Raw genomic sequence first — 57,671 nt, 5'->3', positions numbered from 1 at the left:
CCCATAATACTTGATACTTAACACTTTTTTATTATTGCAGGGTGTGTATAACTTAAGTTGATTTAAACTCGTTTAAAAATTATAATTTTAGTAATTAAACGTGGTTTTAGTTTTTATCTGGTTGCCAGTTTTTAATTGTTTAGAAACTAGAAACTAGAATTTATAAAACTAGAAACTAGTCAAAAAGTGTCGATATTTTTAAGTGTTTTGGGTCTAAAGTGGCCCACGGGTGGAAGCGGACGCAAGAATCGCTCTCACGGACTTGCCCTGAGCCAATCGAAGGGTTTTACCTTGGTCGAACTCTTGGTTGTTATTGCCATAATTTCAATTTTGGCAACATTACTATTGTTGCAATTGGGCGTAGCTAGAGCCAAAGCGAGAGATGCCAAGCGTATTGCTGACGTAAACCAGGTTCGTTCAGCCCTGGAACTTTATTATGATGATAACGGTTCTTATTTGGCTACCAACGTTATGACAGGTTTAAAACCGACATACTTGGTGAATATTCCACATGATCCGATAGCGGCTGGTTGCACCGACACCTATGCTGGTACGGTCTCAAGTATTTTTAACTGTTACGGTTATGCGTGGAATCCGGCTGCTACTCCCAGAAGCATGCAGATTTGGGCGGAATTAGAACAGAAAAACACTAATGCCCTTAATAACGATACCGATATCAACTCAACCGGATGGTCCGGTGCTGCTATGACTGGAGGAACAGAGGCTTGCACCGACACCGCAGCGAGTGACTGTATCTACGATTCCGGCCAGCCATAATTTCTGGGTGGGGTTCAGCATGCAGTATTAAGTATTATGGTAAGACCAGAAATTAAAAATTACCCCTAATACTTAATACTAACCCCTTAATACGTTTTGTTGTGGTTTGTTTATATTTTTATCCCATTAGAGGTAGCTCAGCGTGTTTATAAATCAAAATTAATGTTTAGCAGAAATAAATGGTGAATGCAGGTTTTACTTATGTGTTACTGCCGCTACCTCTAATGGGATTTTTTCTCGGTTTGATGGTGGGTAGTTTTGTTAATGTTGTTATTTACAGAATTCCTCGCGGGCAAGGAATTTTTTGGGGACGGTCTGCTTGTCCAAACTGCCGTAAAAAACTATCGTGGTATGATCTAATTCCGGTCTTTAGTTTTTTTGTTTTGAAAGCGCGTTGTCGGCAATGCCGACAACGTATTTCCTGGCTATACCCGGCGGTAGAATTGTATTCCGGAGTGATTTTTGTGCTAGCCCTTCGTTTTTTAGGCCAGGTTGGGGTTGTTGATTGGCTGTTCGCGATTTTTATTCTGGAAGCATTGTTTGCACTCGCCCTCATTGACCTTAAAAATTTTATTTTGCCGGATTCCGTTATGTTGGTGATGCTGACCGGCATCCTTGCTTATGGAATTTTAGAATATTTTTCAGTTGGCCGCGTTTTTAATGTTTTTTCTTTTAATAATTTTTTAGGCGCGATTGTTTTATTCTCAATTCTCTTTTTTGTTTGGTTTTTGTCAAAGGGGGTTTGGCTTGGACTGGGTGATGCTAAATTTGCAGGTCTGATCGGATTAATTTTTGGTTTTTGGGGCGGATTAATTATTTTTTACGGTGCTGTGGCGGTTGGGTCAGTTGTTGGTTTGATTTTGTTAATAGGACGTCGTGCTAACCTGAAGACCAAACTACCATTCGGGGCATTTATTGGTTTTTCGGCAACTGTTTATTTTTTCTTTGGTCGGGTAATATTGGAAAAAATTAAACCCATTTTCTTTTCAGTGTCGTTTATTTTAAGATGAAAAGCGAGTTATCAAAAAAACATTTGACGTGGATAGCGGTTGTTTTGGTTTTGGGCGCGGCACTTTTTTATTTTAAAGTAGACTTGTCACGTAACGCCATGAACGCGCAGTTGAGCATAAACTTCCCCGATGGTCAAAGCAGAAAGTTTGAGGGGCCTGTTGTAACCGACATGACCGTTCTTGAAGCTCTTTATTCATCTTTTTTAGGAGACAATTTTGAGTTAAAATATTCAATGCGAGAAGACAACTCAGTAGTTTTGGCCAAAATAGGCGATGCGGTTAAATTCGGAAATCACGACTGGCATTTTTACTTGAATGGTAAGCCGGTCAAGACGTCGGATATAAACAAGATAAGAATTAAAGCGGGCGATTTTATTGAAGTGGATTATGAATAATAGAGGTTTTACTATAATTGAACTTCTCGTTATTTCTGCCATTATTGCCACTTTTTCAGTGGTTTTAATTTTTAATTTTGGTGTTTCTCCGGAGAGTGAAACGGCGCGCGACCAAACGGCTTCTGTAATTTTGTCAGACATCAGAAGGGCGCAATCCATGGCTTTATCGGGTAGCCGTTTTCAGGGTAACTTAACGTGTGGCTATGGTGTTCATTATTTGGACCAAAACTCTTATTCTATTTACGCCAAGGTGGTGCCGGTTTCCGGGCTGTGTTCTTCGGTTATCACGCGTAATTATCAGGCGGGCGACATGGTTGTAGAGACAAAAAAGCTAATTAATTCTAATATGGAAATTAGGTCCGCTTTCCTTGATGTTTTTTTTGAACCTCCTGACCCAAAGGTTTACCTAAACAACAGTTATTCTTTGTCTGCCTCGCCAACGGTTATCACGGTTCAACTTAAAAATCAGCAAAATTGTGATCAAAGTACATGCACCGATATAAGTATTTACGGTTCGGGACAAATAGACTCTGAATAAATGGCACAAACTAAAATTCATAGAAAAATAATTTTTGGTCATGGCCAATCCGGGTTTACACTCGTCGAAATATTAATCGCTGTTTTTATTTTTGGGCTGGCTTTTACCGCGATAACTTTTATTTTAACAACAAATAGCAGAAGCGCCACTTCAATCAAAAATAATTTTATTGCCAGCGGCCTAGCACAAGAGGGAATAGAGGTTGTGAGGAATATACGAGATCGCGACTGGTTTTTGGGAAATTCATTTGGTACGTCAATTCCAGACGGTACTTATAGAGTTCAGTGGGATTCGCAGGCATTGCTTACTTTAGATAGTAATCCCAATTTAAAAAGCGACCCCGCTACTGGCTTATTCAGTTACGATTCTGGTGGCGATACCCTGTTTAAGCGCACCATTGACGTTGTTACGGAAGTTACCGGCGTTGAAAAGAGTATAGTTGTAGATGTTACTTGGACTGAAAGAGGATCGGCACCCAAATCTGTCAGCGCCGAAGATCATTTGTTTAATTGGAAATAACGCTTCGCCTTAGCCTAAAAATGCAAATGAACCCAAAGCATAATACAGGGTTTACCTTGATTGAAACCACACTGGTGATTTTGTTATTTTCGGTAATCATGGTTTTAATGGGCGGAGTTTTTGTCGGTTCTTTGGATTTACAAAGGCTGGCATTCAACACCCAACATACAGAAGAAAACGCCAGTTTTGTGCTGGAAGCAATTGCTAAAGAAATTCGCGTAAGCCAAATTGCCGGTCCGGATACAGACTGTCCTGCCACTCCGGCTACCATTTTGAATGTTACTCACCCGGTTAACGGCAGTATCACGTATTCTCTTTCTGGTAATGCGATTCATCGCAATGTGAATGGCACTGATAGTGTAATGAATTCCAGTACGGTTGAATTTACCAATTTTAGGTTTTGTGTTTCCGGTACAGCGATTGATGATCTAAAACAGCCACGGGTAACCATAATCGCCGGCCTTAAGAGCGTAAAAACCAAACAGCAATCAACAATTGATATTCAAACCACGCTGTCGCAGAGATTTCTTTCGAATTAGTTAATGAGTAATAGGTAATAATTAATTCCCTAAAACCCGCAGCCTTAAATTATGGTTTTTAATCTAAAACCTAAAACCCAAAATATAAAATCTAATCAAGAAGGGGTAGCCGTTATTTTGGTTGTGCTTTTGATGAGCATATTTTTATCCATGACCTTAACACTCTCTGCAATTTTCATTCCTAAAATAAGAACCGCAAGCGACATAAAAAGATCATCCGGGGCGTTATATGCCGCGGAAAGCGGGGTGGAGTGGTGCTTGTATGTTAACCGTATTGGTTCGGCGGAAATGCCAGTTTTAAGTAATGGCGCAACCTTTATTAATGGCAATACCAATGCGCTATTTATACCCGCCGATTGCTCAACGCTCCCGATTAAATCAATAGGCACCTATGAAGGTGTGACCAGGTCTCTTGAGGTAAATATTTGATTAAGCAGTGTAAGAAAAAGCCATAAAATAAGGCTTTTTGATGAATCATTACGGCTAGATACGAGTCGTATTTACTTTTTAGTGAAAATATGTTAATATATATACATAGAATCTGATCTTTTACAAGGAGCAAAACATGAAAAAAAGGACAGTTTTTTTGGTTGTTTTCTTATCAGTTTTCGGCGTACTCTCTGCTGTGGCCCAAATGGAAACCCCGAGCGACATCAGAGACCGCCTGGGGATCTACCACTGGGGCGGCGTGCATCTTGCAGTAGCCAATGAGCCACTTCTTGATGGCGCAGAGCGTGTCAAAGAGAGCGGCTCGCGGGTTATCAACATTGTTCTTTCGCCCTACTCGGACTACAAGCTTGGCGAAAGATTTGAAACATCAAGCCTGACCCTAAGGGCTCGCCGTTCGGATTACACGGCAGTGCTGTGCGATCCTGGCTTTTCAACAGTCGTGATAACGGCGTTTGATTGGGCGACATACCCAACCATGTTCAGAAATCTGCCACAGGATCCAGTGTTGAGGAGTCAACTTCTAGAAATAGTGTCGGCGGAATTTGCGGATCTGGTTTTATACGTTGCGACCGTTTGCAACGGCCAGACCAAAAACATAATAATCAAGGACTGGGAGGTTGAGAACAGCCTCCAAATCAATATCAGCTCTTTGGATCCCGACATCAACAAGACCGTGCAGTGGCAGAGCTATCTGGATTACATTGAAGCAAGACAGCGTGGTGTCTTGCGGGGCAGGGAAAGAGCCGGAGAAGCAGGGAGTTCCGTGAAGTTTTTCAATGCCGTTGAGACGGCAAATGTTGTTGGACTTCTGAACAACCAGCTGGAAAAATCCGTGTTGTGGCAAATGGCTCAGCGTGGTTTGGTAGTCGATCTGGTAAGTTTTTCAAGCTGGCAATCTATGTGGCGATCCGGCACGGGAACTACTCCACTTGATGTTTACTTGCGAGTTAAGAATGATGCAGGTAAGATTCTGGATTTCATCAAAGCCAATGGGATAGCCGAGAAGTTGTTCATTGGTGAATTTGGAATCCATTACACCTATGAGGCGGACCTGTTGAGATACGCATACGATGCCATTTCAGAAAATTCCGATATCGTCTTGGCGGTGAAATGGAACCTGTACAACACCGATGAGGGTTGGCTGGGTTTTTTCGGTGATTATGACGGCTCCGGCAATATGACCCAGCAAGGAGCATTTATGAAAGAGATTCTGGGTGACAGATTGCCCCGCATAAACGTCGGGGGCGTGATAGACAATGCGACCCATGAACGCCAAACACAATCCGGCAGTATTATTGAAATCTACGGGAATAATCTTCCCGAAGAAATCGGTAGTACGCGCGTCCAACTGACCGTTAATGGAGCGAGTTATGCCGAAGCAGAAATTTTGTACACTTCGGCAGGGCAGATCAATGCCCGGTTACCTGTTTTGCCTGAACTTGAGGGTAAGACAGCGTATATCAGAGTAAACAACAGCAACTTTCAGCCGATTTTTATCGGCGCCCCCGGCATGTAGCGGGGGTTTGTTTTTATTTTAAATTACATCTGTGTTGATAAGATTTGGTTGCTGTCCTGATTTTACAAAGTTATAATTAAACAATAGATTATTTGATTTTTTGATTTTCAATGCTCAAAAATAGAAAAAGTTTCATAATAATTTTATTAGCTGTTATTGCCAGCACCTTGGTCTGGTTTTTTTTGTTTTATAATAAGCCAGACAAACAATATGCGGTTCCCATTAAGTTAGACAAGATTCCTTCCTTTTTTGAGGATTTTCCTTTAGAAAAAGAGAATCTGCTTAGTAATTTTTACGTATACCGTCCGGGGCCCGTTGATAAGCAGTATACGATCGTTTATGAAACGGCCAAAAGTATGGATGAAGCCTTGAAGATATACAAAAATTATTTTAACGAACATGGCATCAGTTTTACCGAGGAATCTTCGCGTTCCAATAACGCCCCGATAGTATCAAAAATTTTGCAGGTCAATTCTTTGCCGAATAAAAACGCGCAGATTACGGTAATCGTCCAAAAAAGAGAAATAATTGACCAAATTCTGGTAACTTTAATTTATACGGCCAATGAATAATTTTAAAAATCACGGTTTAATTTTATTTCTAGCTGTTTCTGCGCTGATATTTTTTATTACACCTCATTTTGCCAGTGCCACGTCGCTTGTTGGCGGAAATTGCACCGTGCCACCCGGTGAAAATGATTGCATAACCTCGGTTACGGGCGATACAAATGGATTATCGGACGGTTGGGTGGGGCAATTGTATTATTGGTATTCTAAAACCGGTGTTGGGATATTGGACTCTTACGAATATCCACCAAACAGTTCTATATATAGCGAGTTTTTAACTGAAGTTAATCAATATTATGATGTTACTTTGGTAACTCATGACGCTAACTGGGACAACCGAGTGGATTATGGCCCTGTAACGATTCAGGCTTTTCCGGCGCCGACCCCAACCCCCACACCCACCCCCACTCCCACGCCCACCCCGACTCCTACGCCAACACCACCGCCAACTGCTACTCTTACCGTCAACGATTCAACTGATATTCTAGTTAATGTCAATACCTACGTTGAATATGAATGGGATTCTACCGATGCGGATTCGGGCAGTACCCAGCTTCAGATAAAAAACGCCTCTGGTGATAATATTTCGCAAGATGCTTGCGGTACTATCAGCGGTTCGTTTCCGGATATTTCCGGAACTTCGGGAAGTATTCCACCCAGTCAGATTGCCGATTGCCAAGCAAGTTATACTTACGAATTTACTTATACAGTTCAGGGGGGCGGTGGTTTTGCTTCAACAGTGGCAACGGTCAGGGTTGCCTCAACCCTTCCTACGCTATTGCACATAAATTGCTGTACCGACACTTTTTTTAGCGAGACGGACCATCCGTGGGCTATTTATACTACCGGTGGAGACCAGACCCAGTATGGCATTACAGGCGGTCCTCCCAACCATTACGTTTTGTGGAGTTCTACACTAAACGGCGTCCCTGTTATTGAAAATTGTTATTTGGGAAATGCGCCGGTGGGTTCTGACGGCACTCTTTGGGTGGCCGCCAGCGGATGGACGCCTGGGGACATGGGCAATTGGACTCAAACCGTAAACTTTACCGATGTTGAACCGCCACTGAATGCTTGCAACGTGGCTCCGACAAGTTCATCTTCCGCTTCCGCGACGTTTTCAGTTGAAGCTCATGTCGGAGTAACTTTTGATTCACTGATGGATAATGGGGCTGGGGAGTTTTCTTTTAGTGGTGTTTCCTTTACTTATAATTATGCTGTTCCATATTCCGACTGGCACAGGGAAATAATCCCAAGCGGTTTTTGGCGTCCTCTCATGAGGAATAATTGGTCTGCTTATTTTACTTCGCCACAGCCACCTTTGGGCGTTGGTTACGATTGGGCGGCAGTGTTTGGTTTTACTGACCCGGAAGGAAATAATATACAGAATGACGCATGGAGTGCTTTTCAATGTGTCGGCAGTAGCCCGGGTAAAGATAGCTGCGTAGGCACGGATTCCGACTCATTTATAGCTCATTTTAGGAATACCAGAATAAAAGTGATGTCAAATCAAAGTTCTTTGGATGGAACTTATACTATCACGCCTGTTTCTGGTAATTTGCCCCCAGCTAGTTCTAATACCTTAAACTCTTTTTATTATGGCATGTTGGGAGCCGGTGCGACATATACCCTGACCTATACTCCAGCAGCGGGTGAAACGGTTTCTTCGATTTCTGCCCAAAGCTGCATCGGCGGCTACCCAGTTGAGGGGAACGATCCTAATAATTTTTCACAAGGTTCTTGTTCTTCTACTTCGAATGACGGACCTGTAAGCCAAGTCATGGAAAGCGGAGGCCGGATTATTTTTACCATTTACACCTCCTCTGTCCCACCGCCCAATTCTTCTCCGTCTGTTACCTCGGTTACCGTTGCCGAGCCGGATTACTGTGTTTCAGGTCCGGCTGCCATTATTAACTGGATTTATTCTGATCCTGATGGCGATACGCAATCTGCCTATCAAGTTCAAGTTGATGATCAGGGCTCATTCCAGAACCCTGAAATTGATTCCGGCAAAGTTAGTTCCAGTGGAACTTCATATTTTGCCAGTCCGTTGCAGTTTGGCGTTACTTATAAATCAAGAGTCCGAGTTTGGGATTCTCAAGATGCAGTTTCCGGCTGGACGCAATCCCAATCTTGGAAAACTCCAAAACATGCTTATCCCAGCGTGAATTTTTCATGGTTACCGGCCAAACCGGTGATTGATCAACAGATTCAGTTCTCCGATCTGACCCAGTTTTTTGACGGTAGCAGTCAAGGACAGCGTGGCTGGAGCTGGGTTTTTGGAGATGGGGGATCGTCTACCATTCAGAATCCAACCCATGCTTATATAAGTCAAGGAATATACAATGTTACCGAGACGGCTACCGATAAAGACGGCTTTTCTTGTTCTCTCACAAAGCCTGTTGGTGTTGAACGTCCTATTCCAATTTGGAAAGAGGTGAGCCCCAAATAGAATCTAGAATCTAGAAAATAGAAGCAAAACGCCGTAAAAATTAAAAGCCCCAGGACAATATCCGGGCTTTTGTTTTACTCTAAAATGTGATAATTTTAAGTTGATTTTAGAGAAGAAATGCATAAAACAGAGGCTAAAAAAAGGATTGAGAAACTCAAGACGCTGATTAACAAGTACCGCTACCACCGGCTTGTTTTGGATAAGCCGATTATCGAAGAATCAGCCGAGGATTCTCTCAAAAAAGAACTTTTTGATCTTGAACAGCAATTCCCGGATTTAGTTACCGCGGATTCGCCAACTCAACGTGTTGCCGGAAAACCCCTTGGCAAATTTGAAAAATTTATCCATCCGGCCAGGATGTTCTCGTTTAATGACGCTTTTAACCGTCAGGATATGGAGGACTGGCTGGACAGGCTCAAGAGATTAGATCCGCACGCGGTGGAGGGCGGATTTTATTGTGAGTTAAAAATAGACGGTTTGGCGATCGAGTTAATTTATGAAGATGGCATGTTAAAAATAGGCTCAACTCGTGGTGATGGCACCGTGGGAGAAAACGTAACACAAAACCTTAAAACAGTTGAAGCCATCCCTCTTTCACTAAAACCTAAAACCTATAACCTAAAACCTGCCCTAATTGTTCGCGGCGAGGTATTTATAGGCAAAAAAGAATTTGAAGAAGTAAACAAGGAGCAAAAAAGGTCGGGTGTTGCTGTTTACGCTAATCCGCGCAATCTCGCGGCAGGTTCTGTGCGTCAGCTTAACCCAGCCGTTACCGCTTCGCGGCGGCTTGATTCATACGCCTACTCGTTGGTAAGTAACTTGGGCCAAAAAGTGCACGAAGATGAGCATAAGATCTTGCATAAACTTGGTTTCAAGACCAATCCTCACAATAAGTTTTGCCGCAACCTTGAGGAGGTACAGGAGTTTAGAGATTATTGGGAAAAGCACCGCGAGAGTCTGAATTACGAAATTGACGGCATCGTGGTGATAGTAAATGACAACAAAAAGTTCGGAAAACTGGGATCTGTCGGTAAGGCGCCGCGTGCCGCCATTGCTTATAAATTTTCGCCAAAAGAGTCAACAACCAAAGTTAGAGATATTATCGTTAGCGTAGGGCGTACCGGTGTTCTGACTCCAGTGGCCGTGCTTGAACCCGTGGAAATCGGTGGTACCACCGTGAGCCGTGCGACACTTCACAACGAAGATGAAATCAGGCGGTTGGACGTGCGCATTGGGGATACTGTGATAGTCGGCCGGGCCGGCGATGTTATACCAGACATCAAAAAAGTTCTCAAAGAGCTCCGTGATGGCCGAGAGAAGATTTTCCATTTTCCGGCAAAATGCCCGGTTTGTGGTGGGCCCGTTAAGCGTGTTACTGGTGAAGCTGCGCACAAGTGCATAAATAAAAATTGTCCGGCCATTAAGCGTGAGGCGATCTATCATTTTGTTTCAAAGAATGCCATGAACATAGATGGTGTTGGTCCGAAAATTATAGATCAACTAATGGATTCTGGACTTATTAAGGATATCGCCGACCTCTACACGCTTACCAAAGCCGATCTTTTAAATCTTGAACGTTTTGCTGAAAAATCAGCCCAAAATACGGTTGACGCAATCCAAGCGCGCAAGAAGGTTTCGCTGGACAGGTTTATTTTTGCTTTGGGAATTCCGCACGTTGGCTCGGAAACAGCAGTTGACCTTGCGCGTAAATTTGGCGTCTTGGAAAAATTGGAAAAAGCAAATGCGGACGAATTAAACAGCATCAAAGATATTGGCAATGTGGTTGCCAGAAGCATATATGATTGGTTTCGTAGCAATTATAATCAAAATCTTTTGGCAAAATTTAAGAAAACCGGCTTGCATATCCTCAAACAAGAATCGACTCAAAAATCGTCAAAATTAAAGGGTCTAACCTTTGTATTTACCGGTACGCTTGATACATTATCACGCGAACAGGCGGAGGAGATGACGCGTGAAAACAACGGTGATGTTTCGTCATTGGTTTCCAAGGAAACGAACTATGTTATTGCCGGTGCGGAGCCGGGCAGTAAATATGATCGTGCCAAAAAACTTGGCGTCAAGATATTATCTGAAAAAGAATTCTTAAATATGTTACAGTAATACCATGGCTGAAATTTCCAAAAAAGAAATAGAGCATGTGGCTAGTTTAGCAAGGATCAAATTGGCCGAGAAAGAAAAGCAAAAAATAGCCGAAGAGCTTGGGGCGATTTTGAGTTATATTGATAAGTTAAAAGAAGTTAACACAGATGATGCACGGTTGGTTACCCAAAACGCTGGGCTTGAGAATGTTTTACGGAAAGATGAACCCAGCACCACTTTGTGGCTACCCAAAGTGGTGCTGGGTGAATCAATGAAAAAGTCGTTGGAAGATCAAGTGGCTAAAGCTGTAAAACTTGTTGAAATGGCCCCGGACAGCAAGGGCAATTTTGTTAAAGTTCATTCCGTTATAAGTAATCGCGGGAAGTAGGATAATGTGGCACGAATTAAACTTATAACGGGGTAAAATCAATACCTAGTGAATATTAGTGATTACACAATTAAATCTATCAATGAGGGTTTGAAAAGGGGTGAGTTTTCGGTTGAGGAAATTACTGCAGAGTATCAAAAACTTGCCAAGAAAGAAAACCCAAAATTCAACGCGTATCTTTCAATTTTTGACCCTCTCCCAGATTCTAAATTTCGGACTCTTGTGTCTCCTTTAACTGGAATACCATGCGCGGTTAAGGATAATATCTTAATTGAAGGAGAAAAATGCACAGCGGCGTCAAGAATTTTAGAAAATTACATTGCGCCCTATGATGCAACAGTCATAACGAAGTTAAAAAATGCCGGAGCGGTTTTTCTTGGTAAGACGAATCTTGATGAATTTGCCATGGGTGCGACAGGGGAGAAATCCGCTTTTGGACCCACACTGAATCCTCACGACAATATGCGTGTTGCCGGCGGCTCATCAAGCGGATCCGGGGCGGCGGTTGCCGCAGGCCTTGCGGTTTATGCCCTCGGCTCTGATACAGGCGGTTCTATCCGTGCTCCAGCCGCTTGGTGCGGCGTTGTGGGCCTTAAGCCGACCTACGGACTGGTTTCACGTCACGGCTTAATTGCTATGGCTTCAAGCCTTGATCAAATCGGGCCGATCACCAAAACAGTTGAAGATGTGGCAATTGTACTTAACACCATTGCCGGACATGACCAAGCTGATTCAACCAGCATTTCGGTCGTGAGCTCAATGCCGAACAGCTCGTATCGTGAGTTGCCGGACTACACCGCCAATCTGAAAAAGCCGATAGCTGGTTTAAAAGTGGCTGTGCCTAAAGAATTTTTTACTGAAGGTCTGGACAGCCAAGTGAATAATTTGGTGCAGGCCGCAATTGCCAAACTTGAATTACTCGGTGCTCATGTTGATCAGGTAAGTTTGCCGATGATTGATTATGCGATCGCGACTTATTATATAATTGTGTCGTCTGAAGTTTCGGCAAATCTGGCAAGATATGATGGGATGAGGTATGGTCTATCGTCAAAAAAAGCAGAAAACTTGTTGGACACGTATTTAGAAACGAGAGCAAATGGACTGGGTGATGAAGTTAAGAGGAGGATTATGCTGGGAACTTATGCCCTTTCAGCGGGTTATTACGACGCCTATTACCTTAAAGCCCAAAAAGTTAGGGCCTTGATTAAAAAAGATTTCGACAGGATTTTTGAAAAATATGACGTTGTCGTTGGCCCCACGATGCCTACGGTTGCGCCCAAACTCAACGAACTTGATAATCCTTTGTCGGCCTATCTTGCTGATATCTACACCTCGCCGATAAACCTTGCCGGTTTGCCTGCAGTTTCCTTGCCGTGCGGTTTTGCAGAGGTGGTCAACAAAAAACTGCCAGTTGGTTTCCAGATAGTCGCCAAGCATTTTGACGAAGCAAGGCTTTTGCAAGTAGCATTCCAACTAGAAGAATCGTTGAAATAAAATATGACACAATTACCAGCCACAATTTCCGGCACAGACGTTTCTCCTCAATTGGCGCAGATTTTTGATACGGCCTTGAATTTTTTAAGCAATTTTGATTATCACGGACTTATTGTTGACATTAAAACGGTGGCGATAATTTTGACAGTTATTTTTGGAACAATTTTTGTGATAGTGATCCGCAAACTGTGGACTTTGGGCACATTGAAAGAAGAATTGGTTGGGATAAAAGGTGAATTTAATCTGCCGGTTGAAGCGGTAACGGCTTATGATAACCGTTGGCAGGAAATAAGACGGCACGTTGATTCTTTTGTTGAGGCCGAGTGGAAACTGGCCGTAATTGAGGCCGATAAATTTGTTGATGATGTCCTGAAAACCGCCGGTTTCGTCGGAGAATCAATGGGAGAACGCTTGATGCTCATCAAGCCAGATCAGATAATCAATCTCCAATATCTCTGGGATGCCCACAAACTTCGCAATCTGTTGGTTCACGACGCCAACTTCCGCCTGACCCACCAGCAGGCATTATTCGCAATTAATGCCTTTGAGTCGGTCTTAAAAGAATTAGCCGCGCTGACATAGTTTAAAAAATAAAAAACCCCACGTTTCTGCAGTGGGGTCGCGACTTATGCCGGCCGGGGCTTATGTGCTAGGGGGTCGCGATTGGCTGCCCGGAATACCTGCCTCCTAGACCTTGCTTATTGTAATTTAAGTATAGCAAATCGCTAGGGCATTGTCAAGTGTTTGGGTCAAAATTATCAAAAAACTTATATTTTAAGCCATTTTAATTCAAGTTTGGGGAGCCATTTTTCAAAAATTACAAACCCCAAGCCCATCAGCAGATGGGCGTGCGTTTAGCAACTAGATAATCAATACCGAGAGGATGTTATTTCGGCGTAGGCGAGGCTTTTTGTGAAAAATCCCGTAATCGGGTGGATTGAACAAAAAGAACTCGCGTAGCTGGTTATCGAGCTCTTCGGTATAGGTTGGTTTGTAATTTTGATACAACGAACACCATGCATCGTTCACAGATATTTTTTTATATTCTCCTTTCTTTTGTTCTCGGCATTTTTGCCGGTTCGTTTTTTAATATTTCAAAAATCACAGCTTTGGTTGCGGCCGTAATCTGCGCGGCGCTTATCGCCATTTTCTACCGTCGTGACTCCGGTTTGCTTAACGTCAAATTGGCTTTTGCCGCTTTCGTGACCCTTTTCTTTTTTGCTGGAGTTTTGCGTTATAATGCCGTTAACTCCAAGACTCACAATCTCCAAAAGTTTGCTGAAGCACAAGAACGGGTTGTAGATCCGCAGAACAAACATCCCATAAAAGTTACCATTTTGGGCTATATATCTAATGAACCTGAAGTCATCGGCAATAAGCAGAGGTTTTCTTTTTATGCGAAACAACTAAACGTGCCGCCATACATGGTTGTGGTCGAAGAGAGAGTTTTGATTACAACAGAACTCTATCCCAGGTATCAGTATGGTGATCAACTGTGGGTTTACGGCAATATTAAAAAACCTGAAAATTTTGATGACTTTGATTACATTTCTTATCTGGCTAAAGACAGAATATACACCACGCTTTTTTATCCGGAGATTAAAATTGCAGACAACTTAGGAGTTCAACTCCTAAGTAAGTATGAATATGCAAAAATCTTAATTTTTAAAAAAATCTTTGTCCTTAAAAAAACGTTTGAAGACTCAATTACCAGATCAATCGCCGAACCCAACGCGGTGTTTATCAACGGGATACTTCTTGGCAGTCGCTCACAGATTCCGCAAGACGTTAAAGACGATTTTTCTCGTACCGGCACCAGCCACATTCTCGCGGTGTCTGGTTACAATATTACGATAGTGGTCATGGTTATTTCCTCTTTTTTTATTTTGTTTTTAAGGAGGCAGACGGCTTTTTGGTTCTCATTAATTGGTGTGGCCATGTTTACTGTTTTGACAGGAGCGCAGGCTTCTGTGGTGCGGGCGTCTATTATGGGTTCTTTAGTTTTGCTGGCACAGAGAGAGGGGAGATTGAGTGATCCGCGCAATGCGATAACCCTTGCCGGCGCGGTAATGATTTTGATTAATCCAGCCATTTTGCGTTATGACATAGGTTTTCAATTGTCTTTCGCGGCGACGCTCGGACTCATCTACGTGTTTCCGGTCCTTGAAAAATATTTTACAAAACTGCCCAGGTTATTTAACTTGCGTGAAACATTTGCCATGACGGTATCGGCTCAACTCTTAGTTCTGCCGCTCTTGATTTACTATTTTAAAAATTTTTCTTTAACTTCGTTGCCTGCTAATATTATCATTTTGCCGACCATACCGTTTGCCATGCTTCTGGGCTTTATTAGTGGCCTTATCGGCATAATCATGCCGTTTTTAGGACAATTTTTCGGTTATTTTGCTTGGTTATTAACTACCATAGAGCTCAAGATTATTAAATTGTTGGCGGCGCCAAGTTGGGCTACGCTTGCGATTAGTTTTAGCTGGCCGATGTTGTTAGTGTCCTACTGTATTTTGGTATGGTTTTTGAGAAGTTTAACAAAAAAACAAAAAGTCCTTTCCAAGTGATGAACTTTTATGTTATGAGGAACTAATGCCAGCTTCACTGTCTTTGCGTAAGTTATCCAAACTTGAGTGGTCAGTTTTCATTTTCATAACTGCCGCTGTTGTTTTAAGTTTTGTCGCCGTTAATGCCGGGGCTCAAAGCGATGGCCTGTTGCATGTTTATTTTCTTGACGTAGGACAAGGTGATGCCGAACTAATAGATTTTAATGGCAACCAAGTGCTTATTGATGGGGGACCGGACGGCAGAATTCTGCAAGAGCTTGGCAGGATTATGCCGTTTTATGACCAATCAATTGATTTGGTTATACTGACACATCCTCATGCTGATCATGTTGCAGGATTAATTGAGATTTTAAAAAAATACGAAGTCGGACAGATAATTGAAAATTATACCTCGTATAATACGGCAGACTATGCCGAATGGAATAAAGAAAAATCTTCATTTATAACTACTCAAGCAGAAGCCGGACAAATTATTGACTTAGGCGGCGGGGCGAAACTTACAATTTTGTCTCCGCCCGATCCTGATGCTGATGACGCATCGCTTAGAAATTCGCATGATGCAATGGTGGTATTGCGCCTGGACTACGGCGACGACGGCATATTGTTTATGGGCGATGCCGAGGCCAAGATTGAATATAAGCTTCTGGCCAGTGGAGCCAGTTTAAGCGCCCAATTTTTAAAGATAGGTCACCATGGCAGTAAAACATCTACGACGGAGGATTTTTTGAAAACAGTTAATCCCGAGGTGGCTTTTATTGAAGTCGGAAAGAAAAATAAATATGGCCTTCCTTATCAAGGAATCTTGGATCGGCTTAAAAAATATGATATAAAATATTATCGGACGGATATTGATGGCGTGGTGGAATTAATATTGGATGGTCAAAATTATGAAATTGAGCTTGATGAATAATGCTTTCTATCACCGCTAGCAACCCCAGCGAGGTTGCGTCGCTCCGTTGAAAGCGTGGATTCACCTCGCAGTTCAACCATTATACTGCTCGGTGACCATGCAATCCACCCTTTCAACGGTGCTATAAGACATTATTCTTCAAGCTCAAAATAGTTAACTAAAACCATGATATTACAAAGAACACTAATTTTATTAAAACCAGACGCTCTAGATAGGGGAATAATAGGTGAGATAATCACCAGATTTGAACGTGTTGGCGTTAAGATTGTTGGTCTGAAGATGTTGGTATCTGAAAAAGATACTGCCATGAAACATTATACGGAAGACCTGGCTCAAAGGAGGGGGGAGACAATCAGACAAAGAATGATTGACATGTTAATTTCTGGTCCGATTGTTGCTTTGGTTCTTGAAGGTGTGGAGATGGTTGAAGTTGCCAGAAAAATGGTCGGTGCCACCGAACCCAAGGTTGCCGTCCCGGGTACCATCAGGGGGGATTATACCCATGTTTCATATGGCTATGCCGATGATAAAAAAATCGGAGTTTTCAATCTTATTCACGCCTCGGCTTCACCCGAAGAGGCAGAGGCGGAAATAAGCGTTTGGTTTAAACACGAAGAGTTGGTAAATCACAAGCCGTCGTATACGAAATTTACTCTAAAAGAAGATTAAAGCTTTTAAATTTTTTATAAATTTTAATATGGATAATAAATTTTTACACGAAGTGGCTATTACAGCAATTATCGTTAAAGACGGCAAATATTTGATTACTCGCCGTTCTTTCAACAAAAAACGCTTTCCTGGGATGTGGACTGTGCCCGGCGGTAAATTGGAAACAGATGATTACATAAACTTACCCAAAGACACGACTGACTATTGGTACAATGTTCTTGAAAAAGTTCTGCGGCGTGAAGTGAAAGAAGAAGTTGGTTTGGATATTACAAATATCGCATATGTGACAAGTTTGGCTACGGTGCATGGTGATGGCAATCCTTCGCTGGTCATTTCTTGTTTAGCCGATTATCAGTCTGGCGATGTTGTGTTACAGCCGGACGAAACCGATCAATTCCAGTGGGTTACACTCGAAGAAGCCGTAAATTACAAACTTATCGATGGTATATATGATGAATTACTAATGGCTGAAAATCAACGCAAGAGTAAAAAAACTGAATGGCAAAGATTTTGAACTAAAAAGCTCATTATAACAAAAACCGACCACGTATGGCCGGTTTTTGTTATAACATGTCGGGGTACCCGGATTCGAACCGGGACTAAATCCACCCCATGGACTCGTGCTACCGTTGCACTATACCCCGTGCCCTATTTTATTTTGCCAAGTGTTTTAATACACGAGGTGCAAATCATGATGCGTTTGCCGTCAATGTTGGCCCACTGCAGATTGGGATATTTGCGATAGCGATTTACGGGATTATAATGACCGCGCAAAAGTTTGCGTTTATTTGCCATCACCGGTTTTTTGCCGCAACGCGGACATCTGGTCATGGTTTACACATTAACTTAAAATTGCTAATCTTGCAAGTATATGTCATTGGTTATCGGATTATTTAATATAATCGTTGTCTTGTTTTCGGTTGTTTTACACGAAGTATCCCATGGCGTGATTGCTCATAGTATGGGCGATGATACAGCCAAAGACCTGGGCAGGATTACATTAAATCCCCTCAAACATCTTGATTGGTTTGGTTCCGTGCTTTTACCGCTCTTTACTTTTTGGGCCGGTGGTTTTGTTTTTGGTTATGCTAAACCGGTGCCATATAATCCGGCCAACTTGAATGATAGAAAATTTGGCCCGGCCAAGGTGGCTTTTGCGGGCCCTGCAGTTAATATAATAATTGCCATTTTATTTGGAACTTTGATAAGATTTTTGCCTGCATCTCTTGAGGCGACCGTATTGCCGCAACTCCTATCTTTTATTGTATTGCTTAATTTGACGCTCGCAATCTTTAATTTAATGCCAATTCCGCCTCTGGATGGCCACTGGTTATTACTGACATTTTTACCGGCTAGATTTACGGCGGTTAAGGTATTCATGTTGCGGTATAATTTTATACTTTTTATTATCTTTTTAATTTTTATTTTCCCTCTACTTTTTCCCTTGATTAATTTATTATTTAGGATTATAATTGGATAAAGGCGAAAACGCCTTTTAATGTAGCCTAATTGTAAAGATAAAATGCCTACAATAAATCAGTTATTAAAACATCCTCGTAGCAGGGCTAAAACGAAAACAAGATCGCCGGCTTTGTCGTTTGGTTTCAACAGCCTTGAGAATAAACCCATTTTTTTTAATGCACCTTTCAAGCGCGGAGTAGCGATAAAAGTTGGCACCATGACACCAAAAAAGCCAAATTCTGCATTGCGTAAATTTGCTCGTGTTAGATTGACTAATGGCATGGAAGTAACGGCTTATATTCCCGGTGTAGGACATAATTTGCAAGAACACTCTGTGGTTACATTGCGTGGCGGTAGAGTCAAGGACTTGCCTGGCGTCCAGTATCACATAGTACGCGGCCGCCTAGATTCCGCTGGAGTTGATGCAAGACGCAGGGGCAGAAGTAAGTATGGAGCCAAAAGACCCAAATAAAAATGCGCAAACCAATAAAGAAAAAAATAATAGTTGAGCCGGATTATAAGTACTCATCTCTTTTGGTTGTTAAGTTAATCAATAAGGTGATGAGTAGTGGCAAGAGGTCTACGGCGGAGAAGATTGTCTACGGGGCTTTGGAGCGCGCAGAAAAGGAAATTAAAAAACCAGCCCTGGAAGTGCTTGATATGGCATTGAATAACGCTGGGCCACAGCTTGAACTCAAGTCTCGCAGAATCGGCGGTGCTAATTATCAGGTTCCCTACGAAGTGAGAGGGGAACGTAAAATGGCGTTAGCTTTTAGGTGGATTATTGATGCGGCCCGTAGTCAAAAGGGTAAGCCGATGCAGGAAAAATTAGCTCAAGAAATTATCAATGCGTATAACAACACCGGAGTGGCGATAAAAAAGAAAACGGACACTCACAGAATGGCCGAAGCCAATAAGGCTTTTGCCCACTTTGCCTGGTAATGATTTGATTCAATAAAACACCGCGCTTGAGCGCGGTGTTTTATTTTTGAGCGTTGCTTGTTGATATTGACCCCGTTAGAAGTCGCTGCTGTGCAGCCTTATGCATAAGTTAAAACTGTTTCGGTAAACTTTTAAGTTATTAATAGTTGTTGAAAATAAACCAGTAAGGGCGACTTCTAACGGGGTTGACAAACTTTCAAATCAGCGGATGATAGTTATAACAACTGATTGGTTCAAGAAATGTAAGGAAGGCAATGTTTTTAACAGAAGAAAAGAGAGTTTTTTCTGAATTGGGTGAGTTCTTGGGCCGGTTCCTTAAAAAAAGAGGCAAAGACCCGCCTCTTGTCGTTACCTCAAGCCCAATACCCGTTAAAGATATTTTAAGCAGGCACAACCCAAAGAAGGGATTACTATTGTCGGGTATTGCCCACGTTATCGTGGTGGTGTGTGTTTTTGTTGCCGGAGAGTCTGGTCTTTTTAACAAAAAACCGGTAACTTCATCAGAAGTTTTTATAATTTTGCCTAATAATAGCGCAATCTATCTTCCGCAGACTAAAAAAACCGGAGGCGGTGGCGGTGGGGGCGATAGGTCGCCTCAGCCGGCAAGTAAGGGCAACCCGCCCAAATTCTCTTTAAAGCAATTTACACCGCCATCGGTGAAAATTAGAAATGATGTGCCAAAACTGGCTATGGAGCCGAGTGTAATCGTGCCCCCGGAATTAAAACAGCCGCCTGTCAGTCTTGGACCGCTGGGGGATATTTTGGGGAATATTGTTCTGCCGTCAAACGGTCCCGGTTTCGGCGGGGGTATCGGTACTGGCAGCGGCGGTGGAGTCGGATCTGGTACTGGTTCCGGCATTGGTCCCGGATCAGACGGTGGTATGGGCGGAGACGCGTTGGGAGTTGGCAACGGTGTGGAACCTCCGCAACTTTTAAAAAAAATTAACCCGGAATATTCCGACGAAGCTCGCAAGGCAAAACTTCAAGGCACAGTTATTCTTTACGTGGAAATAGATACCAATGGTAATGTCAGAAAAGTTTTGGTTCGCAGAGGTTTGGGTTTAAGGTTAGACGAAAGAGCGGTTGAAGCGGTAAAACAATGGAAATTTAAACCCGGAACCAAAGAAGACAAACCCGTTATTGTCAGCGTTATCATTGAGGTAATATTCAGGTTGCTTTAAAACAGGATGAAAATCCTGTTTTCATTTTGCCTAGTTTTGTTTTTTATAATACTATTAGGTTAAATGCGAACTCTAATTGCGGAAACAAAAAATAAGATTGGTGAAGATGCGGAGCTTTTTGGCTGGGTGCATGGCCGTCGAGATCACGGCAAAATTATTTTTATTGATTTGCGCGACCGATCCGGGGTTGTCCAGGTTGTTTTTACGCCGCAACAAAAAGAACTATACGAAACTGCGAACACATTACGCTCGGAATGGGTTTTGAAAATTATTGGCAAGGTGGCGGCAAGGCCGGAGGCGATGGTTAACGATGAAATAGAAACCGGCAAAATAGAGATTCAGCCTGAATCTTTGGAGGTTTTAAACCAAGCGGTTACTCCGCCATTTGCGCTGGATACTGATGGGCGGGAAATAGGCGAGGACCACAGGATGAAATACCGTTATCTTGATTTAAGGCGCGAAAGGATGCAAAAAAATATGATTTTACGCCACAAAGTAACAAAATTTATTCGCGATTACTTGGACGGAAGGGGCTTTATTGAAGTTGAAACCCCGATACTTACTAAATCTACTCCCGAAGGTGCGCGTGATTACGTGGTGCCTTCTCGCTTATATTCTGGTAAATTTTATGCTTTGCCGCAATCACCACAGCAATACAAACAGTTATTGATGGTTGCCGGTATCGAAAAGTATTTCCAGATTGCTCGCTGTTTTCGTGACGAAGATACCCGCGGTGACAGACAGCCGGAATTTACCCAGCTTGATTTGGAAATGTCATTTGTGGAACGCGAAGATGTGATGGTTGTGAACGAGTCCTTATTGATCGAACTGATTAAAAACATTATGCCCGATAAAAAAATTCAAGAAGTTCCATTTCCGCGGCTAACCCACAAAGAGGCAATGGAAAAATATGGTACTGACAGACCTGACTTGCGCGAGCATCCCGATGACCCTAACCTTTTGGCATTTTGCTGGATTATTGATTTTCCTTTTTTTGAAAAAACTGATAATGGCGAGTGGACATTCACTCATAATCCTTTTTCCGCGCCTAGGCCGGAGCATTCGGAATGGTTAATGGAAAAGAAAAATATCGGCGAGATTTTAACGACACAATACGACGTGATATTAAATGGTTTTGAAATCGGAGGCGGGAGCATCCGCAACCATCAAGCCGAAGCTTTGAAAAAAGTTTTTGAGATAATTGGGTTTGAAGAAGAAAGAACTGTCAAAAACTTTGGGCACATGCTGGACGCCTTATCCTACGGCGCGCCGCCGCATGGTGGTATTGCTTGGGGATTGGATCGGCTGGTGGCGGTATTGGTTGGAGAACCGAATATACGCGAAGTGATTGCTTTTCCCAAAACCGGTGACGCAAGAGATCTTATGATGGATAGCCCTTCCGAGTTGGAAGAAAAACAGCTAAAAGAACTGCATTTACAAATTAAAAAATGACGCTCGCCTCCGTCAAAAATTACAAACTTAATTAGCACAAAACTTTATTTACCGGCTACGCGCGCGTGTTTTGCTGGCCCTTCGGGACAGGCGCAAAACGCGCGCGCCTCCGCCGGTACATCCGTCGGGCTAGCACCTTTCTTATCAATCTATGAACGATAAAAACCGCCGATTGGTATCGGCTTGGGGTTTGTAATTTTTGACGGGGTTCGCTCTTCCAAGCTTAAATTAAATGAGGCCAAATGTAATCTTATTTACAATTGTTTTGGGCGGGTTGGTCAGTGGGGCGGTTTTTTTTATTTTCGGATATCCGGTAGATGTCCCAAACACCAACTTGGCGGTTCAACCGCCAAGTGAAGGACAACAAGCATTCCTTTTGCCGGTTTCAGAAATTAGCTATTCACCGGTCAGAGATTTTAATGTGCCGGAACCGGAAATCGAAGCTAGAGCCGCTGCTTTGGTTGACGTTAAATCCGGACGTTTTCTTTTTGCAAAAAATATCAACAAAAGATTGCCCATCGCTTCAATTACTAAGCTAATGAGTGCCATTGTGGTTTTAGAGAACTTGGATCTTAATCAAATTTTTTCCGTGCCGGTGGAGTCTATAAACGTGGATGGTAATGGTGCCGATCTTTTTAAAAACGAACAATTGCGCGTGGCTGATCTTTTTAAGATTATGCTTGTTAAATCGTCAAATGACGCGGCATTGACCTTGGCCACTGAAGCGCAAAAATTGGGCATCGATTTTGTTGCCAAAATGAATGAAAAAGCCCAAAACTTGGGTATGGCCAACAGCAAATTTACTGATCCGGCGGGTTTGGATGATTATGATGCTTTTTCAACTGCTTCAGATTTGATAAAATTGGTTAGTTACGCCAAAAGTTACGAGTTAATTTCCGGAACACTAAAAGCAACAACGATGGACGTGAGTTCTGCGGATGGCAGGATACCGCACCACTTGGTTAATACCAATCAATTGCTTAACCAGATTCGGGGGATTATAATCGGTAAAACCGGATATACGGACAATGCCCTTGGCACAATGGTTCTTGAGGTCGGATTAGACAACGTTGGCGACGGCCTCATTTCCGTAGTACTTGGTTCGCAGAATCGTTTTGGAGAAACCGAGAAGCTAATCGAATGGGGAAAGACAGCTTATAGCTGGGAATAAATGGCAGAAAATATTTTCACAATTTTTAATGTAGTTAGAGTTTTCGTGGTGGCGGCACTGGCGTTTTTTGTTTCCCTGGCGCTGACGCCGCTTTGGATGAAGATTCTGTATAAGTACAAGATGGGGAAACAACTGCGCGCTGAAGGCGCTCCGATTTTTAATCGGCTTCACAAGTCAAAGGAGGGTACTCCGACTATGGGCGGAGTTTTAATTTGGGTTACAGTGACAATTTTGACCTTGCTTTTCTGGTATCTTTCCAAATCTGTTGACGGTTTTTGGTCGCGTGTTAATTTTTTTTCTCGTGGTCAAACCTGGCTGCCGTTGGGTGCTTTGGCTGTCGCGGCGTTGGTTGGATTGGCCGATGACATTTTGGGCGTTATGCGCATCGGTCCTAAAGGCGGCGGGTTAAGGATGAAATACCGTCTGTTGCTTTACACGGTAGTGGCCGCAGGCGGCGCTTGGTGGTTTTTCTATAAGCTCGGCTTCAATTCTTTAAATATTCCGTTTCTTGGGGATTTTACCATTGGCTGGTGGTATATACCATTCTTTATTTTGGTTATTGTCGCCACTTCATTTTCTGCCAACGAAACAGACGGTCTGGACGGTTTGGCGGCAGGTACATTTCTAACCATGTTTGCCGCTTACGGCGCCATTGCTTTTGACCAGGGCAGGATGGATCTAGTGACTTTTATAGCGGCAATAATGGGCGCGCTGATAGCATTTTTGTGGTATAACATTTTTCCGGCCAGATTTTTCATGGGCGATACCGGCTCAATGTCTTTGGGTGTGGTGTTGGGCATTATTGCGATGCTTACCAATACGCCACTTCTTTTAATACCGATTGGGGCAGTATTCATAATTGAGTCGTTGTCGGTAATTATTCAGCTGTCATCTAAGCGGTTGCGGGGCAAGAAGATTTTTCTTTCCACGCCGATTCACCATCACTTTGAGGCCCGCGGCTGGCCAGAGACGCAAGTAACTATGCGATTCTGGATGATCAGCGCAATAGGAGCAATAATCGGACTGATAATTTTTTTGGTAGACTCAAAAATACCGCCATTGTTTTGAAACTTGACTATAAATTAATAAAATGTTAGCATAATTCTTATATCTATAAGTTGCTAGGGGGATGAGATGTTGCGAGCTCTGGATAGTAAGATCATTGAAAAACTTACAAAATTCAGCCATTGGTTCCAAAAATTAACCGGGCTGACATGCTATTTCTTTGCCAAAATGGGGATCTTTCTTGCCATTTTTGGAACATTTGTTCGGGTTATAAATTATTTTTTACCTTTTTTGACGGTTAAAAGCAACATGTTTGATATAGCCATTCTTATCTTTAGTGTTTTGATATTTGGTCCCTCGATTCAAAAATGCAACAAAGCAGAAGAGAACCTTTTTTCGTCAGAAGTTGTAAAGCTAGAAAGAAATAATTTTTGGTTCAGGATTTACTGTTTGTCTTGGGTAGTTTTTGAAATTATTTTTTTGCCATTGTATATTTATGAAACCCGCTACTTAATACTAGAAGTAGTTGCCAGAGTCGGTTTTTTTATTGGCTTGTCAATTTATAATTATTTTGTGGTGGTTGTCCCGCTTCCACCCGGCAAAAGCAAGGTTCGCAAATGGGTTGAAGGACTATTTGCACCCCAGCCACGGCTGGAACCTATTCCTGTTAAACGAGACTGCTAGGCTTGTTTGTCTTTACTGTCATGCCGCTTCACTGGAAGCGGTTTTTGTTTTTTTCAGCCATCTTTCCCAAACCAGAATTTTGCCGTAAAATTTAGTTAGTAATGTTTTGTGGCTGACCCCTTAAAATTACAAACCGGGAACCCCCGACTCCGCCAGCAGGCGGATGTCGGGGTGATTTTTATCACTTTTATAATTACTAAGAAGGGGATGTTATTTACCGGTGGAGGCGTGCGCGTTTTGCGCCTGTCCCGAAGGACCAGCAAAACACGTGCACGTAGCCGGTAGATAAATTTTTCTACCAGTTAAGTTTGTAATTTTAATAAATCGGCCTCTACCATGATGCAGATTTCCAAATCTGGTAAAACCTTGACGATACTGGTTTTTATTCTGATTGTTTTTGGTTTGGTTATGCTTTCTTCCGCTGGCGTAGTTGAAGGACAGAAACGCTTCGGTTCGCCTTCTTACTATTTTCTCCACCAGTTTCTCTATGGTGTTTTGCCTGGTTTGGCCCTCTTTTTACTTTTTTCCAGGATAAATTACAAATTTTGGAAAAAAATTGCTTTGCCACTTTTGGTTGCGGTAATCGGTTTGATGGTGTTGGTTTTCGTGCCGGGTATCGGCTATGGCTTGAGAGGGGCGCAAAGGTGGTTGGATCTAAAAATTTTTACATTCCAACCTTCGGAGGTGCTGAAGCTCTCACTTGTTATTTATCTGGCCGCATGGTTCAGCAGGCGAGACGGACGAATAGGAGAAAGGATACAATCATTGGCCCCGTTTCTGTTGGTGCTTGGTTTCGTTGGTGTTTTGCTATTATCCCAACCGGATATGGGAACGTTGGTTTTGGTTGCCTTAATTGCTTTGTCAATGTACTTTTTTGCAGGCGCCAAATTTTCTCACTTTGTTGTTTTAATTCTAGTCGCGGGTATTTTACTTGGCGCGCTATCGGTCGTTGAGCCGTATAGATTTGACCGACTTAAGGCCTTTTTTAATCCTTCGTCCGATAAACAAGATACTTCTTATCATATTAACCAGGCTCTTCTGGGAATAGGTTCCGGCGGTATTTTTGGCTTGGGGTTCGGCCAAAGCCGACAAAAAATAAATTTCCTTCCCGAACCGGTAGGCGACTCAATTTTCGCGATAGTTGTTGAAGAGCTTGGCCTTGTTGGCGGGGCTTTTCTTCTCTCGCTGTTTTTGGCCTTGTCGCTAGCCATGATAAATATTGCCAAGACCGTAAGCAATCAATTCGGCGAACTGCTGGTTCTGGGCGTAACAACTTGGGTTTGCGGCCAAGCGCTTATTAATATATTTGCCATCTCCGGCATGATTCCGCTTACAGGACTGCCTTTGCCATTTATAAGTTTTGGCAGTTCGGCTTTGGTATCTATTATGGCCGGTTTGGGAATCGTTTTAAACATTTCCAGGCACGGATAGGACTATCTTTCCTACTTTTGGCTGTTTTCAACATGCTTTGCCACCGCTTGGTTTACTGCTATAATTAAACATAGCGGTTGCGTCGAGAAACCGCGAGTTTTAAGTAAACTAATCAATCGGTTTAGGTTTTGAATAACCAATCAGCTTGGCTGATTAGTTCAAATTCCCAGACCATTTTTAAGATTTATGAAGAGAGTAGTTTCAACGACCGTTTCGTTGGCGATTGCGTTTTCGGCATTTACGGCTTTTGCAGATGACGTAAGCCCAACGCCGACTTCGACTCCAACTGTAATTGTCAGTCCCACTCCCAGTAAAACTCCCAAGTCAGACGAAAACAGGGGTCGTGTTAAGGCAGAAGAAAAAAAGCTGGAAGCCGAGGTCAAAAAGGAACAAAAACGAGTTGAGAAAGCCAGAAAAGAATCTTGCAAAGAACCGTTTGAGAGGGCAAGACAAGCCTGGAAAAATGCCAAGGAAGGAGCGCGAAAGGAATACTTAGCATCAATGGAAACCGCGCGTGCTGCCTGGAATGCTTCCGACAAAAGCAAGGATGCCAAGAAGAAATACCAGACTGCCAAGAAAACCATTCAAGTTAAATTTGCCTTAGATAAAAAAGCCGCAGAAAATGCATGGAAACTTGCAGAGAGGACTTATAAGGCGTGTAGGGCCAACAAACCAATGCCAACCTTTAGTCCGTCGGTAAGTCCTGCCGGATCGCCGACTCCCACAGCAACTCCTTAAATGGCCAGTAAATAAAAAAACTCCGAGTTTAGCTCGGAGTTTTTTTATTTTGGCTTAATGATTTTGTTAGCCTGGATTTCAATCGACTGGCCCTATTTTTTTTAATGGCATTTGTTTTGGCAGCCTTGTCTAGCGCCTTGTAAACTGCCGGCAATATCTGTTTTGCCTTATCAAAATCCTTTGCTGCGACAGTCTGTCTGAATTCCTTAACCAAAGAGCGGAATTTTGTTTTCCGCCTGGAGTTCTGAAGTTTTCTTCTTTTTGATTGCCTTAGGGCCTTTTGGGCCGACTTAGTTATTGGCATAATAACTAGCAATTTAACACACGTATTTATTTTTTGCAACAAAAATGCCCATAAGGTCATTAAATTTCTGACGGGTTGTTTTCAGTTTATTTTTCTAACCTTTAGAAAAATTGACTCAATCGCTGGATTTGCTACTATTAAAAGAGGCACTATGGCTATATAGCCCCATGGCTTTATAGCTTTTTTCTTTATTTTTACAGTAAATCAAAAATCAATGGCAGATTTTTTAATAGAAAAAATTAGAAACATTGGAATAATAGCTCACATTGACGCCGGCAAAACTACTGTTACCGAGCGCGTTTTGTTTTACACCGGCGTATCTCACAAAATCGGAGAGGTACACGAGGGCGAAACCGTAACCGATTGGATGGAACAAGAGCGTGAGCGCGGTATTACCATTACCGCCGCCGCGGTTACTTGCTATTGGGTGCCGACCGGTATGACCAAAAACAAAGACACCGAGCATCGTATTAATATTATAGATACGCCGGGCCATATAGATTTTACGGTTGAGGTAAAGCGATCATTGCGCGTTCTTGACGGTGCAGTTGTCGTTTTTGACGGCGTTGCCGGCGTAGAACCGCAATCGGAAACAAATTGGCGTTATGCCGATGAATACGGCGTGCCAAGAATTTGTTTTATAAATAAGCTGGATCGTCTTGGTGCATCTTTCGACCGTTCCTATAGATCAATTCTTGAGCGTCTAACGCCTAATGCTGTTCGTGTGCAGATTCCCGACGGTGAAGAGGATCAATTCCAGGGTGTCGTTAATCTTCTTGATATGAAGTATTTCAGATTTGAGGGTGAGCACGGAGAGCGTGTCGTTGAGGCTGAAATACCATCTGAAGACCTGCGCAAGCGAGCAGAATTATTGAGAGCCGAGTTAATTGAGAAAATTGTTGAACATGACGATGAGACAATGTCTGAATATCTTGAAGGCAAAGAAATTACAACCGAACGACTTAAGAAGATTTTGCGTAAGGCAACAATTGAAAATAAGCTAGTGCCCGTTTTTGCTGGTTCGGCTTTGCGTGATAAGGGCGTGCAGTTTGTTTTGGATGGTGTCGTGGATTATCTGCCTTCACCCGTAGACAAACCGCCAGTCAAAGGAATTGATCCCAAAACTAGCAGCGAGCTTAGCCGTGAACCAAGTGATGCTGCTCCGTTCTCTGCGCTAGCCTTCAAGGTTGCTACTGATCCATATGTTGGTCAACTAACATTTTTTAGAGTCTATTCAGGCGTGCTTATTGCTGGTTCCTATGTTCTAAATAGTTCTACTGGTCAACAAGAAAGAATTGGAAGAATCCTTCGTATGCGTGCCAATGACCGTGAGGAAATAAAAGAAGTTTTTACAGGAGGAATTGCGGCTACGGTGGGACTCAAGGCGACCAAAACCGGAGATACGCTTTGCGATCAGAACAATTCTATTATTCTTGAAAAAATAGTTTTTCCGGAGCCGGTTATTTCTTTGCGTATAGAGCCCAAAACAAAAGCAGACCAGGAAAAAATGAGTTTGGCACTCAAGAAGCTTTCGGACGAGGATCCGACATTTAGGATAAAGACAGACGAGGAGACAGCTGAAACAATAATTTCTGGCATGGGCGAATTACATTTGGATATTATTGTTGATCGTATGAAACGGGAGTTTAGTGTTGGTGCCAATGTGGGCCGCCCCCAGGTTGCTTATAAAGAAACAATCAGGGAAACAGCCCAAGCAGAGGGTAAATATATCAGACAGTCGGGCGGACGTGGTCAATACGGTCATGTTTGGTTGCGAGTTGAACCGCAGGAGCGTGGCGGTGGTTTTGAATTTGTTGATGCGATCAGAAGTGGTGTTATCCCGCAGGAATTTATCCCTGCCGTTGAGAAGGGTGTTCATGAAGCGTTGGATAAGGGCGTGATAGCCGGTTATCCTTTGGTTGATTTAAAAGTTACTTTATATGACGGCACCTACCATGAAGTGGATTCTTCAGAAATTGCCTTTAAGATTGCCGCAGTCATGGGATTGCAGGAAGCCACAAGACGCGCCAAACCAGTATTGCTAGAACCGATTATGAAAGTTGAAGTCATTGTGCCAGACAAATTCTTGGGTGAGGCCACAGGCGATCTTAACTCACGCCGAGGCAGAATTGAACAGATGTCCGACCGTTCACCGCTCAACCTCAAGGTGATTGATGCCAAGGTTCCTCTCTCGGAAATGTTTGGTTATGCCACCACAATCCGCTCTCTTAGCGAAGGCAGGGGGACTTACACGATGGAGTTTGACCATTATGAAGAAGTCCCGAATAATATCGCCGAGCAAATTAAAGAAGGCAAAAAATAGTTGCACGACACACTCCTTTTTGTTAAGGTTAATTGTAATGGCAGAGAAAAATAAAAAAGGCAAAATGACTTTAGATAAATTGGCCCTAATGGTAGGCAATGGTTTTAATGCTGTAGATAAGAGATTTGAGCAAGTAGATAAAAGATTTGAGCAAGTAGATAAAAGATTTGGGCAAGTAGATAAAAGATTTGGGCAGATAGATAAGAGATTTGAGGATATGGACGGCAGGTTTGATGTTCTTGAAAACAAGGTTGATCGTATAGAATCAGAGCTTATCGGAGTGGTAAATAAGGTAGAAAATTTGGATGTGTCGCTAAACAGAGAAATTAAGCAGGTTAAAAAGCGAGTTGATAAATTAGAAAACGCGGTTTTTGTCAAATCTTAATTATGTCAATTACATATATAATTTTAATAATCGTGGCTGTGGTGGTTTTGTGGTTGGCCGGGGCTTTTAACGCGCTAGTCAGATCGCGTAATCGTGTTAAAGAGTCATGGTCAGATATTGATGTCCAGTTAAAGAGGCGGTACGACTTAATTCCAAACCTTGTTGAAACCGTAAAGGGTTATGCTAGCCACGAAAAAGATGTTTTTGAAAGAGTGATAAAGGCGCGTTCTGCCGCTATGGGAGCGCATGGCGTGGCCGAGCACGGTCAAGCCGAGAATATACTGTCAGGTGCCCTTAAGAATCTTTTTGCTTTGACCGAAGCATACCCGACTCTGCGCGCTTCGGAGAATTTTGCTAAATTGCAGGATGAATTGTCCGATACCGAAAATAAAATCCAAGCTGCTCGTCGATTCTACAATACCAATGTTCTGACCCTCAATACCAAGATTGAGCAGGTCCCGACCAATATGGTTGCCTCAATGTTCGGATTTAAAAAAGAACAGTTTTTCGAGCTTGGCAATTCCGCCGAAAAAGAACCGGTGAAGGTTAGCTTTTAATTTCATCAAAAATTACAAACTGAAACAGCAAAATAGTTTATTTTCCGGCTACGCGCGCGTGTTTTGCTGGCCCTTCGGGACAGGCGCAAAACGCGCGCGCCTCCGCCGGGAAACTCGCTTCGCTGGAAGTCTATCTTGTTAATTTGCGAACGATAAAAACCGCCGATTGGTATCGGCTTGGGGTTTGTAATTTTTGATAGTTTGTGCAGATAACTTTTATGACTTCAAATAAAACCAAATACATATTTGTAGCCGGGGGAGTGATGTCCGGCGTGGGCAAGGGCGTGGCAACCGCGTCCATAGGCCGTATTCTTAAGGAATACGGCTTTTCCGTAACAGCCGTAAAAATTGACCCATACATAAACGTAGATGCTGGAACCATGAACCCGGTTGAACACGGAGAAGTTTTTGTTACCGAAGATGGCTTAGAATGCGATCAGGACATAGGGAATTACGAAAGATTTTTGGATCAAAATATTCTGAAGACCAATTATATGACTACCGGTTCTGTTTATCAGGCGGTAATTCAAAAGGAAAGGAATCTTGAATATGGCGGAAGATGTGTAGAGGTCGTTCCGGACGTACCCAATGAGGTCATAAGTAGGATTAAAAACGCAGCCAGACTGAATAGGGCTGATTTTGTCCTTGTGGAAATAGGCGGAACGGTGGGTGAGTATCAGAACCTCCTGTTTCTTGAAGCCGCTAGAATGTTGAAACTTGCCGAATCGGCTAATGTTTTGTTTTTGCTGGTGAGCTATTTGCCGATACCGCAGATGGTTGGCGAAATGAAGACCAAGCCAACTCAATATGCGGTCCGTACCCTCAATATGTCCGGCATACAGCCGGATATGGTTATTGCCAGATCATCAGTTTCGCTAGACAGTGAACGCAAGAAAAAAATATCCGTTTTTTGCGGTGTGGCGGAGCAAGATATAATATCTGCACCGGATGTCGAATCAATTTATGAGATACCCGTCAATTTTGAAAAAGACAAGCTGGGTCTAAGAATTTTAGGCCATTTTGGCCTGACTGGCGCAAAAAAGGACTTTTTCAAATGGAAAAATCTGGTAAATAAAATTAGAAATAAAAAACTAATGCCGGTAAAAATAGGCATAGTCGGAAAATATTTTGCAAGCGGTGATTTTATTCTTGCTGATTCTTACATATCGGTCATAGAGGCAGTCAAACACGCCGCTTGGGCCAATAATCGCAGGCCGGTTATCACTTGGCTTAATGCAGAAGAATATGAAAAAAGCAATCGTGCCTTGGCACGGTTAAAGGAATTTGACGGGATAGTTGTACCCGGTGGATTTGGTTCGCGTGGCGTTGAGGGCAAAATTAAAGTCATAAATTTTGCGCGAACCAGGAATATTCCTTTTCTGGGCTTATGTTATGGTTTGCAACTTGCTGTTGTTGAATTTGCCAGGAATGTCTGTGGCCTGAAAGGAGCGCATACTACCGAGATAAAACCGGAGACAGCACACCCGGTAATTTGCACAATGAGTGAACAATTAGCTAACATTGCAAACAAAAATCTAGGTGGTACGATGCGGCTTGGCGGCTATGTTTGTGAAATAAAAAACGGCACGTTGGCGCACAAAATATTTGGTTCAGACATGATTTGTGAGCGGCACCGGCACAGGTATGAGGTCAACAATAAATACCTGGACGAACTTGAGAAAGGGGGTTTGATAAGATCGGGGATTAATCCCGATAAAAACCTGGTGGAAATTATAGAATTGCCGAAACATAAATTTTTTGTTGCCACTCAATTCCACCCCGAACTTAAATCTCGCCCGTTCAACCCGCACCCGATATTCAGAAGTTTTATCAAAGCCGCAGCCAGTAAATGATTAATCTCTACCAACAAAAAGATTCAAATATACGTAAAACATGGTTGTTGATAACAATGTTTTTGATTTTAATAATTGGGTTGGGTTGGCTGGCCGGCTATTTTTTGCAAGCGCCTCAGATTCTGTATTTTGCGATTATTTTGGCAATAGTAATGAACGTTGTTGCCTACTGGAACTCGGCCAAAATTGCTTTATCCATGTCGGGAGCCAAACCAACAAAGCGCGAAGAAGACTTATATCTACATCGCATGATTGAAAACCTATCTATTACTGCTGGCTTGCCCATGCCGAAGGTTTATAAAATTGATTCCCCGCAAATTAATGCTTTTGCCACTGGTCGCGATCCCAAACATGCCGCCATTGCGGTTACGGCCGGCGCTTTAGAGAAGTTGCAGAACGAAGAATTGGAGGGTGTTTTAGCCCATGAGTTATCTCATATTGGCAATCGCGATATATTGGTTTCAACGGTTGTCGTGGTTTTAGCGGGCGTAATGGCGATTGTCGCCGACTGGTTTTTGCGAGTGAGTTTTTGGGGCGGACACGACGACGACAATCGCGGTAGCGGTATATTGCTCTTTGTTGGTTTGTTCGTAGCGATTCTGGCTCCGTTGGCTTCAACACTTATTCACCTGGCTGTTTCTCGGAAGCGCGAATATCTTGCTGATGCTTCAGGCGCTTTGCTGACCCGTTTTCCAGATGGTTTGGCTTCTGCTCTTGAAAAAATCGGTAATGATCACTCCCACCTCAAACATGCCCACAATGCCACGGCCCATCTTTTTATTTCATCGCCGTTCAAGGGAAAGGAAGGTACTAATTGGTTGGCAAAATTGTTCAGCACCCATCCGCCTCTTGAGGAAAGAATCAGAATTTTACGCGGGATGAAGATGTGATATAACTAAAATTTATGGAAGGGTGCCGGAGCGGTCTAACGGAACGGCTTGGAAAGCCGTGACCTTAACGGGTCCCGTGGGTTCGAATCCCACCCCTTCCGCCTTGACAATTATTGACATACGATGCTATGTCAATAATTGGCATAATGATGTTGTGGGATTCGAAGGGTATTTCAAAAATATAAACTGCTTTATATTTTTGAAAACCCAGGCTGTGGGTGAGAAATTTTAGATGTAACTTGTTACCTAAAATTTCAAAGGAACAGGAATCCCACCCCTTCCGCCAGATTACCGAGTTTGAATCGAAGCAATCCACAAAACTTTTTGAGCTCGACGCGCTCGTTCTTAATTTTTATATTCCAAAATATCTCCAGGTTGACATTCCAATGCCCGGCAGATTGCTTCTAAAGTTCCCAATCTAACAGCTTTTGCCTTGCCATTTTTCAAGACGGAAATATTGGCCATTGTGATGCCAACTTTCTCGGCAAGCTCGGTGACACTCATCTTCCGTTTTGCTAACATGACGTCAATGTTAATGATGATTGCCATAGCCTTAAATGGTTAAATCGTTCTCGGACTTTATATCGATGGCACTTTGTAAAGTTTTTTCAAACACGGCCACGGCGGTGGCGATTACGATAGAAATAAAAGTAGTCACAATAGACACGGCAATAAAACCCGCTGGATCGTCACCTTCAGCATGAAATATCCTTATGTATAGTGCTGACATCACAATTAAGATACTCAATACGATTGCGCAATACTTTATAGTCCTTAAAGCCTTTACAGAGTCTAGTGAGAATACTTTATTTTGCCCGATATATCCGAGCAATTTGAACGCTTGATATAGGGCAACAAAAAATGCGATAGATTAAATACTAAACAGGTCTAAGTTTGCGGCTCTCCCCTCGGTCAATGGAAACCTGATCATGATGGCCAGCGCCACGATGCCAATGAGCACAATGACTACCTGAAGAAATATTGTCGAGCTTCTTTTCATGTGTGGTTCTTATAAATTTTTTATATTTTCATCTTAATTTATTTGCTTATCGTTTGTCAATATGTATTTATCGTTATAAAAAATCTCTCACGTTGAGAGATTTGTAAAAAATACCGAATAAAAATTATAACTTTTTTGCGATGGATAGCAATAAGATCTCGGAAGTGCCTTCGCCTATGGTCAAGAGCCGTGCATCGCGGAAGTTGCCTTCTACCTTGCTTTCTTCCATATAACCAGTTCCACCCACAAGCTGTATTGCTTCATGACAAACGTCAATAGCAATCTCACTAGCTGTTAATTTAGCTTTGCTGGCCTCATTTTCAAAAGGAAGATTTTCGTCAGCCAGTCGGGCAGCTGCCAGTGTTGCCTGCCAAGCGATCCATAGCTGGCAATCCATCTTTGCAAGTTTTGCTTGCGTCAACTGCTTATTGAATAGGCTACCACCAGAAACCATTCTTATGGGTGTATATGCAATAGCGCGTTCTAGCGAGTCTCTTGCCAATCCAAGGGCAAATCCCGCTATTGCAAGACGCCCTCGCCGAAGTACCGCTTTGATTGATTCTTGAGCTTGGCCGGGGTAACCAAGCAAATCTTTTATTTCAACATTCAGGCCGTCAAAAATAATTTCGGCCGTATCGCTTTCATTCATCCCCATTTTTTTACCAAGAGGCCGTGCCTTAATGTTTTGGCAATGTTTTTCTTTTTCAACAATACAAGCAGAAATACCAAGCTGGTTGCTGTTATTTTTGCCGCGCGCCGTTACGACGTAAATGCCCGCATGGCAGCCGTTGGTGATAAAAGTTTTTAAGGCATCAAGTTTCCAAAGTTCTGCTTCTGTTTGTTCCAGCATTGATTTCATTCCCCCAAAAGCGTTAGAGCCTGCTCCGGGCTCTGTTAAACACCAAGCGCCCAATTCTCCGGATGCAAGCCGAGGCAGATATTTTTGCTTTTGTTCTTCACTGCCGGCTTGCAAAATGTGTGAAACGGCAAGATTGTGGCCGGCAAGGGTCAGTGCCAATGATCCTGAAAATGCCGCTATTCCCTCAATAACCGGCAGGAATTCCGTAAGCGTATAGCCCATGCCACCGTAATCTTCTGGTATTAGGGCGCCGAGATATCCGCATTTTGCCATTGCGGCGACTATATTTTCCATGAAAATTTTTTTCTTTTCCGACTCATTTTTTAAATTAATATGTGGCTGGACTTCTTGAAGAGAGAATTCCCTGACCTCATTTGCGATGTGGAGCAAGTCTTCGCGGTATATGCTTCTTTGCAACACTTTGTTCATACTCCCCCCCAAATTGTTAAAAAACTGCAGCAGGCTTATAATAACATCATTTTTTAAAAATGCAAGAGGAACTCACCTTTTTTTTGCAATAAAAAGCTGCCATTTGTGGCAGCAAGTTCTCGTTACGTTTTTGTTATGTTTTTGCTCTCTCGCGAATTTGGCTGAAGGTTTCATCAACTAGGAGTGAACCGTCGCGGAACACTTCCTTTAGCTCATCTGGCAGAACATTGTCACTGGCTTGTACAGTTTTAAATGAGCCGTCCATGTCTCGTACGAGGGACAAACGTCCGGCTTTGGACTTTTTCTGGTGATCTGTAACCGGATCTTTTGAAACATTAAGCCATCTTGCGCCTACGCAAGATGTTTCAACGCGTATCGCACTACATTTGAAGGCGAATTTTTGTGAATCACGGTTCACTTTTTGTAGTAATCCACCGCCAGAACCAAAAGCGATATTGTCCGCAGACCAGTTGGCATTTTTCATTGCTTCCAGAACCGAACCGATCATGTCGTGGTCTATGCCGTCTCCCTGGATGACTCGCACATGCGGATCAAGAACACGATACCCCCTTTTATTTACAGTGCATCCGAAAGCCTCGCCTAGGATGTCCAAAACCTGCACAACTATTTCTGGAGGATGTCCGCTGTCGGGGCGAATAACCAGAGTGCCGTCTCTTCCCATCACTTTGGCGCGTAACTTTTTTCCCCAGATATTCATGCAGGCGTTAAAGACGTCGTAACTGTCGCTTACCACTGCCACAAGACCGGTAGAGAATTGTTTTAGCATGTTTTCATAGGCATAGCTTTCGTATTCTTTGCCCCAGGCGGTTATCGTGCTGTGTTCTGCCGCTGGAATTGAAAATCCGGCCATGTCTTCATGATAGTAATTGCTGGCAATATCAATCGCGGCCAGAGTGTCGGTCCCCTTAAAACTGACCAAATGTGCTGCTCCGCCAATTCCAGCTGATTCCACCGATGTGCTGCCGCGGAAACCGAAATCGTGAAGTTTAAAATCAACCAAGTTTGGATCGCCGGTTTCTTCCAAGTGTCTAAGTATAAGTTTTCGTGACATCCGACTATTGGTGCAAACCGTGGTCGGATACCAAACCTGTACCGCCAATGTTTCAAGATAATTGGGGAGCCACCAGCATTTTGGATCAGTATTTTCAAATGTCATAAGAACATTAGAAACAGGGACAGTCGTGCCTTCAGGTATGGCTTTGATGGAGATGGGCAGGCGTCCGCCATGTTCGTTTACGATGTGTTTCCAACCGGCTTCGTTGAAAATTGCGTTGTTGCCAAAATGTTTTTTGAAGTATTCGTCGGCTTCTGCTATTTTTTCGTAAGTTACCTGAACGCCGGCAAAATAATGCTTCAGGATGTATTGTAGACCAAAAAAAGTAACTTCCGGCCAGCGTCCACCTCTGCTCTCAAAATAAGAATAAACATGCGTGGTGTTCGGCGGGTATTGTCTAAAGTGGGTTACCTTGTAACTGTCGGTCAATTTAATAATATTGTGTTCGTTGCTTGTTCGGTTTGTAATTGTTTTGTTCGTCATGATTTCCTCCTTTCGTTTTGTTCTTTAATATGTTCAAGAAAACGAATGCCAAGCGGCTGGTGTTCTTTGGTCAGGCATCTCGGTAAAGATTCAAGCCTAACCCAGCGAACTTCTTCCACGTCATCGCCGGCTTGCGGACTTCCGAAGATGTATGTCGCGGCAAAGAGAAAGGTCATTATACCGTCATTTCGTCCACGATAACGCCAGTCGTCTACTGGCATTGAGCCAATCGGTTCCAATTCCCTGATTTCAATATTTGCTTCTTCAAAAACCTCGCGCTTTGCTCTGGTTTCCAAATTATCATCTCCTGGTTCCATGAACCCGCCGATAAACCGTAATCCGTCTTCGCCACTTTTTCTGCACAGAAGGACTTTTTCTGGTTTGCCGTCGGTAGATTTTTGTATTATCCCTATGTCCACAGTTTGATAGGAAATTGGGAAACGATTAGCGCAGGCGTAAATAACCCCCGCGCGGAAATCCCTGGAATCCCGGACACTTTGGGCTATTTTTCTACGTAGATCCGTTCCGGACGGAACGGTAATCGTCTCTATTTCCTTGGTTGGCCATTTTCCAGAATATCTTGGTATAAAGCTTTCACGGGAGCCGTATAATATTGCGCTATCGGTCGGAAATGTTTTGGCAATGACAGTATCTAGATTTTGAGACCACTTTTCATCTGAGTCGTAATCTTCAAGAGGGACAATGGTGGCCCAAGGAAAAGCTGTTTGCATCATTCTGGCCCTTGTCGGGTAATCCAGCGGATCATCTGGTGAAAGCCGTACAGGGGAGCAGCCAAGGCAGATTAAAACTTTTCCGTGTTTTTTGTGTACTTCTTCAAGAAGCATGCGGTGTCCCTCATGGGGGGAATCTACCTGGAATCTTCCTACTACTACGCCGACTTTGTTCACATATCCTCCCTTAATTTTTTATAAATTTTTAAATAACACTCGGCTTCAATTCCGGAGCCGGGATATAGACAACAAGTCGTCCATGTCCCGACCCCAGCTGTTAATTCCTATTTCAAATTATATTAGCAACGGTTAATGATTGTTTGCGGAAACGGTATAACGCGGCAGGTCTATTCGCCGCGCCGAGCCTTTCTTTTTCAGTGGGTCTTATTAAATCAAGCGAAAGAAACTTTTTTCTGAAATTACGCCTGTCAAACCGGCGTCCTAAAATTATTTCGTAGAGATTCCGCAATTCTCCGAAAGTAAATTCGTTTGGCAACAGCGCGAAAGCTATATTAGTATAGGAAAGTTTTGCACGCAGCCTTTCAAGTGCGACTTGGATTATTTTTTTGTGGTCGTAGGCTAGACGGGGCAGTTTTTTTATTGAAAACCAGCACGGACTATTTTCGGGAGTAGTTCCTAAGTTATAGTTAATATCATTTTTTTTGTCAATGGCCAGATATGCTACAGCAACAACTCTGCCGCGAGGGTCTCTATTTATGCCGCTAAAAGTATAAAGTTGCTCAAGATACATTTGCTTTATAGCGCCTTTTTCACGAGAGTGTCTGCGTGCTGCTTCGTCTGCGGTTTCTTTTGGAAGTATTAAGCCGCCGGGTAGGCCCCAGTGGTTTGTAAAATGGGGAGGGCGATTAACTTTGATAAGGCGTACCAGTAACCTCCCGTTTGTAAATTTAAAAATAGCGGTATCGGCAGCCAGCACTGCAAATCTTAAGTTTTTGGGCCGTTTTTCCATAGTTAGCGTATAATATACACATACTATTCCAGCCCCGAAAATTTGTCAACAACTACTGCCTGTGGATAACTTTTTGACCATCAAAATCCATTGGTATAAAAACTTTTAATAAATTGTCTTTGTTTTTATTTTAAATATGTGATTATAATAGGTAATAATGGCTGGTAGTGTAATTGACCAAATAAAAGAGAAGGTTGACATAGTTGACCTGATTTCTGGTTATTTGAAACTGCAGAAATCGGGGATTAACTACAAGGCGCGCTGTCCGTTTCACAACGAGAAATCCGGCTCGTTTTTTGTTTCGCCGGAACGGCAGATTTGGCACTGTTTTGGATGCAATTTGGGAGGTGACGCATTCGGCTTTGTTAAACAGATTGAAGGTGTTGAATTTCCGGAAGCTTTGCGTATACTGGCGGCCCGTGCCGGGGTTAAACTTGAGCGCCAAAGCCCAGAATATGAAGAATATCAGAGCGCCAAGACCAAACTGTACGAAGTGTGCGAACTTGCGATGAGGTTTTTTGAGAAGCAGCTGCATGAGTCATATGTCGGGAGGCAGGCGCTTGCTTATTTGTGCGAGAGGGGATTAACCGAGGAATCGATTAAAGAATTTCATCTTGGTTACGCGCCGGAATCGTGGAGTGCGCTTTATGAATTCCTTGGGCGAAGTTATGATAATGGCGAAATCTTTAATGCTGGTTTGATTGTTAAGAAAGACGCCGGTGGTTACTTTGATAGATTCCGTTCACGGATTATGTTTCCAATTTTTGATATAAATAGCCAAGTTGCGGGATTCACTGGTAGGGTTTTTGGTGAGCTTGCAGAACAGGAAAATGTCGGAAAATATGTTAATTCACCGCAGACACCGATTTACGACAAAAGCCGCATACTCTACGGACTTGATCGGGCAAAACTAGATATTAGGCGCGCTGACAGATGTCTTGTGGTAGAAGGCAACATGGATGTTATCATGTCGCATCAAGCCGGCGCTAAGCATGTAGTGGCTTCTTCCGGTACTGCCTTGACTGATGGTCACTTCAAGACAATCAAGAGATATACTGATAATCTTGATCTTTGTTTTGATGCCGATAACGCCGGTACCATGGCAACCGATCGGGGTGTGGATTTGGCTCTTGCCAAAGGATTTAATGTTGGTATAATTACCATATGCGAGTCTGATCTCAAGGACCCCGCCGATTACGTTAAAAAGTACGGCGAAAAATGGTCCGAATACGCACAAAAATCCAAACCGTTTATGGATTTTTATTTTGAAACAGCCAAAAGTTCTTTTGACCTTGCCACTGCATTGGGCAAAAAGCTCTTCAGTCAGAAACTTATGCCGTTTCTTGCTTCAATGGCGAATAAAATAGAACAAGCTCATTGGGTAAGTGAAATTGCTTTGGCACTCAAGACAAAAGAAGATGTTTTGTATCAAGAGTTAACCGCGGTTAAACCCAGGATTGTAGAAGACCTGCCAGAGTCGGCAGTGACGACAGATGCCAGTAATAAATCATTGGCCGGCAATTTGGATTTTCAGGAGGAAGTTTTGCTTTCACTAATAATTAAAAAACCCGAACTAGTTCAAAAAATCAGCAAAGAAAACGAGGAGTTTCTTTCCCCGCAGTTTAAAGATTTGACACAAAAAATTAATTTGGAACAAAGTGACCCGGTTATCGCGCAGTTGACTCACGCAGTTGGATTTGAAGGTGGTGAGGCGACTGTGGCGATTAGTCCCATGAATTTGGAATTTGCGTATCTTAAATCACAGGAAATGTGGAAGGATTTTAAAGATCAAGAGCTGGGTGAAGAATTTGAGAAATTAGTCGGTCAGATAAAAAAACGCAAGATAACCGCGCGGCTGGCTGAACTGGAATATGATATAAAATCAGCCGAGAAGAGCGGTGAAAAAGCAAAACTTGTTGCGCTTGTGTCCGAGTTTTCCAGGGTTTCTAAGCAGCTATAAAATTAAAGTCAGTGAACTATGCCAAAAAAATCTAAAAAATTAAAAAAAATAAATAAAAAGAAAACCACCAAAAAGAAAGTGGTGTTAAAGTTGCGCAAAAAAAATAAAAACCGAAGCAGGCCAAGGAAAAAGCAAGAAAAGAAAATAACAAGAGTTGCCAAGGCTGTCATAAGCGAGGATGTCGTTTTGCGGCTGATAGAGAAGGGCAGACATAGGGGATTTATTACCGAAGCCGAAATTCTCAACGCTTTTCCTAACGTTGAAAAAGATATTGAAGGTTTGGAGCGGCTTTATGAGCGGTTGGAAGCGGCCAATATCAATGTGATGGATACTGGCAAGGTTTTTGCCGAGGAACGTACCAAAGAACAAGAAGATAAAAAAAAGCTTGAAGAAGAGCAGATAGAAGCCGGCTCGGATTCGGTTCAGATGTATTTGCGCGAGATTGGCCAGTATCCGCTTTTGCGCGGTGAAGAAGAGGCAGAATTGGCAAAGAAAATTGAAAAAGGAGACGAATCGGCACGCCAGAAATTAATGCTTTCCAATTTACGTCTCGTGGTTTCCATTGCCAAAAAATATGTCGGCCGTTCTGCCAATTTGACAATGCTTGATTTGATCCAAGAGGGGAATATAGGCTTGTCGCGTGCAGTGGAGAAGTTTGATTATAAACGTGGTTACAAGTTTTCTACTTATGCAACTTGGTGGATAAGGCAGGCGATTACCCGTGCATTGGCCGATCAGGCTCGCACTATCCGTATTCCGGTGCATATGATTGAGACCATTAACAAGTACCAGCAGGTGGTGAGGCGTTTAGTGCAGGACTTGGGTCGCGAACCATTGCCAGAAGAAGTAGCTGCAGAAATGGGCGTTGAAGTTGACAAGATTCATCATATAATGAAAATTTCACAGGACACTGTTTCTCTTGAGGTGCCGGTTGGAAATGATGATGACGAAGGATCACTTTTGGCTGATTTTATTGCCGACGAGGAAACAGCTACTCCGGAAACAATGGCCGGACGACGTATACTGCGCGATCACCTTCAGGAGATAATAAGTGAATTATCATCCCGCGAACAGAAGATATTGGAGATGCGCTTTGGACTTAGGGACGGCGTGACACACACACTTGAAGAAGTGGGCAAAGTCTTTGGTGTTACTCGGGAACGCATAAGGCAAATTGAAGCAAAGGCGTTGGACAAAATACGACAGCACCATGCGGTAGGAAAGTTAAAGGGATATTAACTAAAAGCGGCGGTCACTGACCGCCGCTTTTAGTTAAAAATAAAAAACCCGCTCTTAAATGAGCGGAAGTTTACTTGCCTTTACAAAACATTTTCTGCATCGGGCGGTATATATATTTTCATCGCCTATTTCAATTTGCTTACCGGAGCCGCCTATTTTTTGTGTAAATGATGCCTGTGCATTGCGGCATTCAGTGCAAATGGCTGTCAGTAGGAGTATCTCATCTGCTCTGGCCATTAAATCTGGCATAATTCCGAATGGTCTTGCATCGGCGTCCATGTTCAAGCCGGAAACCATGATTGTAAAATCATTATTTTTCTCTGTTTCTAATAAATCTAAAATAAGATCTAGAAACTCAAAAGTCAGAAATTGAGCCTCATCAATAGCGAGAATTTCTGTGTGGAAATGAGTGAGTTCAATTTGTAGTTTACGTCCGGAATCTACTCTTGCCATTTGTAATCTATGATAGTCACTTAGTCTTTGATCTTTTGATATCAGATCAAAAATATTTCTAGTTTTTCTATTATCAATGTCTGGCCTGACAAGTAGCATGGTTTTTTCTGCAAATACTGCCCTGCGCAGTCTTCTGGCAAGCTCCTCACTTTTACCCGAAAACATTGGCCCTGTAATGACCTCTAGTCTTGCCATCAACGCCCCCGATGATAATTTTTAAACAACATAAAAAATTATACAGAATTTAAGAAATAATTCAACGTTGAATCATTGTCGTAATTTTGCTATGATATTACTACAATTTAATAATTCCGGGATAGCTCAATGGTAGAGCGGCTCCCTGTGGAGCATAACGCAGCTTTCTGTCGAAAGGCAGATCGAATAATGGGGTTAATTGCTGGAAGCCTAAAATCTAAAAGATTATGGTAATCAGCAGCCAAGCCAGATTTTTTATAAAAAGTCTGGAAGGTTCAGAGACTAGAGGAAACTCGTACATCAACTGTAAGGTTGATGGAAACGCCCCATATCCGAAAGGATAATGATATAGTCCACCCCGATACGAAAGTATTGGATAATGTGTAAGGAGATGGTTGCAGGTTCGAGTCCTGCTCCCGGAGCAGATCTCGTGATTTAGGGTCAGAAACCCCGAATCGTGAGATAGGATGTGGGTTTTCGGAGGTTCGAAAATAATTCTTTCGAAGTTCCGCCAATCCACCCACAAGGACTTCTGATGCTGTTACAGCAGCATCCGGAGAAAAAGAAGTTCTTGCGGTACCGTGAGGTTGTCTTAAAGGTTTACTGGAAACTTCGCCTTGCGCGAGGTTTTTAGTTTGTACGAATACTGGATTTACTTTCGGCATCCATTCCGACAAGAAATCAAAGGCAAGCGTGTAGTTAGGCGTCATCTTGCCATCCTGCAAGCTATGCTCGGTAAATACGTGGCTTAATAGCAGCCGTTTGTCGTCCACCGTGGCTTTCTTGCTTGAGTAGATCTCTTGCGCTTTCATTGCAAGTTCGTGGACGGCATAGCCGGCTTCGTAATAAGCCGTGCGCGCCTCACTTAACTTTTGCAGCGCATCAAGCGCATCATCCTTCTCGCGCGTAAAGTCATCAATGAGTTTTTTGCACATATCCGCCGGCATCTTGCCGTCGAGCTTCTCTTTATACGCCGCCTCGATCCGTCTATCGGCGGTTGCGATGATCCGGTTTAACTCCTCTCGCTTTGAGGTGTTGTATTTGATCTCTTCGGTGTGGCTTTCTTTAAGCTGCTTCTCAAGCCACTGCAGCAAGCGCGTGTTTATCGGGGCAACTCGATCAAAGTATGGGAAAAGCTGTTCTTCGACAGCTTCCTGCCGGACATACTTTTTTTGCTTGCAGTTTCGGTAATGGCTACAGTGAGCGTACCAATGATTTTTTTGTATTTCCCACGTAACAGTGCCTTTGCACTCTCCGCAGCGCAGCATCGCCTTAAATATAGGGAGGTGTTTCCTATACATGGGATATTTGATCTTCCGGACAAGTATTTTTTGAACGTCGTCAAACAATTCTTTCGGAATAAGGGGTTCGTGTTCTGCTTTAACAACCTCGCCTTTCCATCGCATCTTGCCGTAATAAAATGGATCCGAAAGCAATTGATGCAATCTACTCTTTCCAACCCTTTTACCCTCGCGGTTGCGCAAACCTTCCTTGTACATAACCCTTACCAAAGAAAGCGTTGAGTAATTACCGGTAGCGTAAAGCTCAAACATCTTACGGATATATGGGGCGATCTTCTCGTCAATTTCGTGCGTTTTATGCCCTTTGTCGCCGATCGTGCGATACCCAAGCGGCGGCTTCGTAGGAAGCCATCCTTGCGCGATCTTTTCCTTTTGCCCCTTCTTCACTTCTTCGGATAGATTGTTTGAATAGAAACGCGCAATAGCCACCTTCATATCCCACACAAGGTTATCGTGTGCCTTTGTATCAGCGTTAAGAATAAAGTTTTCCTTTACAAAGTGAACCTGCCGACCGGTAGTGTCTTTATCCTTTACCCAATCGTCAATTGTGCTGGCGTCTTTAAGGTTGCGTGTTAATCGATCAATCTTTTCACACAGAATGATCTTTATTTTTTGATCAGTGGCGTATTTCAGTGCTTCCTGAAATGTCTTTCGTACCTGCTTTCCGCTCGCTGATTCCGTGATCTTATAGATCTTGATGATCTTAAAATCTCGTTTATCGTCTGTAGCGTATGCCTCAAGTAGCTTTTCCTGCGATTCAAGCGAATAACCCTCATCGGCTTGCTCCTTCGAGCTTACGCGGCAAAAGGAAATCGCCTTATTTTTAGTTGTATTTTGTTCGTTTTTCATAAACTTAAAGGGAGCGGTGGTACCCCAGTCGCTTTTTCCGTGAGGATTGGCTTCCGGCACCGCCCCCCTTAAGGGCAGAAGCCAATAAAAAATCACGGATTGTAGTGCAACTGGGGGTACATTGCCATTATACTATCAATACATTGTCGATACAATGTTTACTTTTTTCCTTGTTTTTCTCTTCGGGGCTTGACAAACAAATACACGTTTTCAATCAAGCCATCTTTTCTTTGCGTGCAATACTTGCTTCGAAGCTTGACAATACGACACGCACTCCTGTTCAACCCCATCTTTTATGCGCACATTACTACTGTAGTTATATCCATGTACACTTTGACAACGAATACAACCCAGCTTGCTGCCAGATAAAAATCTGACAATGAATACAACTCAAGCATCCCTGATCTTATTTGTTTTTCTTCTGTGGTAAGAATCGCGTGCTATTTTACGGTGTTGTGCTGGATGCGCTGCACACCACTTCTGCCAGCGCGAATACTCGTTTATAACCCACTGTAGCTTGAGCGCGCGCCCCTTGCGCTTGCAGCGCTTTACAATAGCGTTCCATGCCGCCGGATTGCGCCTTCGCCATGCTCTAAATTGTTCGGTTCGATTCTTCATAGTTTTTTTACCGACAACACAGACAGCAATTCCTATTTCTTTATTTACCCCTACAACCCCAAAACCTACAGGGGGAAAGTGCCGTCTATGCTGTCGATGCTGTCTTTTGCAGGTTCTTCTGCTGGTTTTTCGGAAGACGGCATAATTTCAGTGCTGTCATCACCGCGCAATATCTTTGATATTTTTATCTTCCGTTCAGTATCTTTCGTTTGCTCGACCTTTATGCCGGCGTCAGCAAGGTTCGGTATAACCGCTTCAATGCGCCTCCAAAGCCAGTTTGCCTGTCGTGGATAATCCTTCGCTTCTTTTACCTTGAGATCGTCGGCTATCGGATCCATTAGTCGCAAAAGAGCAGATGGTGTATCTTCGAAAACATCATTATCTTCCATGAGCTTGATGATGACTGCTGCTGTGGCGCTTGCTGAAAGCGCCTCTTGGTTCTGCCTTCCGATATTCGTTTTGTATACATTCATAAAGTCCTCGTCGGTGTAGCCGAGCGTCCTCGCAATAGCGCATCCCCAGCGTGCAAAGTCCGCCATTCGTGGCAATGTTGCTAACTGCACATTCGGATATTCACGCAATGCTCCGGATACGGCATCGAAAACCGCGCCGAGAACTCTTCCTTTCATTGCATTGAAACGACCCCAAAGTTGCTCCTCCGTTATCCTTTTATCTTCAGGGATGCGTTCAAGCGCCAACAAGATTGATCGATCGAGGAGATCGGGCTTGCTTACGATCTGATGGATTCCGTTAATGGCGACTATGTGCATAAAGTTGTAAATGAAGTCGTCGTCATTGCTATAATGTATTCTTTTAGATAATCCGCCTCCGGTACATATTCGTGAGATCGTGTCCGAGATTTTCTCGGAGATATAGGAGATATTATCGAGAACTAACAGCCAATGATGCGATGCGGCTTGTACCAATTCTTTTATGTCTTTATCGTCGTTTATAGTCGAAGTTTCTAATGCAGATGGATCCACTAATTCTTTAATCAATTTACATGCGGTACTTTTAGCAGCCCCCTGCGAACCATGCACAATCAATACAGGATGAGGAAAGTTAGGAATAAACGATGCAACCAAGTAAACCATGAGGAGCAAAGATTCTTTTTTGTCTTGTAGGTTAATAAGCTCCATAAACTCATTCATGCTACCCTCGCGTTCCGGTCGCACCTGCTCTTTTTGATGCCCGAACCTCTTAAAGAGGATTGGTTGCGGAGGATCAGTTACCAACCATCCATCTTCTGCGATACTCACAAAGTTTTGACCGCCGAGATCGTACCAAATACCGCCCTCACGCAGTTTTACCCTAACTCCAAGCTCAAATAGATTCCCAGTTTCTGCTTGATGTTTCAGAACCTTTATGGCTGCCTCGCACGCGGCTGTGTTGCTGATCTTTCCGGTTTCGTCATAGATATGATTAAAAAGCCAGTTGTGGAACTTTTGCGAGTCGATTTTCATTATTGATGCTCCATCACCAGCTATAACGGCGTATGCCTCGTTTAATTGATCGTGAAAGAGCCATAAGTCGCTTTTTTCGATCACATCTAAAACCAATTCCGCGCCCTTCAGTTTGTCGGACACCTTTCCTTTTTTGTGGTTACCACTAAAAATGTTTTTCATAATTTCTTTTTTTATCTTTCTCTTTGTTCGGGTTCCACCCTCTTTTTCAATGAACTACTCATTGCAAGTGGATAGTCCACTATGGAACCCGAGCAAGGGGAAAGATTTTTGCTTATCGTTTTATCCTTATGCGCGATCTTTGCGAGAGTGTCGTAGAAGCCGACTAAATCCTCGCCGATCGTTCTGGCTGTTTTAATATCAACATCACGCCCAAACTCTTCGAGCAATATCGACCTTAATTCTTCAATTGCCGATGGTTTAAGCATGTTAGTCGTTGTAAATCCGAGCTTTCATCACTCGTAATTGGTTATAGAAAAGCTGTGGATCAATTCGGATCTCACCACGCCAAAAATCCTCGATCAGCTTATCGAGGACGTTATTGCGACGAAATATAAATTGAACTTTTCGCGTGTTCTGCCGATCTACTGCTTCTATCGGAAAAGAAAGTGAAATAACCGTTGCGAGGCAAAAGTCAGAAGTTTGATAAAAGTTTTTTTCATTTAGTATCTTCATATCATCCGACCGCGCTGGCTTGGGAAAACAAAAAAGCCAAAGCGTATCTTGCTTTGACCATATCATTCACTATTGAGAAAAATCGGGGACATTTTCAAAATGTCCCTTGAGGGATTTTTTCTACTTTTTGAGCGCTTTTATCCTTAAAGTATCGAGCGCTTCTGTAAAAATAATGTCCGCGTATTAACTCTTCTTAACTACGAGGCGGCAATCATTGCCGTGTTTTTCAATCCATATAGACAAGCCATTTTCCTCAAAGTAGCCATTTAACCGCTTTATGTTTCTATATGCTGCTTCTTGTGTTGGGCTTCCGCTATTTCCGGCGATATTTTTTAGAGAAGTGTAGTCGGGGTTAAGGTTTTTGCTGTGGAGTATTTTTTCACCCTTTTTTTCGAGGCGAAAATCAAAAAGCAATACCAGCACTTTAAATAGCTTCGTTTCTTTATCCAGTCCCTTCTTGTGCCTTTTTGACTTAAAGGCAACAACGCGCTCGCCGTCATTTACGACAAGCAAATAGCGATCGGTATCAAGACGTACGTTTTTGATCGCAATAGGTGGAAGTTTGGCTTTCCGGTTACCACGTACAAGCTCAATCAATGGCACATTGGGGTCGGTACTTGTATTTATAACAACGCGAAATGGTTCGGTTTTTTTACTATTCATTTTCATATTCATCGTCATTCTTAAAACTCATTTTAGCAGACCTTGCCACATTTGACCAGCAGTATTTTTCATCCGTTGCAGGATCTCATGTTTTTCTGATATACTTAAAAACACAATTGGATATCAAATGATCTAAACCATCGGCTTCGGCTGGCGGCATGGTCGCAAATCGTTAGGCATAGAAAACCCATCATTTGGGGCGTGCCTAACGTTATGGAGGGAAACTTCCATAGGGGCGCAAGCCCTCCCAGTGGTGGGTTTTGTGTTTCAAAACTCGCCGCTCACAAAACTATGAGCGGAAAAAATAGAAATCCATTTATTGACGAGGGGTTCTGGGCAAGAGTAAACAAGCGCTTTTCCGAGCAGCAGAAAGAATTTGTTGCGTGTCCAAAGTGTGTGGAGAAAATCGAGTACGGCGATTTAGCAAGCCATGAGCTTAAACATGTACTTCACCCTCCGTTGAAAATCAGAGTAAAGAAAAACATCTCAAAAGTTGTTCCAGTAGTTTTATTTTGGGGATTTTGGATACTTCTCGTTTGGTGGTTGATGGCACGCAACCATACCGTGCCGGACTTAAACACCCCTATTGATCCGACGACCGAACGACAGGAAGATATTTGTCCAAATGGTTACCCCTGCTAACACCTGCCTTTTAGGAAGATAACCGACTTTGCCACATTTGACCATGTGGCTTTTTTGCGATAGAATGAAATCAATTGACCTATGACCAAAAAGAAATTTCTTACATTACGTGAAGCGGCAAAGTATTTGCGAGTTAGCGAGCGATCCTTGTATCGCTATATTTCGAGTGGGCGGCTCAAGGCGACCAAAGTCGGCTATTGGCGGATCAGCGAGAGCGATCTCGAGGCGTTTATTCGTTCTCGATCGAATATCAAGAAACCAAAAAAGTAATATGCAAAAATACACAGTCAATCAATACTTTGTGAGCAATATCCTGAATTGGGTTCAGGAAAAGGAAATCGCTATACCGGAAATCCAGCGTCCGTTTGTTTGGGATTCGACAAAGGTGCGCGATCTGATGGATTCGCTTTATCGTGGCTATCCGATCGGCTATATCATTGCATGGAAAAACCCCGATGTTCGTCTTAAAGATGGCTCCATTTCCAACGGCAAAAAGGTCTTGATTGACGGACAGCAACGCATTACCGCTCTCCGTGCGGCAATTCTCGGTCAAAACATTATCAATAAAGATTATAAGGAGGAACGGATCTATATTGCATTTCACCCCATCATAGAAGAATTTGCCACACTCACACCGGCAATAAAAAAGGACAAGGCGTGGATAGCTGACATCTCAAAACTTATGAGTAAGGACGGCGGCTTATTCAAAGATGTAACTGACTATTGCGACAAAAATCTTGACGTAAATCGTGAACTCATTGAAAAGAACATTGAGAAGTTATTACAGATCAAAAGCAAGCAGGTTGGTTTTATTGAACTTGATGCCGGTTTAGATATTGAAACGGTTACCGAGATTTTTATCCGTATCAATTCCAAAGGTGTTGTATTAAGCCAAGCTGACTTTGCCATGTCGAAGATAGCTTCTTATGACAAGGAGGATAATTTCGGCGTTAATTTAAGAAAGTGTGTCGACTATTTTTGCCATCTTGCGCGCGAGCCGCAGTTTTACAAACACATAACTGAAAATGATGCAGAGTTTAACAAAACTGTTTACCTTTCAAAACTTGCATGGCTTAAAGATGAAAATGACGACCTCTACGATCCGGATTATTCCGATGTGTTGCGTGTGAGTTTCACCAAACAATTTGAACGAGGCAAGATGGCGGATCTTGTCGGACTGCTTTCGGGGCGTAACTTTGAAACACGCAGTTTTGAGCAAGACATAATGGATGCGTCTTTCCAAAAACTCCGTGATGCGGTACTGGATTTTGTAAATGAAACAAACTTCAAGCGGTTTGTAATGATCATCAAATCCTGCGGCTTTATAAGCAACGACCTTATCAATTCGCAAAACGCTCTTAACTTTGCCTATATTTTATATCTCAAGCTGCGCGATAAGAGTGTCGATCCAAGCTTGATCGAAAAGTATGTCCAACGCTGGTTTGTGATGTCTATCCTCACCGGACGTTATTCCGGATCACCGGAAAGCCAATTTGATTCGGATATTAAGCAGATTTCCAATGGCGATGCTGGCGAGATTTTGAAATCAATCGAAGAAGCGCAACTCTCCGATGCTTTTTGGAACGCGCAGCTTATTCAGGAACTCGATAAGGCGAGCATCAGCAATCCATTTCTCAATCTTTTTTTTGCGGCACAGGTTAAAAATAACGACAGGGGCTTTCTTTCAACCGACATTACCGTTGGTAATATGATCAGTCATCGCGGCGACATCCATCATCTCTTTCCAAAGGAATACCTGAAGAAAGCAGGCGGCTTAAGTAGGGGCGATTACAACCAGATTGGCAACTTTACTTATGCTCAATCTGAAATAAATATCAAAGTCGGCAAAAAATCTCCCAAAGAGTACATGGCTGAAGTAATGAAACAAACCGAAGGAGGCAAGCTCAAGTATGGCGGCATAACCGATAAAAAAGATCTCGCCGAGAACCTAAAACAGAATTGCATACCGGATGGCTTTCAGAATATGGAGCTTGGGGATTACGAAAGGTTTTTGAAGGAACGCCGCAAACTCATGGCGAAAAAGATCAGGGGGTATTACGAGAATTTATAGATCAAGCTCAAGAATGAAAATGAATATGACAAATAACAATAACAACTCAAGAGAAACGGACGCTCGCATTGTCATCGATCGCAAACTCCGCGAAGCTGGCTGGGATATTGAGGATAAAAATCAAGTTTCAACCGAAGATCCGGTGAAGGATGGACGTGCCGATTATTTCTTGAGGGATAGACGCGGCAGAGCCATCGGGCTTATCGAAGCAAAGCGGTTTTCAACTGAACCAGTATTGGCAAAACAGCAGGCATTGACCTACGCAGAAGAGCTGGGTATCGATTTCATTTTCCTTTCCAATGGAGAGGATATTTATTTTTGGGATTACAAATATCGTCCAGAGCAAAAGGTAATTACCTTCTTTTCTCAACGCGATTTAGAAAAAATCCAAACCCTACGAATAGATCAAAAGCCGATAACCGCCATTCCTGTACCCGACAATTATTTTAAAGGTGGCGAATTACGCACACCACGCCCATATCAAAAGGAGGCCATGCAGATCATGGACAAAACCATTGAGGGCGGTTTGCGCAAAATGCTCATCGCTATGGCAACCGGCACTGGCAAGACAGATACCATAGCTCTTTATCTCAAACGGCTGTTTGAAGCGAATCTCATCCGGCGTGTTTTATTTCTTGTTGATCGCATTGATTTAGGCATACAAACAAAGGAAGTTTTTGATGAAATTTTGAAAGATTATCCTACAAAGCTTCTTTACGGAGGCAAGCAAAAAGACGAATCCTCAATAATCATCTCGACACTTCCCACTCTTTATTCGCAACTATCGAATTTTACAAGTGGTTATTTTGATGTGGTTATCTCGGACGAAGCACATAGATCCATCTTCGGCATCTACAACGCTGTCCTATCGCATTTTGACGCAATCCGGATAGGTCTTACAGCAACGCCGAGTGTGTTTATTGATCGTAACACCTATAAGCTCTTTGGTTGTTGGGATGAGCGTGAAAAAAAGGGTAAACCGACATTTCTATACAGTATTCGACGAGGCATCAAAGAGGGATTTCTTGCTGGTTATGAGATCTTACAGATCGACACCAAAGTGTCTTTAGAAGGTGTGCAATTTGAGGGTGAAGATTACAACGCCGAAGATTTGGAGAGAAAAATCAATGTGCCGGCAAGAAACGAGCAATTGGCAAAAACATTCAGAGAGGAAGAAGAAAAGCATGAACCAAAACACCATCGCAAAACCATTCTTTATGCTGTTACGAAAAAACACGCTGCGCAATTGGCGTATTATCTCAATCAGACATATCCGGAATATAAGGGAAGATACGCTGAAGTTATTACTTCCGATACCGAAGATCCTCGTGGAGCCATAAGACGTTTTAAGCACCAAGAAATGCCGATGGTAGCGGTTTCGGTGGGTATGATGGATACCGGCATCGATGTCCCAATGGTAGAAAACTTGATCATGGCGCGTCCTACACGTTCCCCGATCCTTTACCAACAGATGCGAGGACGTGGCAGCCGATTATATCAAAAAATCAGCAAAACATCTTTTCGTATTTATGACTTTGCTGGCGTTACTCGTTACTTCAATGACGAAGGATTTGATCCGTATTCTGCCTATGCAAAAATTAAAGCTGGTATTCCGTGGGGAACCGAAGCTGAAGATTTAACGCAGGAAGAGGAAGAAGTGGTGAAGCGACTTTTTGTTCAAGTGCCGGAAACAGCACCCGAAAACATGGACGTGGTTATGCAGCGTGCGCATATCGAAGTTGGAGCAGAAGGCGAAAGAATTGATGCCGATGATTATCAGGTGGCATGGGAGCAGCAAGTTCAAGAGATGGCTAAAACCGAGCCGCTTATTTCAAAAGTTAAACAAGGCGAAGATCTTTCAAATGACGAAACCGCCTTCCTTTCCGAAAAACTTAATTCTCCGGAGTTCTATTTTAACGAAGCAAACTTGCGAGAAGCATATCGCTATCCGGTAGGCACGCTCAATGACTTCATACAAGCAGCACTCAAAACAAAGGAGTTCCCTACAGAAGAGCAACTACATGAGCAGCGTGTAAATCAGCTTTTTGAATCATGGCTAATCGAGAAAAACTTTGCATCCGATCAAATAAAAATCCTGCGTTTGGTAAAGTCGCAATGTATCGTTCGCAAAGAGCCGGTTGATATTTCCATATTCAACGAGCCGATCTTCCGGCAAATCGGTGGTCTTAATTATGCGTTGCGAGTGTTTGAGGAAGGTGTTTTACAATCCGCTCTCTCGGAGCTTAACCAAAGGATCTGTACACGATAACTATGCCCGAACAAAAAATACAACAATTAAGAATAGAGTTTCGCCAAAAATTAGATCGCCTGAACGATTATCTTTGGGGTGCAGGTTTACGAGACCCTGTGAGAAGGATCCAGCAGATTAGCTTTTTGTTTTTTTTGAAAATGCTTGAGGAACAGGATATTTCTATGGAGAGAGGCGAAGAACTTACTGGGCGTAAACATAAATCAATTTTCGAGGGCAAAAACGAAAAATTCCGATGGTCGCGCTGGAAAGAAAAAGCTGGCGATGAATTGTATAAAATTGTTCGTGATGAGGTATTTCCCTTTGTGGAGCGATTGCAAAATGGACACTCTAACATACGGCAAATTTTTTATGATGCGAAGCTCGAAATTCCCCATTCTGTTACATTAAAAAACACGATTGAAATTATTGACACGATCAATTTAACAGGATTAGACACAGATGTTAAGGGCGATCTTTATGAAGAGCTGCTTGCAAGTATTGAATCAGCCGGCGAACTTGGACAATTTCTCACTCCGCGTCATATCGTTCGCGTCATAGTTGAAATGGTGAATCCAAAAATTGGCGAAACTGTTTATGATCCTGCGTGTGGTTCTGGTGGCTTCCTCATCTCCGGCTATGATTGGATCCGATTAAGAAATAGCGATCCCAAAAGCATTGAAGAGGAAAATGGACACAAGAGGGGGTTTGGAGATAAGCTCGATAAAAAACAGTGGGAATTTCTAACCAAAAAAACCTTTTTGGGTTCTGATGTTGATCCGGAGATGGTGCGGTTAGCACTTATGAATTTGATATTACATGGCATAGAGAGTGCGAACATTAAGCGCAAAGACACGGTTGCTGGATCTGAAGATGAGGATGATCTGCGCACATTCGATATTGTCCTTACAAATCCACCATTCTCTGGAAAGGTTGATCGGGAACGTATAAAACCAACCTTGCCGGTCAAATCAACCAAAACACAGGTTCTATTTTTGGGTCATGTTATAAACTCGCTCAAGCCCAATGGCAGAGCCGGCATAATCCTTCCCGAAGGTTCATTTTTTGGTACCAACCGCGATGATAAAGAGATCCGCCGTTTTCTACTTGAAAATACGGACTTACAGGCGGTTGTTTCCATGCCGGCAGGCGTGTTTCAGCCGTATGCCGGCGTAAAAACGTCCTTCTTGGTGTTCAAAAAAAAGGCGGTGCCGAAACTCGATGAATCTGCAAAGGTATGGTTCTTTGATATGCAAGGTGATGGTTCATCGCTTTCAGCATCCAAAAAATTCGGCAGCCAATATAGAAATGATATTCCGAAGCTGTTGGAACTCTGGCATAAAAACCGCGCAGTTGAAAAACAGCTTGCATGGTTTACGCCAGTTAAAGAAATCATCGAAAATGATTACATACTTTCTGCAAACACTTATAACCCATATGCTATCGGAGAAGAGATAAAACACCGCGAGCCAAAAATTATTTTGAAAGAAATTGAGAAAATCAATAAAGATCTAACAAAATTACAAGAAGAGATGACAGATAAACTGGGATAAAAGATTATGAATTTTGAAATAATTTCTAAAACGGCAGATATTTTAGTCGGGATAACCGCAGTTGTTTCACTGTGGATTTCGATAAAAGCTATCAGAAAAGCAGATTGGAATTCTGCATTAAGTACAGTACCCAGCTTAATTTTGCGTCCATTAAGAATATGGGTTGGGGTTAGACATAGTGAAGTAGAGCATGGATATGGTGTGATGGATGCCGGAAGCATAATCCGTGCTGATGCGAATCATTTTGAAATAGTTTTTTCCATAGAGTTTGACTGTTTCAATTCTGGTCGCGGATCGGCTTTTAATATCTCCCAACCCAAAGCGACCGGTATGCCCATCGCAGAAGAAAGATATCATAAGGTGCCCCTCTATCAGACCACAGAGGATGAGTCATTTAGAATCAAACTTCAACTCATAAAAAATTTTAGAGAATGGTATGAAATGGCTGAATTTGCGATACCAGTATGTTTAGAAATTACATATATGAATGATCAGAACACTGTTTTTTGTAGATCTATTTGGAAAGCAGAAATAAGGCCATTCGATAAAGATGGTGAAAACTTAAAAGTTCGGGATACGCGCTTATTAAACCGCGTAGGTAGAATTCAATACTCTGCGCATTCTTATGCAAAGTAATTATCAAACAAAAAAATTAGGCGAACTTATTTCTTTTGCGAAAGGTAAAATGATGATTTCCGCAGCAGAAGCCGCAAAGGACACCTTGCCTTATATTGGCATTGAAAATTTAAGAAGTGGTCAATATACGCTTTACACTTCAGAAAATAACGGAGTTCGATGCGACAATGACGATGTTTTATTGGTTTGGGATGGTGCTTATGCCGGCACCGTTGGTATCGGTTTAAGAGGATTTGTTGGTTCCACGATTGCTAAAGTGGTTCATAACGAAACACTGGAAAGTCGATACCTTGCTTACCTTTTGCAATTTAATCAGCAAAAAATTAGATCAGCAGCGCAAGGAGCGGCAGTACCACATTTGAATAGAACCTTCCTTGAAAATTTACGAGTACCAATGCCGTCTTTAAATACCCAACAAGCAATTGCAGAACGTGTTGATTCTATCCGCGAAGCCCAAAAACTCAATGATGCGCTTATTGAAAAAACAGATCAGCTTTTTCAGTCGCTTTTGAATAAGATTTTTGGATCATCGTCAAAAAGCTGGAAGGAAGAAAAGATCGGTGCGTTAGTAGTCGATGTTACGAATGGTTTTGCCTTCCGTCCGGTTGGGAAGGGTATTGGACAAATCAGACCTAATAATATCGGCGATGACGGTAGTTTGAACTTTGATAGCATCAAGTATATTCCACAGGATTACCCACATGCGGAAACTTATTTCCTGAAGAGTGGTGATGTCCTATTTAATAATACAAACAGTATTAGTTTAGTTGGAAAAAGCGTTTACATAGACAAGGATTACAAGTATGTCTTTTCAAATCACATCACTCGGATTCGCACAAACGAAAAAGTATTAGATCCGCGCTACTTCTCTATATATCTTCAATACTTATATTCAACCGATAGATTTCGTTATCTATGCACGCCGTGGGTAAATCAAGCCGCAGTAAACTCTACCGCACTTAAAAAAATAAAAATCATGGTACCACCAACGACAGACCAGCATGCCATTGCCGAGAGGTTTAGTGCTATTAAAGAGTATAAAAAAGGACTTCTCGTTCAAAAAGAGAAGCTGAAGGAACTTTTTGATTCCGCCTTGTCAAAAGCGCTTGCTGGTGAGTTGGTAAAAGAGGGCGTGGCTGCTGTTCCTGTCAAAGCAAGTGTCTTTCCGGTGTGGCAAGCCATCGGAGCGGTGTTGCAACGTTTTGAACGTGGTGAAATGGTTGTGGCGAAGCTCTTATATCTCGCGCAGGAAGTTTACAGGGTACCGCTCGGCTTCAGCTTTACCTCGCAGAACTTCGGCCCCTACGATCTACAGATTAAGAAAGCCATCACCGCCGGCGCAAGTCCTCGCAATGGCTTCTTTCAGCAAAAAAACGGCGTCTATGGTTTAGGCGCTAACTCCGGTAAACTCTTCAAATACAACTCAAAAATCTTGAGCAACATGGAGTCCGTCCTTAATGATCTTATGCCGGCAATTAAAAACTCCACCAGCGCTCAAATTGAGTGCTTGGCAACCGTCTGCAAGGTTGTGCAGGATGCAAAAAGCGACGATCTCACAACGATCAATGACAAGATTCAAGCATGGAAACCAAACAAGTTTAGGAAAGCCGAAATCGAAGGCACGCTCAAGTTCATCAAATCAAAGGGCTGGAATAAGAAATTGATCAAATAGCATGAACCATGCCAAGACAAAGAACACAACAACCAAGAAGATACGAAACCTTTTCGGAGAACTTCCGACTTGGTAAAAGCCAGTACGAACTCGATTTTGTCGATGTTCCCATAAATAATGGGGATATTCCTTTGTTTATTGATCCTTATGCTCTTTCAAAGCGGAATGATAGGTGGTCAATCGATTGCCACAATCAGATCGTTAATTTTTTTCAAAGAGTTATCGACTTGATCAGAGCCGATAGAAAGGATGACGCAAAATACATGCTTTCAGGATTGCGAGAGCCGAATCAAACTCGTTTTGGTTTGTCTGTTGGAGGATCCCCGAGAGGTAGGGGTGTAGGAGGAGATCAGGCGAACGATTTATATGATGCGTTGGCTGAAAGCTCGGCTGTAAGAACTGGGTTTCTTAAAGATCTTGAAGAGTGCGAACTTCTTATCGAAGGCATCAGCCATGACAAGATATCTGACATGACCACTAACATTATTCGCGGAAAGTTAATCGAGTACACCCAAAACGAATGTATATTTTGGGGTATTACAATGCACAACGTACCAAGCGGCACTGTTTGGAATACGGTTCGTAATGAATGGACTAATGAGTATGTTAATCT

The 57,671-nt window shown here is 42.8% G+C and carries 57 protein-coding genes, 2 tRNA genes and 1 pseudogene (1 of these 60 only partly in view); 44 read left to right on the top strand and 16 right to left on the bottom strand.

What is annotated here, in order from left to right:
• The first annotated feature begins 267 nt into the window (after positions 1–267).
• The 18 genes from HYT61_03910 (at position 268) to HYT61_03825 (ending at position 17,410) form a co-directional block, all read left to right on the top strand.
• Positions 268–777, top strand: a complete 510-nt coding sequence (locus HYT61_03910; GenBank protein MBI2063349.1) for a type II secretion system protein — start codon at positions 268–270, stop codon at positions 775–777.
• Between the two features lie 179 nt (positions 778–956).
• On the top strand, positions 957–1,787 hold the full coding sequence (locus HYT61_03905) for a prepilin peptidase (GenBank protein ID MBI2063348.1): 831 nt from the start codon (positions 957–959) through the stop codon (positions 1,785–1,787).
• Positions 1,784–2,182, top strand: coding sequence for a hypothetical protein (locus HYT61_03900; GenBank protein ID MBI2063347.1), 399 nt, complete (start codon positions 1,784–1,786; stop codon positions 2,180–2,182). The genes HYT61_03905 and HYT61_03900 overlap by 4 nt, the downstream gene beginning before the upstream one ends.
• Positions 2,175–2,720, top strand: coding sequence for a type II secretion system protein (locus tag HYT61_03895; GenBank protein ID MBI2063346.1), 546 nt, complete (start codon positions 2,175–2,177; stop codon positions 2,718–2,720). Before HYT61_03900 ends, HYT61_03895 begins: the two co-directional genes overlap by 8 nt.
• Positions 2,721–3,239: a type II secretion system protein gene (locus tag HYT61_03890; GenBank protein ID MBI2063345.1), complete on the top strand. Its 519-nt coding sequence runs from the start codon at positions 2,721–2,723 to the stop codon at positions 3,237–3,239.
• Positions 3,240–3,265: 26 nt separating this feature from the next.
• Complete coding sequence (locus HYT61_03885) at positions 3,266–3,778, top strand: type II secretion system protein (GenBank protein MBI2063344.1); 513 nt, start codon at positions 3,266–3,268, stop codon at positions 3,776–3,778.
• Between the two features lie 51 nt (positions 3,779–3,829).
• Entirely contained in the window at positions 3,830–4,207 is a 378-nt protein-coding gene (locus HYT61_03880; GenBank protein MBI2063343.1) for a hypothetical protein, read from the top strand.
• 136 nt (positions 4,208–4,343) lie between these two features.
• The gene (locus tag HYT61_03875) at positions 4,344–5,744 is read left to right on the top strand and encodes a hypothetical protein (protein MBI2063342.1); all 1,401 of its coding nucleotides are present in this window, start codon (positions 4,344–4,346) and stop codon (positions 5,742–5,744) included.
• A gap of 110 nt (positions 5,745–5,854) precedes the next feature.
• On the top strand, positions 5,855–6,316 hold the full coding sequence (locus tag HYT61_03870; protein MBI2063341.1) for a hypothetical protein: 462 nt from the start codon (positions 5,855–5,857) through the stop codon (positions 6,314–6,316).
• Complete coding sequence (locus HYT61_03865; GenBank protein ID MBI2063340.1) at positions 6,309–8,762, top strand: PKD domain-containing protein; 2,454 nt, start codon at positions 6,309–6,311, stop codon at positions 8,760–8,762. The genes HYT61_03870 and HYT61_03865 overlap by 8 nt, the downstream gene beginning before the upstream one ends.
• Positions 8,763–8,879: 117 nt before the next feature.
• Positions 8,880–10,883, top strand: a complete 2,004-nt coding sequence (gene ligA, locus HYT61_03860; GenBank protein ID MBI2063339.1) for an NAD-dependent DNA ligase LigA — start codon at positions 8,880–8,882, stop codon at positions 10,881–10,883.
• 4 nt (positions 10,884–10,887) lie between these two features.
• Complete coding sequence (gene gatC, locus HYT61_03855) at positions 10,888–11,250, top strand: Asp-tRNA(Asn)/Glu-tRNA(Gln) amidotransferase subunit GatC (protein ID MBI2063338.1); 363 nt, start codon at positions 10,888–10,890, stop codon at positions 11,248–11,250.
• Positions 11,251–11,298: 48 nt separating this feature from the next.
• The gene (gene gatA, locus HYT61_03850; GenBank protein MBI2063337.1) at positions 11,299–12,744 is read left to right on the top strand and encodes an Asp-tRNA(Asn)/Glu-tRNA(Gln) amidotransferase subunit GatA; all 1,446 of its coding nucleotides are present in this window, start codon (positions 11,299–11,301) and stop codon (positions 12,742–12,744) included.
• A gap of 3 nt (positions 12,745–12,747) precedes the next feature.
• A complete protein-coding gene (locus HYT61_03845) occupies positions 12,748–13,326 on the top strand; it encodes a hypothetical protein (protein MBI2063336.1) in 579 nt (192 codons plus the stop codon).
• 434 nt (positions 13,327–13,760) lie between these two features.
• Positions 13,761–15,317 (top strand): ComEC family competence protein, encoded by a 1,557-nt coding sequence (locus HYT61_03840; protein MBI2063335.1) that lies wholly within the window; start codon positions 13,761–13,763, stop codon positions 15,315–15,317.
• 25 nt (positions 15,318–15,342) lie between these two features.
• Positions 15,343–16,227 carry an MBL fold metallo-hydrolase gene (locus tag HYT61_03835; GenBank protein ID MBI2063334.1) on the top strand — a complete coding sequence of 295 codons (885 nt, stop codon included), beginning with the start codon at positions 15,343–15,345 and terminating at the stop codon, positions 16,225–16,227.
• Positions 16,228–16,392: 165 nt separating this feature from the next.
• Positions 16,393–16,896: a nucleoside-diphosphate kinase gene (locus HYT61_03830; protein ID MBI2063333.1), complete on the top strand. Its 504-nt coding sequence runs from the start codon at positions 16,393–16,395 to the stop codon at positions 16,894–16,896.
• A 28-nt stretch (positions 16,897–16,924) separates the two neighbouring features.
• Positions 16,925–17,410, top strand: a complete 486-nt coding sequence (locus HYT61_03825; protein MBI2063332.1) for an NUDIX domain-containing protein — start codon at positions 16,925–16,927, stop codon at positions 17,408–17,410.
• Positions 17,411–17,469: 59 nt separating this feature from the next.
• On the opposite strand, the gene HYT61_03820 is transcribed toward HYT61_03825, so the two are convergent.
• Both HYT61_03820 and HYT61_03815 read right to left on the bottom strand, forming a co-directional pair.
• Positions 17,470–17,540: transfer RNA gene (locus HYT61_03820), tRNA-Pro, on the bottom strand.
• 4 nt (positions 17,541–17,544) lie between these two features.
• Positions 17,545–17,727 (bottom strand): 50S ribosomal protein L28, encoded by a 183-nt coding sequence (locus HYT61_03815; protein MBI2063331.1) that lies wholly within the window; start codon positions 17,725–17,727, stop codon positions 17,545–17,547.
• A 40-nt stretch (positions 17,728–17,767) separates the two neighbouring features.
• Here HYT61_03815 and HYT61_03810 point away from each other — a divergent pair, with 40 nt between their 5' ends.
• From HYT61_03810 to HYT61_03765, 10 genes are all read left to right on the top strand, one after another.
• Complete coding sequence (locus HYT61_03810) at positions 17,768–18,376, top strand: site-2 protease family protein (GenBank protein ID MBI2063330.1); 609 nt, start codon at positions 17,768–17,770, stop codon at positions 18,374–18,376.
• 42 nt (positions 18,377–18,418) lie between these two features.
• Positions 18,419–18,829 carry a 30S ribosomal protein S12 gene (gene rpsL / locus HYT61_03805; GenBank protein ID MBI2063329.1) on the top strand — a complete coding sequence of 137 codons (411 nt, stop codon included), beginning with the start codon at positions 18,419–18,421 and terminating at the stop codon, positions 18,827–18,829.
• A 2-nt stretch (positions 18,830–18,831) separates the two neighbouring features.
• Positions 18,832–19,299 carry a 30S ribosomal protein S7 gene (gene rpsG, locus HYT61_03800; protein ID MBI2063328.1) on the top strand — a complete coding sequence of 156 codons (468 nt, stop codon included), beginning with the start codon at positions 18,832–18,834 and terminating at the stop codon, positions 19,297–19,299.
• A 254-nt stretch (positions 19,300–19,553) separates the two neighbouring features.
• Entirely contained in the window at positions 19,554–20,480 is a 927-nt protein-coding gene (locus tag HYT61_03795; protein ID MBI2063327.1) for an energy transducer TonB, read from the top strand.
• Positions 20,481–20,543: 63 nt separating this feature from the next.
• The gene (aspS, locus tag HYT61_03790; GenBank protein MBI2063326.1) at positions 20,544–21,932 is read left to right on the top strand and encodes an aspartate--tRNA ligase; all 1,389 of its coding nucleotides are present in this window, start codon (positions 20,544–20,546) and stop codon (positions 21,930–21,932) included.
• A gap of 232 nt (positions 21,933–22,164) precedes the next feature.
• Entirely contained in the window at positions 22,165–23,103 is a 939-nt protein-coding gene (locus HYT61_03785) for a D-alanyl-D-alanine carboxypeptidase (GenBank protein ID MBI2063325.1), read from the top strand.
• Positions 23,104–24,171 carry a phospho-N-acetylmuramoyl-pentapeptide-transferase gene (gene mraY / locus HYT61_03780; protein ID MBI2063324.1) on the top strand — a complete coding sequence of 356 codons (1,068 nt, stop codon included), beginning with the start codon at positions 23,104–23,106 and terminating at the stop codon, positions 24,169–24,171.
• Between the two features lie 66 nt (positions 24,172–24,237).
• The gene (locus HYT61_03775) at positions 24,238–24,792 is read left to right on the top strand and encodes a hypothetical protein (GenBank protein MBI2063323.1); all 555 of its coding nucleotides are present in this window, start codon (positions 24,238–24,240) and stop codon (positions 24,790–24,792) included.
• A gap of 336 nt (positions 24,793–25,128) precedes the next feature.
• On the top strand, positions 25,129–26,223 hold the full coding sequence (ftsW, locus tag HYT61_03770; GenBank protein MBI2063322.1) for a putative lipid II flippase FtsW: 1,095 nt from the start codon (positions 25,129–25,131) through the stop codon (positions 26,221–26,223).
• Between the two features lie 186 nt (positions 26,224–26,409).
• Positions 26,410–26,961 carry a hypothetical protein gene (locus HYT61_03765; protein ID MBI2063321.1) on the top strand — a complete coding sequence of 184 codons (552 nt, stop codon included), beginning with the start codon at positions 26,410–26,412 and terminating at the stop codon, positions 26,959–26,961.
• 28 nt (positions 26,962–26,989) lie between these two features.
• On the opposite strand, the gene rpsT is transcribed toward HYT61_03765, so the two are convergent.
• On the bottom strand, positions 26,990–27,265 hold the full coding sequence (gene rpsT, locus HYT61_03760; GenBank protein MBI2063320.1) for a 30S ribosomal protein S20: 276 nt from the start codon (positions 27,263–27,265) through the stop codon (positions 26,990–26,992).
• Positions 27,266–27,479: 214 nt separating this feature from the next.
• Here rpsT and fusA point away from each other — a divergent pair, with 214 nt between their 5' ends.
• From fusA to HYT61_03730, 6 genes are all read left to right on the top strand, one after another.
• Positions 27,480–29,588 (top strand): elongation factor G, encoded by a 2,109-nt coding sequence (gene fusA, locus HYT61_03755; GenBank protein ID MBI2063319.1) that lies wholly within the window; start codon positions 27,480–27,482, stop codon positions 29,586–29,588.
• Between the two features lie 37 nt (positions 29,589–29,625).
• A complete protein-coding gene (locus HYT61_03750; protein ID MBI2063318.1) occupies positions 29,626–29,973 on the top strand; it encodes a hypothetical protein in 348 nt (115 codons plus the stop codon).
• Between the two features lie 2 nt (positions 29,974–29,975).
• Positions 29,976–30,530 (top strand): LemA family protein, encoded by a 555-nt coding sequence (locus HYT61_03745; protein ID MBI2063317.1) that lies wholly within the window; start codon positions 29,976–29,978, stop codon positions 30,528–30,530.
• Positions 30,531–30,748: 218 nt separating this feature from the next.
• Positions 30,749–32,383 (top strand): CTP synthase, encoded by a 1,635-nt coding sequence (locus HYT61_03740; protein MBI2063316.1) that lies wholly within the window; start codon positions 30,749–30,751, stop codon positions 32,381–32,383.
• Complete coding sequence (locus HYT61_03735; protein MBI2063315.1) at positions 32,380–33,273, top strand: M48 family metallopeptidase; 894 nt, start codon at positions 32,380–32,382, stop codon at positions 33,271–33,273. The genes HYT61_03740 and HYT61_03735 overlap by 4 nt, the downstream gene beginning before the upstream one ends.
• 16 nt (positions 33,274–33,289) lie before the next feature.
• Positions 33,290–33,374, top strand: a tRNA-Ser gene (locus HYT61_03730).
• 244 nt (positions 33,375–33,618) lie between these two features.
• On the opposite strand, the gene HYT61_03725 is transcribed toward HYT61_03730, so the two are convergent.
• From HYT61_03725 to HYT61_03700, 6 genes and pseudogenes are all read right to left on the bottom strand, one after another.
• Positions 33,619–33,822, bottom strand: coding sequence for a helix-turn-helix transcriptional regulator (locus tag HYT61_03725; protein ID MBI2063314.1), 204 nt, complete (start codon positions 33,820–33,822; stop codon positions 33,619–33,621).
• Between the two features lie 4 nt (positions 33,823–33,826).
• A pseudogene (locus tag HYT61_03720) lies at positions 33,827–34,273 on the bottom strand (DUF2975 domain-containing protein).
• Between the two features lie 124 nt (positions 34,274–34,397).
• Positions 34,398–35,561: an acyl-CoA dehydrogenase family protein gene (locus HYT61_03715; GenBank protein ID MBI2063313.1), complete on the bottom strand. Its 1,164-nt coding sequence runs from the start codon at positions 35,559–35,561 to the stop codon at positions 34,398–34,400.
• Between the two features lie 133 nt (positions 35,562–35,694).
• Entirely contained in the window at positions 35,695–37,119 is a 1,425-nt protein-coding gene (locus HYT61_03710; GenBank protein MBI2063312.1) for a nicotinate phosphoribosyltransferase, read from the bottom strand.
• Positions 37,116–38,027, bottom strand: a complete 912-nt coding sequence (locus tag HYT61_03705) for an NUDIX domain-containing protein (GenBank protein ID MBI2063311.1) — start codon at positions 38,025–38,027, stop codon at positions 37,116–37,118. The genes HYT61_03710 and HYT61_03705 overlap by 4 nt, the downstream gene beginning before the upstream one ends.
• Before the next feature lie 112 nt (positions 38,028–38,139).
• On the bottom strand, positions 38,140–38,820 hold the full coding sequence (locus HYT61_03700) for an NUDIX domain-containing protein (GenBank protein MBI2063310.1): 681 nt from the start codon (positions 38,818–38,820) through the stop codon (positions 38,140–38,142).
• 157 nt (positions 38,821–38,977) lie between these two features.
• On the opposite strand from HYT61_03700, the gene HYT61_03695 reads away from it, so the two are divergent.
• Positions 38,978–40,780 carry a DNA primase gene (locus HYT61_03695; protein MBI2063309.1) on the top strand — a complete coding sequence of 601 codons (1,803 nt, stop codon included), beginning with the start codon at positions 38,978–38,980 and terminating at the stop codon, positions 40,778–40,780.
• An 18-nt stretch (positions 40,781–40,798) separates the two neighbouring features.
• Positions 40,799–42,019, top strand: a complete 1,221-nt coding sequence (locus tag HYT61_03690; GenBank protein MBI2063308.1) for a sigma-70 family RNA polymerase sigma factor — start codon at positions 40,799–40,801, stop codon at positions 42,017–42,019.
• Positions 42,020–42,073: 54 nt separating this feature from the next.
• On the opposite strand, the gene HYT61_03685 is transcribed toward HYT61_03690, so the two are convergent.
• The 7 genes from HYT61_03685 to HYT61_03655 form a co-directional block, all read right to left on the bottom strand.
• A complete protein-coding gene (locus tag HYT61_03685; protein MBI2063307.1) occupies positions 42,074–42,667 on the bottom strand; it encodes a thymidine kinase in 594 nt (197 codons plus the stop codon).
• A 275-nt stretch (positions 42,668–42,942) separates the two neighbouring features.
• A complete protein-coding gene (locus HYT61_03680) occupies positions 42,943–44,913 on the bottom strand; it encodes a recombinase family protein (protein ID MBI2063306.1) in 1,971 nt (656 codons plus the stop codon).
• A 294-nt stretch (positions 44,914–45,207) separates the two neighbouring features.
• Positions 45,208–45,435: a hypothetical protein gene (locus HYT61_03675; GenBank protein MBI2063305.1), complete on the bottom strand. Its 228-nt coding sequence runs from the start codon at positions 45,433–45,435 to the stop codon at positions 45,208–45,210.
• A gap of 65 nt (positions 45,436–45,500) precedes the next feature.
• The gene (locus tag HYT61_03670; protein MBI2063304.1) at positions 45,501–47,060 is read right to left on the bottom strand and encodes a hypothetical protein; all 1,560 of its coding nucleotides are present in this window, start codon (positions 47,058–47,060) and stop codon (positions 45,501–45,503) included.
• Positions 47,061–47,071: 11 nt separating this feature from the next.
• A complete protein-coding gene (locus HYT61_03665) occupies positions 47,072–47,326 on the bottom strand; it encodes a hypothetical protein (protein ID MBI2063303.1) in 255 nt (84 codons plus the stop codon).
• Position 47,327: 1 nt separating this feature from the next.
• Entirely contained in the window at positions 47,328–47,573 is a 246-nt protein-coding gene (locus HYT61_03660; GenBank protein ID MBI2063302.1) for a hypothetical protein, read from the bottom strand.
• Between the two features lie 183 nt (positions 47,574–47,756).
• Entirely contained in the window at positions 47,757–48,236 is a 480-nt protein-coding gene (locus HYT61_03655; protein ID MBI2063301.1) for a hypothetical protein, read from the bottom strand.
• A 291-nt stretch (positions 48,237–48,527) separates the two neighbouring features.
• Here HYT61_03655 and HYT61_03650 point away from each other — a divergent pair, with 291 nt between their 5' ends.
• The 8 genes from HYT61_03650 to HYT61_03615 form a co-directional block, all read left to right on the top strand.
• Positions 48,528–48,878, top strand: a complete 351-nt coding sequence (locus HYT61_03650; GenBank protein ID MBI2063300.1) for a hypothetical protein — start codon at positions 48,528–48,530, stop codon at positions 48,876–48,878.
• Positions 48,879–48,959: 81 nt separating this feature from the next.
• Positions 48,960–49,148, top strand: a complete 189-nt coding sequence (locus HYT61_03645; protein ID MBI2063299.1) for a helix-turn-helix domain-containing protein — start codon at positions 48,960–48,962, stop codon at positions 49,146–49,148.
• 1 nt (position 49,149) lies between these two features.
• A complete protein-coding gene (locus HYT61_03640; GenBank protein ID MBI2063298.1) occupies positions 49,150–50,949 on the top strand; it encodes a DUF262 domain-containing protein in 1,800 nt (599 codons plus the stop codon).
• 25 nt (positions 50,950–50,974) lie between these two features.
• Positions 50,975–53,218, top strand: a complete 2,244-nt coding sequence (locus HYT61_03635) for a DEAD/DEAH box helicase family protein (GenBank protein ID MBI2063297.1) — start codon at positions 50,975–50,977, stop codon at positions 53,216–53,218.
• Positions 53,219–53,220: 2 nt separating this feature from the next.
• The gene (locus HYT61_03630) at positions 53,221–54,750 is read left to right on the top strand and encodes an SAM-dependent DNA methyltransferase (protein ID MBI2063296.1); all 1,530 of its coding nucleotides are present in this window, start codon (positions 53,221–53,223) and stop codon (positions 54,748–54,750) included.
• Between the two features lie 6 nt (positions 54,751–54,756).
• Entirely contained in the window at positions 54,757–55,386 is a 630-nt protein-coding gene (locus tag HYT61_03625) for a hypothetical protein (protein ID MBI2063295.1), read from the top strand.
• Positions 55,376–57,058 (top strand): restriction endonuclease subunit S, encoded by a 1,683-nt coding sequence (locus tag HYT61_03620; protein MBI2063294.1) that lies wholly within the window; start codon positions 55,376–55,378, stop codon positions 57,056–57,058. Before HYT61_03625 ends, HYT61_03620 begins: the two co-directional genes overlap by 11 nt.
• An 8-nt stretch (positions 57,059–57,066) precedes the next feature.
• On the top strand, positions 57,067–57,671 hold the 5' portion of the coding sequence (locus HYT61_03615; GenBank protein ID MBI2063293.1) for a hypothetical protein. The gene runs 874 nt beyond the window's last position; the window shows 605 of its 1,479 coding nt (coding positions 1–605); its start codon is at positions 57,067–57,069; the stop codon falls past the right edge of the window.

The sequence above is a fragment of the Candidatus Yanofskybacteria bacterium genome (assembly GCA_016181175.1).
GTDB lineage: Bacteria > Patescibacteriota > Minisyncoccia > 2-02-FULL-40-12 > IGHO2-01-FULL-4-A > 2-01-FULL-44-17.
This window is presented reverse-complemented; position numbering and strand designations above follow the sequence as displayed.

What these genes read in the sequence shown, in the direction of transcription:
- HYT61_03835 (MBI2063334.1), top strand. Translation starts at nt 15,343, where the DNA reads ATGCCAGCTTCACTGTCTTTGCGTAAGTTATCCAAACTTGAGTGGTCA.
- HYT61_03650 (MBI2063300.1), top strand. Translation starts at nt 48,528, where the DNA reads ATGAGCGGAAAAAATAGAAATCCATTTATTGACGAGGGGTTCTGGGCA.
- HYT61_03845 (MBI2063336.1), top strand. Translation starts at nt 12,748, where the DNA reads ATGACACAATTACCAGCCACAATTTCCGGCACAGACGTTTCTCCTCAA.
- HYT61_03795 (MBI2063327.1), top strand. Translation starts at nt 19,554, where the DNA reads ATGTTTTTAACAGAAGAAAAGAGAGTTTTTTCTGAATTGGGTGAGTTC.
- HYT61_03735 (MBI2063315.1), top strand. Translation starts at nt 32,380, where the DNA reads ATGATTAATCTCTACCAACAAAAAGATTCAAATATACGTAAAACATGG.
- ftsW (MBI2063322.1), top strand. Translation starts at nt 25,129, where the DNA reads ATGATGCAGATTTCCAAATCTGGTAAAACCTTGACGATACTGGTTTTT.
- HYT61_03905 (MBI2063348.1), top strand. Translation starts at nt 957, where the DNA reads ATGGTGAATGCAGGTTTTACTTATGTGTTACTGCCGCTACCTCTAATG.
- HYT61_03630 (MBI2063296.1), top strand. Translation starts at nt 53,221, where the DNA reads ATGCCCGAACAAAAAATACAACAATTAAGAATAGAGTTTCGCCAAAAA.
- HYT61_03810 (MBI2063330.1), top strand. Translation starts at nt 17,768, where the DNA reads ATGTCATTGGTTATCGGATTATTTAATATAATCGTTGTCTTGTTTTCG.
- rpsT (MBI2063320.1), bottom strand. Translation starts at nt 27,265, where the DNA reads ATGCCAATAACTAAGTCGGCCCAAAAGGCCCTAAGGCAATCAAAAAGA.
- HYT61_03785 (MBI2063325.1), top strand. Translation starts at nt 22,165, where the DNA reads ATGAGGCCAAATGTAATCTTATTTACAATTGTTTTGGGCGGGTTGGTC.
- gatC (MBI2063338.1), top strand. Translation starts at nt 10,888, where the DNA reads ATGGCTGAAATTTCCAAAAAAGAAATAGAGCATGTGGCTAGTTTAGCA.
- HYT61_03690 (MBI2063308.1), top strand. Translation starts at nt 40,799, where the DNA reads ATGCCAAAAAAATCTAAAAAATTAAAAAAAATAAATAAAAAGAAAACC.
- HYT61_03715 (MBI2063313.1), bottom strand. Translation starts at nt 35,561, where the DNA reads ATGAACAAAGTGTTGCAAAGAAGCATATACCGCGAAGACTTGCTCCAC.
- HYT61_03870 (MBI2063341.1), top strand. Translation starts at nt 5,855, where the DNA reads ATGCTCAAAAATAGAAAAAGTTTCATAATAATTTTATTAGCTGTTATT.
- HYT61_03665 (MBI2063303.1), bottom strand. Translation starts at nt 47,326, where the DNA reads ATGCTTAAACCATCGGCAATTGAAGAATTAAGGTCGATATTGCTCGAA.
- HYT61_03645 (MBI2063299.1), top strand. Translation starts at nt 48,960, where the DNA reads ATGACCAAAAAGAAATTTCTTACATTACGTGAAGCGGCAAAGTATTTG.
- HYT61_03865 (MBI2063340.1), top strand. Translation starts at nt 6,309, where the DNA reads ATGAATAATTTTAAAAATCACGGTTTAATTTTATTTCTAGCTGTTTCT.
- HYT61_03700 (MBI2063310.1), bottom strand. Translation starts at nt 38,820, where the DNA reads ATGGAAAAACGGCCCAAAAACTTAAGATTTGCAGTGCTGGCTGCCGAT.
- HYT61_03625 (MBI2063295.1), top strand. Translation starts at nt 54,757, where the DNA reads ATGAATTTTGAAATAATTTCTAAAACGGCAGATATTTTAGTCGGGATA.
- HYT61_03740 (MBI2063316.1), top strand. Translation starts at nt 30,749, where the DNA reads ATGACTTCAAATAAAACCAAATACATATTTGTAGCCGGGGGAGTGATG.
- mraY (MBI2063324.1), top strand. Translation starts at nt 23,104, where the DNA reads ATGGCAGAAAATATTTTCACAATTTTTAATGTAGTTAGAGTTTTCGTG.
- HYT61_03750 (MBI2063318.1), top strand. Translation starts at nt 29,626, where the DNA reads ATGGCAGAGAAAAATAAAAAAGGCAAAATGACTTTAGATAAATTGGCC.
- HYT61_03830 (MBI2063333.1), top strand. Translation starts at nt 16,393, where the DNA reads ATGATATTACAAAGAACACTAATTTTATTAAAACCAGACGCTCTAGAT.
- HYT61_03640 (MBI2063298.1), top strand. Translation starts at nt 49,150, where the DNA reads ATGCAAAAATACACAGTCAATCAATACTTTGTGAGCAATATCCTGAAT.
- HYT61_03660 (MBI2063302.1), bottom strand. Translation starts at nt 47,573, where the DNA reads ATGAAGATACTAAATGAAAAAAACTTTTATCAAACTTCTGACTTTTGC.
- HYT61_03875 (MBI2063342.1), top strand. Translation starts at nt 4,344, where the DNA reads ATGAAAAAAAGGACAGTTTTTTTGGTTGTTTTCTTATCAGTTTTCGGC.
- HYT61_03840 (MBI2063335.1), top strand. Translation starts at nt 13,761, where the DNA reads ATGCATCGTTCACAGATATTTTTTTATATTCTCCTTTCTTTTGTTCTC.
- HYT61_03620 (MBI2063294.1), top strand. Translation starts at nt 55,376, where the DNA reads ATGCAAAGTAATTATCAAACAAAAAAATTAGGCGAACTTATTTCTTTT.
- HYT61_03775 (MBI2063323.1), top strand. Translation starts at nt 24,238, where the DNA reads ATGTTGCGAGCTCTGGATAGTAAGATCATTGAAAAACTTACAAAATTC.
- HYT61_03885 (MBI2063344.1), top strand. Translation starts at nt 3,266, where the DNA reads ATGAACCCAAAGCATAATACAGGGTTTACCTTGATTGAAACCACACTG.
- HYT61_03710 (MBI2063312.1), bottom strand. Translation starts at nt 37,119, where the DNA reads ATGACGAACAAAACAATTACAAACCGAACAAGCAACGAACACAATATT.
- fusA (MBI2063319.1), top strand. Translation starts at nt 27,480, where the DNA reads ATGGCAGATTTTTTAATAGAAAAAATTAGAAACATTGGAATAATAGCT.
- HYT61_03890 (MBI2063345.1), top strand. Translation starts at nt 2,721, where the DNA reads ATGGCACAAACTAAAATTCATAGAAAAATAATTTTTGGTCATGGCCAA.
- HYT61_03685 (MBI2063307.1), bottom strand. Translation starts at nt 42,667, where the DNA reads ATGGCAAGACTAGAGGTCATTACAGGGCCAATGTTTTCGGGTAAAAGT.
- HYT61_03670 (MBI2063304.1), bottom strand. Translation starts at nt 47,060, where the DNA reads ATGAAAAACATTTTTAGTGGTAACCACAAAAAAGGAAAGGTGTCCGAC.
- aspS (MBI2063326.1), top strand. Translation starts at nt 20,544, where the DNA reads ATGCGAACTCTAATTGCGGAAACAAAAAATAAGATTGGTGAAGATGCG.
- HYT61_03815 (MBI2063331.1), bottom strand. Translation starts at nt 17,727, where the DNA reads ATGACCAGATGTCCGCGTTGCGGCAAAAAACCGGTGATGGCAAATAAA.
- HYT61_03765 (MBI2063321.1), top strand. Translation starts at nt 26,410, where the DNA reads ATGAAGAGAGTAGTTTCAACGACCGTTTCGTTGGCGATTGCGTTTTCG.
- rpsG (MBI2063328.1), top strand. Translation starts at nt 18,832, where the DNA reads ATGCGCAAACCAATAAAGAAAAAAATAATAGTTGAGCCGGATTATAAG.
- HYT61_03900 (MBI2063347.1), top strand. Translation starts at nt 1,784, where the DNA reads ATGAAAAGCGAGTTATCAAAAAAACATTTGACGTGGATAGCGGTTGTT.
- rpsL (MBI2063329.1), top strand. Translation starts at nt 18,419, where the DNA reads ATGCCTACAATAAATCAGTTATTAAAACATCCTCGTAGCAGGGCTAAA.
- HYT61_03745 (MBI2063317.1), top strand. Translation starts at nt 29,976, where the DNA reads ATGTCAATTACATATATAATTTTAATAATCGTGGCTGTGGTGGTTTTG.
- HYT61_03725 (MBI2063314.1), bottom strand. Translation starts at nt 33,822, where the DNA reads ATGGCAATCATCATTAACATTGACGTCATGTTAGCAAAACGGAAGATG.
- HYT61_03695 (MBI2063309.1), top strand. Translation starts at nt 38,978, where the DNA reads ATGGCTGGTAGTGTAATTGACCAAATAAAAGAGAAGGTTGACATAGTT.
- HYT61_03675 (MBI2063305.1), bottom strand. Translation starts at nt 45,435, where the DNA reads ATGAAGAATCGAACCGAACAATTTAGAGCATGGCGAAGGCGCAATCCG.
- HYT61_03825 (MBI2063332.1), top strand. Translation starts at nt 16,925, where the DNA reads ATGGATAATAAATTTTTACACGAAGTGGCTATTACAGCAATTATCGTT.
- HYT61_03655 (MBI2063301.1), bottom strand. Translation starts at nt 48,236, where the DNA reads ATGAATAGTAAAAAAACCGAACCATTTCGCGTTGTTATAAATACAAGT.
- HYT61_03895 (MBI2063346.1), top strand. Translation starts at nt 2,175, where the DNA reads ATGAATAATAGAGGTTTTACTATAATTGAACTTCTCGTTATTTCTGCC.
- HYT61_03880 (MBI2063343.1), top strand. Translation starts at nt 3,830, where the DNA reads ATGGTTTTTAATCTAAAACCTAAAACCCAAAATATAAAATCTAATCAA.
- HYT61_03635 (MBI2063297.1), top strand. Translation starts at nt 50,975, where the DNA reads ATGACAAATAACAATAACAACTCAAGAGAAACGGACGCTCGCATTGTC.
- ligA (MBI2063339.1), top strand. Translation starts at nt 8,880, where the DNA reads ATGCATAAAACAGAGGCTAAAAAAAGGATTGAGAAACTCAAGACGCTG.